At 61.3% G+C, this 53,341-nt stretch carries 65 protein-coding genes and 1 pseudogene (2 of these 66 cut by a window edge); 29 read left to right on the top strand and 37 right to left on the bottom strand.

The features are described from left to right. A protein-coding gene (locus AC07VV_RS07740; protein WP_495035867.1) for a sensor histidine kinase crosses the window boundary here: on the top strand, positions 1-649 show its 3' end. The gene continues 746 nt to the left of window position 1, outside the view; 649 of the gene's 1,395 nt are visible here — the last part of the coding sequence; its start codon lies off the left edge, out of view; the stop codon is at positions 647-649. 128 nt (positions 650-777) lie between these two features. On the opposite strand, the gene AC07VV_RS07745 is transcribed toward AC07VV_RS07740, so the two are convergent. Genes AC07VV_RS07745 through AC07VV_RS07755 form a run of 3 tightly spaced genes read right to left on the bottom strand, consistent with a single transcriptional unit; the run spans position 778 to position 3,035 of the window. Then, the gene (locus AC07VV_RS07745) at positions 778-1,188 is read right to left on the bottom strand and encodes an SRPBCC family protein (protein WP_096822592.1); all 411 of its coding nucleotides are present in this window, start codon (positions 1,186-1,188) and stop codon (positions 778-780) included. 30 nt (positions 1,189-1,218) lie between these two features. Continuing rightward, positions 1,219-2,016 (bottom strand): SDR family NAD(P)-dependent oxidoreductase, encoded by a 798-nt coding sequence (locus tag AC07VV_RS07750; RefSeq protein ID WP_495035868.1) that lies wholly within the window; start codon positions 2,014-2,016, stop codon positions 1,219-1,221. Further along, positions 2,013-3,035, bottom strand: a complete 1,023-nt coding sequence (locus tag AC07VV_RS07755) for an aldo/keto reductase (protein ID WP_249486818.1) — start codon at positions 3,033-3,035, stop codon at positions 2,013-2,015. Before AC07VV_RS07755 ends, AC07VV_RS07750 begins: the two co-directional genes overlap by 4 nt. Positions 3,036-3,148: 113 nt before the next feature. On the opposite strand from AC07VV_RS07755, the gene AC07VV_RS07760 reads away from it, so the two are divergent. Then, a complete protein-coding gene (locus AC07VV_RS07760; RefSeq protein ID WP_495035869.1) occupies positions 3,149-4,045 on the top strand; it encodes a LysR substrate-binding domain-containing protein in 897 nt (298 codons plus the stop codon). Positions 4,046-4,058: 13 nt separating this feature from the next. On the opposite strand, the gene AC07VV_RS07765 is transcribed toward AC07VV_RS07760, so the two are convergent. Continuing rightward, positions 4,059-4,976, bottom strand: coding sequence for a pyridoxal-phosphate dependent enzyme (locus tag AC07VV_RS07765; protein ID WP_495035870.1), 918 nt, complete (start codon positions 4,974-4,976; stop codon positions 4,059-4,061). Positions 4,977-5,140: 164 nt separating this feature from the next. On the opposite strand from AC07VV_RS07765, the gene AC07VV_RS07770 reads away from it, so the two are divergent. Next, positions 5,141-5,800, top strand: a complete 660-nt coding sequence (locus tag AC07VV_RS07770) for a methyltransferase family protein (protein ID WP_495035871.1) — start codon at positions 5,141-5,143, stop codon at positions 5,798-5,800. On the opposite strand, the gene AC07VV_RS07775 is transcribed toward AC07VV_RS07770, so the two are convergent. Together AC07VV_RS07775 and AC07VV_RS07780 are read right to left on the bottom strand one after the other, a co-directional pair. Then, the gene (locus tag AC07VV_RS07775) at positions 5,794-6,462 is read right to left on the bottom strand and encodes an HAD family hydrolase (RefSeq protein ID WP_495035872.1); all 669 of its coding nucleotides are present in this window, start codon (positions 6,460-6,462) and stop codon (positions 5,794-5,796) included. The genes AC07VV_RS07770 and AC07VV_RS07775 overlap by 7 nt on opposite strands. A 66-nt stretch (positions 6,463-6,528) precedes the next feature. Next, entirely contained in the window at positions 6,529-6,942 is a 414-nt protein-coding gene (locus AC07VV_RS07780; RefSeq protein ID WP_457380803.1) for a response regulator, read from the bottom strand. 188 nt (positions 6,943-7,130) lie between these two features. Between AC07VV_RS07780 and AC07VV_RS07785 the strand changes: the two genes are divergently transcribed. Continuing rightward, positions 7,131-8,072 (top strand): class I SAM-dependent methyltransferase, encoded by a 942-nt coding sequence (locus tag AC07VV_RS07785; protein ID WP_495035873.1) that lies wholly within the window; start codon positions 7,131-7,133, stop codon positions 8,070-8,072. A gap of 6 nt (positions 8,073-8,078) precedes the next feature. On the opposite strand, the gene AC07VV_RS07790 is transcribed toward AC07VV_RS07785, so the two are convergent. Next, on the bottom strand, positions 8,079-8,852 hold the full coding sequence (locus AC07VV_RS07790) for a helix-turn-helix transcriptional regulator (protein WP_495035874.1): 774 nt from the start codon (positions 8,850-8,852) through the stop codon (positions 8,079-8,081). Between the two features lie 111 nt (positions 8,853-8,963). Here AC07VV_RS07790 and AC07VV_RS07795 point away from each other — a divergent pair, with 111 nt between their 5' ends. Continuing rightward, positions 8,964-10,067, top strand: coding sequence for a polyamine ABC transporter substrate-binding protein (locus AC07VV_RS07795; RefSeq protein WP_495035875.1), 1,104 nt, complete (start codon positions 8,964-8,966; stop codon positions 10,065-10,067). 27 nt (positions 10,068-10,094) lie between these two features. After that, complete coding sequence (locus tag AC07VV_RS07800) at positions 10,095-11,213, top strand: DmpA family aminopeptidase (protein WP_495035876.1); 1,119 nt, start codon at positions 10,095-10,097, stop codon at positions 11,211-11,213. A gap of 18 nt (positions 11,214-11,231) precedes the next feature. Here the strand turns inward: AC07VV_RS07800 and AC07VV_RS07805 are convergent, their stop codons facing one another. Continuing rightward, complete coding sequence (locus AC07VV_RS07805) at positions 11,232-11,816, bottom strand: NAD(P)H-dependent oxidoreductase (RefSeq protein ID WP_495035877.1); 585 nt, start codon at positions 11,814-11,816, stop codon at positions 11,232-11,234. A gap of 87 nt (positions 11,817-11,903) precedes the next feature. Here AC07VV_RS07805 and AC07VV_RS07810 point away from each other — a divergent pair, with 87 nt between their 5' ends. Then, positions 11,904-12,536, top strand: coding sequence for a TetR/AcrR family transcriptional regulator (locus tag AC07VV_RS07810; RefSeq protein ID WP_495035878.1), 633 nt, complete (start codon positions 11,904-11,906; stop codon positions 12,534-12,536). A 192-nt stretch (positions 12,537-12,728) separates the two neighbouring features. Here AC07VV_RS07810 and AC07VV_RS07815 read toward each other — a convergent pair whose 3' ends face one another. Next, positions 12,729-13,355 carry a TetR/AcrR family transcriptional regulator gene (locus AC07VV_RS07815; protein ID WP_495035879.1) on the bottom strand — a complete coding sequence of 209 codons (627 nt, stop codon included), beginning with the start codon at positions 13,353-13,355 and terminating at the stop codon, positions 12,729-12,731. Positions 13,356-13,518: 163 nt separating this feature from the next. Between AC07VV_RS07815 and AC07VV_RS07820 the strand changes: the two genes are divergently transcribed. Further along, a complete protein-coding gene (locus AC07VV_RS07820) occupies positions 13,519-13,959 on the top strand; it encodes a hotdog fold domain-containing protein (protein WP_495035880.1) in 441 nt (146 codons plus the stop codon). A 72-nt stretch (positions 13,960-14,031) separates the two neighbouring features. Here AC07VV_RS07820 and AC07VV_RS07825 read toward each other — a convergent pair whose 3' ends face one another. Further along, positions 14,032-14,718 (bottom strand): GNAT family N-acetyltransferase, encoded by a 687-nt coding sequence (locus tag AC07VV_RS07825; RefSeq protein WP_495035881.1) that lies wholly within the window; start codon positions 14,716-14,718, stop codon positions 14,032-14,034. A gap of 183 nt (positions 14,719-14,901) precedes the next feature. Between AC07VV_RS07825 and AC07VV_RS07830 the strand changes: the two genes are divergently transcribed. Together AC07VV_RS07830 and AC07VV_RS07835 are read left to right on the top strand one after the other, a co-directional pair. Further along, a complete protein-coding gene (locus tag AC07VV_RS07830) occupies positions 14,902-15,225 on the top strand; it encodes a YXWGXW repeat-containing protein (protein WP_102622027.1) in 324 nt (107 codons plus the stop codon). A 42-nt stretch (positions 15,226-15,267) separates the two neighbouring features. Next, on the top strand, positions 15,268-15,480 hold the full coding sequence (locus AC07VV_RS07835; RefSeq protein ID WP_192558374.1) for a YXWGXW repeat-containing protein: 213 nt from the start codon (positions 15,268-15,270) through the stop codon (positions 15,478-15,480). A gap of 6 nt (positions 15,481-15,486) precedes the next feature. Here AC07VV_RS07835 and AC07VV_RS07840 read toward each other — a convergent pair whose 3' ends face one another. Together AC07VV_RS07840 and AC07VV_RS07845 are read right to left on the bottom strand one after the other, a co-directional pair. Then, positions 15,487-16,044, bottom strand: a complete 558-nt coding sequence (locus AC07VV_RS07840; protein ID WP_192558375.1) for a YceI family protein — start codon at positions 16,042-16,044, stop codon at positions 15,487-15,489. Between the two features lie 54 nt (positions 16,045-16,098). Beyond that, the gene (locus AC07VV_RS07845) at positions 16,099-17,004 is read right to left on the bottom strand and encodes a LysR family transcriptional regulator (RefSeq protein WP_495035882.1); all 906 of its coding nucleotides are present in this window, start codon (positions 17,002-17,004) and stop codon (positions 16,099-16,101) included. A gap of 121 nt (positions 17,005-17,125) precedes the next feature. Here AC07VV_RS07845 and AC07VV_RS07850 point away from each other — a divergent pair, with 121 nt between their 5' ends. Beyond that, complete coding sequence (locus tag AC07VV_RS07850; RefSeq protein ID WP_495035883.1) at positions 17,126-18,562, top strand: amidase; 1,437 nt, start codon at positions 17,126-17,128, stop codon at positions 18,560-18,562. 85 nt (positions 18,563-18,647) lie between these two features. On the opposite strand, the gene AC07VV_RS07855 is transcribed toward AC07VV_RS07850, so the two are convergent. Beyond that, a complete protein-coding gene (locus AC07VV_RS07855; RefSeq protein ID WP_495035884.1) occupies positions 18,648-20,003 on the bottom strand; it encodes an MATE family efflux transporter in 1,356 nt (451 codons plus the stop codon). Positions 20,004-20,165: 162 nt separating this feature from the next. Then, the gene (locus AC07VV_RS07860) at positions 20,166-20,939 is read right to left on the bottom strand and encodes a hypothetical protein (RefSeq protein ID WP_495035885.1); all 774 of its coding nucleotides are present in this window, start codon (positions 20,937-20,939) and stop codon (positions 20,166-20,168) included. A gap of 160 nt (positions 20,940-21,099) precedes the next feature. Between AC07VV_RS07860 and AC07VV_RS07865 the strand changes: the two genes are divergently transcribed. Further along, complete coding sequence (locus tag AC07VV_RS07865; protein ID WP_495035886.1) at positions 21,100-21,669, top strand: chorismate mutase; 570 nt, start codon at positions 21,100-21,102, stop codon at positions 21,667-21,669. A gap of 124 nt (positions 21,670-21,793) precedes the next feature. After that, complete coding sequence (locus AC07VV_RS07870; protein WP_495035887.1) at positions 21,794-22,234, top strand: phage infection protein; 441 nt, start codon at positions 21,794-21,796, stop codon at positions 22,232-22,234. 72 nt (positions 22,235-22,306) lie between these two features. Here the strand turns inward: AC07VV_RS07870 and AC07VV_RS07875 are convergent, their stop codons facing one another. The 3 genes from AC07VV_RS07875 to AC07VV_RS07885 all read right to left on the bottom strand — a co-directional run bounded on the left by AC07VV_RS07875 (position 22,307) and on the right by AC07VV_RS07885 (position 25,241). Next, positions 22,307-22,642, bottom strand: coding sequence for a hypothetical protein (locus AC07VV_RS07875; protein ID WP_102622033.1), 336 nt, complete (start codon positions 22,640-22,642; stop codon positions 22,307-22,309). A 157-nt stretch (positions 22,643-22,799) separates the two neighbouring features. Continuing rightward, the gene (locus AC07VV_RS07880) at positions 22,800-23,888 is read right to left on the bottom strand and encodes a polyamine ABC transporter substrate-binding protein (RefSeq protein WP_495035888.1); all 1,089 of its coding nucleotides are present in this window, start codon (positions 23,886-23,888) and stop codon (positions 22,800-22,802) included. Between the two features lie 51 nt (positions 23,889-23,939). Beyond that, positions 23,940-25,241, bottom strand: coding sequence for an NAD(P)/FAD-dependent oxidoreductase (locus AC07VV_RS07885; protein WP_495035889.1), 1,302 nt, complete (start codon positions 25,239-25,241; stop codon positions 23,940-23,942). A 160-nt stretch (positions 25,242-25,401) separates the two neighbouring features. On the opposite strand from AC07VV_RS07885, the gene AC07VV_RS07890 reads away from it, so the two are divergent. Next, positions 25,402-26,286 (top strand): LysR substrate-binding domain-containing protein, encoded by an 885-nt coding sequence (locus AC07VV_RS07890; RefSeq protein WP_495035890.1) that lies wholly within the window; start codon positions 25,402-25,404, stop codon positions 26,284-26,286. A 49-nt stretch (positions 26,287-26,335) separates the two neighbouring features. Here AC07VV_RS07890 and AC07VV_RS07895 read toward each other — a convergent pair whose 3' ends face one another. Both AC07VV_RS07895 and AC07VV_RS07900 read right to left on the bottom strand, forming a co-directional pair. Further along, a complete protein-coding gene (locus AC07VV_RS07895) occupies positions 26,336-26,725 on the bottom strand; it encodes a c-type cytochrome (RefSeq protein ID WP_495035891.1) in 390 nt (129 codons plus the stop codon). A 71-nt stretch (positions 26,726-26,796) separates the two neighbouring features. Next, positions 26,797-28,128, bottom strand: a complete 1,332-nt coding sequence (locus tag AC07VV_RS07900; protein WP_495035892.1) for an aminotransferase-like domain-containing protein — start codon at positions 28,126-28,128, stop codon at positions 26,797-26,799. Between the two features lie 91 nt (positions 28,129-28,219). Here AC07VV_RS07900 and AC07VV_RS07905 point away from each other — a divergent pair, with 91 nt between their 5' ends. Then, positions 28,220-29,113 (top strand): DMT family transporter, encoded by an 894-nt coding sequence (locus AC07VV_RS07905; RefSeq protein ID WP_495035893.1) that lies wholly within the window; start codon positions 28,220-28,222, stop codon positions 29,111-29,113. 3 nt (positions 29,114-29,116) lie between these two features. Here AC07VV_RS07905 and AC07VV_RS07910 read toward each other — a convergent pair whose 3' ends face one another. Then, a complete protein-coding gene (locus AC07VV_RS07910) occupies positions 29,117-29,938 on the bottom strand; it encodes a cupin domain-containing protein (protein WP_495035894.1) in 822 nt (273 codons plus the stop codon). 133 nt (positions 29,939-30,071) lie between these two features. Between AC07VV_RS07910 and AC07VV_RS07915 the strand changes: the two genes are divergently transcribed. Next, on the top strand, positions 30,072-30,590 hold the full coding sequence (locus tag AC07VV_RS07915) for a carboxymuconolactone decarboxylase family protein (RefSeq protein ID WP_495035895.1): 519 nt from the start codon (positions 30,072-30,074) through the stop codon (positions 30,588-30,590). Positions 30,591-30,609: 19 nt separating this feature from the next. Here AC07VV_RS07915 and AC07VV_RS07920 read toward each other — a convergent pair whose 3' ends face one another. Beyond that, complete coding sequence (locus AC07VV_RS07920) at positions 30,610-32,055, bottom strand: SulP family inorganic anion transporter (protein WP_495035896.1); 1,446 nt, start codon at positions 32,053-32,055, stop codon at positions 30,610-30,612. 159 nt (positions 32,056-32,214) lie between these two features. On the opposite strand from AC07VV_RS07920, the gene AC07VV_RS07925 reads away from it, so the two are divergent. Further along, a complete protein-coding gene (locus AC07VV_RS07925) occupies positions 32,215-32,508 on the top strand; it encodes a DUF7693 family protein (RefSeq protein WP_495035897.1) in 294 nt (97 codons plus the stop codon). Positions 32,509-32,587: 79 nt separating this feature from the next. Next, positions 32,588-33,133, top strand: a complete 546-nt coding sequence (locus AC07VV_RS07930) for a hypothetical protein (RefSeq protein ID WP_495035898.1) — start codon at positions 32,588-32,590, stop codon at positions 33,131-33,133. Positions 33,134-33,195: 62 nt separating this feature from the next. Here the strand turns inward: AC07VV_RS07930 and AC07VV_RS07935 are convergent, their stop codons facing one another. Continuing rightward, positions 33,196-33,810, bottom strand: coding sequence for a hypothetical protein (locus AC07VV_RS07935; RefSeq protein ID WP_495035899.1), 615 nt, complete (start codon positions 33,808-33,810; stop codon positions 33,196-33,198). Between the two features lie 118 nt (positions 33,811-33,928). Beyond that, positions 33,929-34,387, bottom strand: a complete 459-nt coding sequence (locus AC07VV_RS07940; RefSeq protein ID WP_495035900.1) for a GNAT family N-acetyltransferase — start codon at positions 34,385-34,387, stop codon at positions 33,929-33,931. Positions 34,388-34,511: 124 nt separating this feature from the next. Between AC07VV_RS07940 and AC07VV_RS07945 the strand changes: the two genes are divergently transcribed. Next, the gene (locus AC07VV_RS07945; RefSeq protein WP_495035951.1) at positions 34,512-35,153 is read left to right on the top strand and encodes a TetR/AcrR family transcriptional regulator; all 642 of its coding nucleotides are present in this window, start codon (positions 34,512-34,514) and stop codon (positions 35,151-35,153) included. Between the two features lie 9 nt (positions 35,154-35,162). Here the strand turns inward: AC07VV_RS07945 and AC07VV_RS07950 are convergent, their stop codons facing one another. The 3 genes from AC07VV_RS07950 to ggt form a co-directional block, all read right to left on the bottom strand. Next, entirely contained in the window at positions 35,163-36,182 is a 1,020-nt protein-coding gene (locus tag AC07VV_RS07950) for a lysozyme inhibitor LprI family protein (protein WP_495035901.1), read from the bottom strand. A gap of 109 nt (positions 36,183-36,291) precedes the next feature. Further along, positions 36,292-36,825 carry a cysteine hydrolase family protein gene (locus AC07VV_RS07955; protein ID WP_096822630.1) on the bottom strand — a complete coding sequence of 178 codons (534 nt, stop codon included), beginning with the start codon at positions 36,823-36,825 and terminating at the stop codon, positions 36,292-36,294. 66 nt (positions 36,826-36,891) lie between these two features. Then, entirely contained in the window at positions 36,892-38,619 is a 1,728-nt protein-coding gene (gene ggt, locus AC07VV_RS07960) for a gamma-glutamyltransferase (RefSeq protein WP_495035902.1), read from the bottom strand. Positions 38,620-38,754: 135 nt separating this feature from the next. On the opposite strand from ggt, the gene AC07VV_RS07965 reads away from it, so the two are divergent. Next, positions 38,755-39,270 carry a methylated-DNA--[protein]-cysteine S-methyltransferase gene (locus tag AC07VV_RS07965; protein WP_495035903.1) on the top strand — a complete coding sequence of 172 codons (516 nt, stop codon included), beginning with the start codon at positions 38,755-38,757 and terminating at the stop codon, positions 39,268-39,270. Here AC07VV_RS07965 and AC07VV_RS07970 read toward each other — a convergent pair. The 4 genes and pseudogenes from AC07VV_RS07970 to AC07VV_RS07985 all read right to left on the bottom strand — a co-directional run bounded on the left by AC07VV_RS07970 (position 39,267) and on the right by AC07VV_RS07985 (position 42,340). Further along, positions 39,267-39,857, bottom strand: a complete 591-nt coding sequence (locus AC07VV_RS07970) for an NUDIX domain-containing protein (RefSeq protein WP_493072123.1) — start codon at positions 39,855-39,857, stop codon at positions 39,267-39,269. The two genes, AC07VV_RS07965 and AC07VV_RS07970, sit on opposite strands and share 4 nt — an antisense overlap. 118 nt (positions 39,858-39,975) lie before the next feature. Then, positions 39,976-41,004, bottom strand: a pseudogene (locus AC07VV_RS07975) (chitinase); the annotation flags it as partial. A 39-nt stretch (positions 41,005-41,043) separates the two neighbouring features. Further along, positions 41,044-41,679, bottom strand: a complete 636-nt coding sequence (locus AC07VV_RS07980; RefSeq protein WP_192558391.1) for a lytic polysaccharide monooxygenase auxiliary activity family 9 protein — start codon at positions 41,677-41,679, stop codon at positions 41,044-41,046. Between the two features lie 223 nt (positions 41,680-41,902). After that, positions 41,903-42,340 carry a hemerythrin domain-containing protein gene (locus AC07VV_RS07985; protein WP_273535945.1) on the bottom strand — a complete coding sequence of 146 codons (438 nt, stop codon included), beginning with the start codon at positions 42,338-42,340 and terminating at the stop codon, positions 41,903-41,905. Between the two features lie 149 nt (positions 42,341-42,489). On the opposite strand from AC07VV_RS07985, the gene AC07VV_RS07990 reads away from it, so the two are divergent. Then, positions 42,490-42,915, top strand: a complete 426-nt coding sequence (locus AC07VV_RS07990; protein ID WP_096822636.1) for a GNAT family N-acetyltransferase — start codon at positions 42,490-42,492, stop codon at positions 42,913-42,915. A gap of 20 nt (positions 42,916-42,935) precedes the next feature. On the opposite strand, the gene AC07VV_RS07995 is transcribed toward AC07VV_RS07990, so the two are convergent. Beyond that, complete coding sequence (locus AC07VV_RS07995; protein WP_096822637.1) at positions 42,936-43,286, bottom strand: hypothetical protein; 351 nt, start codon at positions 43,284-43,286, stop codon at positions 42,936-42,938. Between the two features lie 136 nt (positions 43,287-43,422). Here AC07VV_RS07995 and AC07VV_RS08000 point away from each other — a divergent pair, with 136 nt between their 5' ends. The 8 genes from AC07VV_RS08000 to AC07VV_RS08035 all read left to right on the top strand — a co-directional run bounded on the left by AC07VV_RS08000 (position 43,423) and on the right by AC07VV_RS08035 (position 48,026). After that, positions 43,423-43,752 (top strand): DUF6388 family protein, encoded by a 330-nt coding sequence (locus AC07VV_RS08000; RefSeq protein WP_495035904.1) that lies wholly within the window; start codon positions 43,423-43,425, stop codon positions 43,750-43,752. Between the two features lie 25 nt (positions 43,753-43,777). Further along, on the top strand, positions 43,778-44,482 hold the full coding sequence (locus AC07VV_RS08005; RefSeq protein WP_495035905.1) for a YoaK family protein: 705 nt from the start codon (positions 43,778-43,780) through the stop codon (positions 44,480-44,482). Positions 44,483-44,559: 77 nt separating this feature from the next. Beyond that, complete coding sequence (tusD, locus tag AC07VV_RS08010) at positions 44,560-44,952, top strand: sulfurtransferase complex subunit TusD (protein ID WP_102622718.1); 393 nt, start codon at positions 44,560-44,562, stop codon at positions 44,950-44,952. 1 nt (position 44,953) lies between these two features. After that, positions 44,954-45,310: a sulfurtransferase complex subunit TusC gene (tusC, locus tag AC07VV_RS08015; protein WP_495035906.1), complete on the top strand. Its 357-nt coding sequence runs from the start codon at positions 44,954-44,956 to the stop codon at positions 45,308-45,310. Continuing rightward, a complete protein-coding gene (gene tusB / locus AC07VV_RS08020) occupies positions 45,310-45,603 on the top strand; it encodes a sulfurtransferase complex subunit TusB (protein ID WP_495035907.1) in 294 nt (97 codons plus the stop codon). The genes tusC and tusB overlap by 1 nt, the downstream gene beginning before the upstream one ends. Beyond that, positions 45,600-45,935 carry a TusE/DsrC/DsvC family sulfur relay protein gene (locus AC07VV_RS08025; protein WP_085732133.1) on the top strand — a complete coding sequence of 112 codons (336 nt, stop codon included), beginning with the start codon at positions 45,600-45,602 and terminating at the stop codon, positions 45,933-45,935. Before tusB ends, AC07VV_RS08025 begins: the two co-directional genes overlap by 4 nt. Beyond that, positions 45,932-46,933 carry a glycosyl transferase family protein gene (locus AC07VV_RS08030; protein WP_495035908.1) on the top strand — a complete coding sequence of 334 codons (1,002 nt, stop codon included), beginning with the start codon at positions 45,932-45,934 and terminating at the stop codon, positions 46,931-46,933. The genes AC07VV_RS08025 and AC07VV_RS08030 overlap by 4 nt, the downstream gene beginning before the upstream one ends. A gap of 91 nt (positions 46,934-47,024) precedes the next feature. Then, on the top strand, positions 47,025-48,026 hold the full coding sequence (locus AC07VV_RS08035; protein ID WP_495035909.1) for a glutathione S-transferase family protein: 1,002 nt from the start codon (positions 47,025-47,027) through the stop codon (positions 48,024-48,026). A gap of 42 nt (positions 48,027-48,068) precedes the next feature. Here AC07VV_RS08035 and cysG read toward each other — a convergent pair whose 3' ends face one another. From cysG to AC07VV_RS08065, 6 genes are all read right to left on the bottom strand, one after another. Beyond that, on the bottom strand, positions 48,069-49,463 hold the full coding sequence (cysG, locus tag AC07VV_RS08040; RefSeq protein WP_495035910.1) for a siroheme synthase CysG: 1,395 nt from the start codon (positions 49,461-49,463) through the stop codon (positions 48,069-48,071). After that, positions 49,464-50,744: a serine--tRNA ligase gene (gene serS / locus AC07VV_RS08045; protein ID WP_192558399.1), complete on the bottom strand. Its 1,281-nt coding sequence runs from the start codon at positions 50,742-50,744 to the stop codon at positions 49,464-49,466. Between the two features lie 15 nt (positions 50,745-50,759). Then, positions 50,760-51,134, bottom strand: a complete 375-nt coding sequence (gene crcB, locus AC07VV_RS08050; protein WP_096822646.1) for a fluoride efflux transporter CrcB — start codon at positions 51,132-51,134, stop codon at positions 50,760-50,762. Next, positions 51,134-52,456, bottom strand: coding sequence for a replication-associated recombination protein A (locus AC07VV_RS08055; RefSeq protein ID WP_102622713.1), 1,323 nt, complete (start codon positions 52,454-52,456; stop codon positions 51,134-51,136). The genes crcB and AC07VV_RS08055 overlap by 1 nt, the downstream gene beginning before the upstream one ends. A 24-nt stretch (positions 52,457-52,480) precedes the next feature. Continuing rightward, positions 52,481-53,101 carry an outer membrane lipoprotein periplasmic chaperone LolA gene (gene lolA, locus AC07VV_RS08060; protein ID WP_007958184.1) on the bottom strand — a complete coding sequence of 207 codons (621 nt, stop codon included), beginning with the start codon at positions 53,099-53,101 and terminating at the stop codon, positions 52,481-52,483. A gap of 78 nt (positions 53,102-53,179) precedes the next feature. Then, positions 53,180-53,341, bottom strand: the 3' portion of a protein-coding gene (locus AC07VV_RS08065; RefSeq protein WP_102622714.1) for a DNA translocase FtsK. 2,247 nt of this gene lie beyond the right edge of the window; 162 of the gene's 2,409 nt are visible here — the last part of the coding sequence; the start codon falls outside the window, past its right edge; the stop codon is at positions 53,180-53,182.

The following is a 53,341-nucleotide window of genomic DNA, read 5'->3' on the forward strand; positions in this document are numbered from 1 at the left end:
CTTGCGCACTCCGCTGACGCGTTTGCGGGCGCAGTTGTATCGCATGCAACAACAGGCCGGCGAAGGCTCGCAGGAAGCCGCGCAACTGGATCTGGTGCTGGCGGAAGCCGATACGCTGATGGCGCGTTTTCGGGGTTTGCTGAGGATTTCGGAACTGGAGGATCGCCAGCGGCGTTCGGGCTTCGTCGAGCTCGATCCGGTGCGGTTGCTGCAGGAATTGCATGAGTTTTACCTGCCGCTGGCCGAGGAGGACGAACTGCGTTTCGAGCTGAACATGCCGGAAACCCTGCCGATGTTGAATGGCGACAGGGCCCTGTTGTTCGAGGCACTGGCCAACCTGCTGAGCAACTCGATCAAGTTCACCCCGCCGGGAGGCACGGTGATTTTGCGTGGGGTGAATGATGCAGGGCATACACGGATCGAGGTGCACGATTCCGGCCCCGGTATACCCGAGTCGGAACGCGAAGCAGTGTTCCAGCGCTTCTATCGTGCAGAGGGTGGGCAACCGCAAAGCGGTTTCGGGCTTGGGCTGTCGATCGTTGCGGCGATTGTCAGCCTGCACGGGTTCAGTCTTGAAGTGGGTCGCAGCGATCTGGGCGGGGCGAAACTGGTGCTCGATTGCCGGCAGAGGCTGATTTCACAGACCTGATCGTTTGGCAGAGATAGTTCCCACGCTCTGCGTGGGAATTCCTCAAGGGACGCTCCGCGTTCCAGCTCTCGAATGGGACGCAGAGCGTCCCGGGCTGCATTCCCACGCGGAGCGTGGGAACGATCAACTCAGGCCGGGTAGTTGGCGCGCAGCGCTTCGAGGCCGCCCTGATAGATGCCGCTGAACAGCGCCACCACTTCCTCATCGCTCACGCCCTTGGCCGTGAAGCGTCCCGACCACGTCACCCGCGCGCCCTGCCCCTGGGCTTCGACGCGAATCGTCGCCAGATAATCCGTGGCCGGAAACGGTGCCTGCTCGATCGAGTAGCTGTAGGTCTTGCCCGCGTTATCGAACGTCTCCAGACGCTCGATCACCACTGCGCCGTCGGCGGTTTGCAGGGTGCGTACACGACCGCCGTCGCTCAGTTCACTCTTGGGAATGAACGGCAGCCAGTCCGGCAGCGTGTTGAAACCGCCGATCAATTGCCAGACCTGATCGGCCGAGGCCGGGATATCGATGAATGCTGATGCTGTTGCCATAAATAAACGTCTCTCTCAAAGAATTCAGGTTCAGATTGCCAGGCTGTCGACCACGCCGCCGTCGACGCGCAATGCAGCGCCGGTGGTGGCCGAGGACAGCGGTGAAGCGATGTAGGTCACCAGATGCGCGACTTCTTCGACATTGGCCACGCGCTGGATGATCGAGGTCGGACGGGCCCGGCGCACAAACGCGTCGGCCTCGTCCCGCAGGCTGCGGCCGGACTCGGCGGCAGCATCCTTGAGCATCTCTTCGACGCCGTCGGTGAAGGTCGGCCCCGGCAGGATTGCATTGACCGTGACACCAGTGCCGGCCAGCCGTTTGGCCAGGCCATGGGACACTGCGAGGTTGGCGCTTTTGGTCACGCCGTAGTTGATCATGTCGGCCGGGGTGGCCACGCCGGATTCCGAAGACAGAAAGATCACCCGGCCCCAACCCTGCTCGACCATCGCCGGCACGTAATGCCGGGACAGGCGCACGCCGGAGATCACGTTGATTTCATAGAAGCGCGTCCACTCATCGTCGGGCGCGTCGAAGAAATCCACGGCGTTGTAGATCCCGAGGTTGTTCACCAGGATGTCGGCTTTCGGTTCAGCGGCGAACAGTTTCTGCGCGCCTTCGGCCGTGCCCAGATCCGCCGTCAGACCACGCAATTGCGCGCCCGGAACGGCTTGCCGAATGCTCGCCAGTGCCTGCTCGACCTTGGCAGCGTCGCGACCGATCACCACCACCGTGGCGCCTGCCTCGGCCAGTGACTGGCTGATGCCCAAACCGATACCCGCCGTGCTGCCGCTGACAATTGCCAGTTTTCCGCTCAGATCGATCTTCATGCTTTCACCTCGTCGATAGGTAATGGTGCACGTTCGGACACCAGTTTCGCTTCACGCATGGCCTGCCAGAAACCGGCCGGAATGACCGCCGACAGCGCCGCCATGTCTTCGGCGATGCGCCCCGGTTTGCTCGCGCCGGGAATCACTGCCGCCACGGCCGGATTGGCCAGCGAGAATTGTAGTGCAGCTGCTTTGACATCCACGCCGTGGGCGGCGGCGATGCGTTTGATCTGCTCGACCTTGGCAATGATCTGCGGGCTGGCCTTCTGGTATTCGAAGTGCGCGCCACCGGCCAGGATCCCCGAGCTGTAAGGGCCGCCGACGACGATCTCGACGTTTTGTGCACGTGCCGAATCCATCAGACGCTGCAGGGCGCGGTCGTGATCGAGCAAGGTGTAGCGGCCGGCCAACAGGAAGCCGTCAGGCTGCGCCTCGGTCAGGTCGAGCGTCAACTCGCAGGGCTCAACCTTATTCACGCCCAGGCCCCAGCCCTTGATCACGCCTTCTTCGCGCAGGCGGGTCAGGACTTTGAAGGCCCCGGTGCGGGCCTGATTGAAGTACTCCAGCCATTGGTCACCGTAAAAATCCTGAGCGATGTCGTGGACCCAGACGATGTCGAGGCGATCGGTTTTCAGGCGTTCGAGACTGTCTTCGATCGAGCGCAAGGTGGCGTCGGCGCTGTAGTCGTTGACGATCTTGTTCGGGCGGCCATGTTCGAACACCCCGCTCTTCTCGCCCAGATCCCGGGCGGCGGCGTCTTCGACTTCATCGAGAATGACCCGGCCGACCTTGGTGCTGAGCACATAGTCGTCGCGCTTGTAGCGGGACAGCGCTTCGCCGAGGCGGATTTCCGAAAGGCCCGAGCCGTAGAACGGCGCGGTGTCAAAGTAACGCACGCCGGCATCCCACGCCGCATGCACGGTGGCCTGGGCTTCTTCCTCAGGAATGGCGCGGAACATGTTGCCCAGTGGCGCGGTGCCGAAGCCCAGTTGGCCGGGCAGTTTGTCTTTCAAGCTCATGGGGATTTCCTCGTAGTGTCTGGGTCGTGGTTGACCGTTGAGCAGATCCTAGATTGCGGCACTCAGACCGTCCAAGACATAATGCGCAGCACTTGAGTCCCTATAGGTCTGACATGATCGATTTCCGCCAATTGCGCTACTTTGTGGTCGTCGCCGAAGAAGAGCACGTCGGCCGCGCGGCCGAACGCCTGCACATTTCCCAGTCGCCCCTGAGCCGGCAGATCGCCCAGCTCGAAGAACGCCTGGGCCTGACCCTGTTCGAACGCAGCCAGCAACGCATCCGCCTGACCCGCGACGGCCATACGTTCCTTGCCGAAACCCGCGCCTTGCTGACCCACGCCAATCGCCTGGAATCCCTCGGCAAACGCCTGGGTCGTGGCGAAGAAGGCGGTTTGTGCATCGGCTACATCGAGAACGCCATGCACGCCGGCGTATTGCCCAATGCGTTGCGCGTGCTGCGGGCGGATCGGCCGAACGTGCACGTCGCGCTGTACAACCTCAGCTCCGCCGAACAACTCGAAGGCCTGCGTCAGCGTAGCCTCGATATCGCGCTGGTCAGCGAACCGCCGACGACCGACGATCCGGACTTGCTGGGCTTTCAGGTACTGGACGACCCGATGCTGCTGGCGCTGCCGGAGCAGCATCCATTGGCCGCACAGGCCTCGCTGACCCCGGAGGATCTGGCCACTCAGGAGTGGATCGGCGTGCAACCGCGTCAGGATGCGGGCGACGATTTTGTGAGTGCCTGCCTGCGCGCCGGCTTCACCCCGGATGTGCGGATGCAGGCGACCGAGCCGTTCACCGCGCTGGGGCTGGTGGCTTCAGGGCTTGGGATTGCGATGATCCAGAAAGGCCTGAGCCACAACGCCCCGCCGGGTGTGGTGTTGCGGGAAGTACCGTGGCTGGCGTTCACCACGCCGTTGTGGGCGGCTTGGCATCGGGTCAATTTGCGGCCGTTGGTTGAGACGTTCAGAACCGTACTGACGGGCTCGGACATCTCGGGCGCGTGACTAAAGGCGCGGTTCAAACGCCCAACCGCGCCCACCCCGCCACCAACTGCGCACTGATACTCACCCCGCCACACACCACAATCACCACATCCCGAGCCCCCGCCAGCGCCGGATGGTCAAGGTAAGCCACCGCCAGCGACACCCCGCACGCCGGCTCCACCAGTTGCCGCAGATCACTGGCATAACGCACCACGCCCATGATCGCGTCGTCATCGGACAGTACCAGGCATTCGTGATCGAACTCGCCGATGTGCTGCACCGGCCACTCCGCTACCTGCGCGGCGCCAAGAGAAGTGGCAACGGTGTCGATCTTGCTCAGGCGCACCGGGTGACCAGCCTGTACGGCAGCGGCAAACGAGGCGGCGCCCTGGGTTTCACAGGTGATAATCCGGCAGTCACGCCGGTCATGACGCAGCAGCCCCGTGAGGATTCCTGCGAGCAATCCCCCGCCGCCGACCGAGGTGACCACGGTGTCGAACTGCGGGCAGTCTTCGAGGATTTCATCGATCATCGTGCTGTGTCCTTGCCACAACACCGGGTGATCGAAGGCCGGCACGTATTCGGTGTCCGCCGCACTGGCCAGTTCCCGTGCTCGCTGGTTGGCCTCGTCCCAGACTTTGCCGTGGACGATGACCTCCGCGCCAGTGCGGCGGATGCGTGCGCGGGTGGCCTCAGGGGTGGTGTGCGGCACCACGATGCAGGCTTGCAAACCCAGGCTGGCCGCCGCCACTGCAGTGGCCAGGCCAGCGTTGCCACCGGACGGACAGACCACTTTAAGTTTGCCCTGCGCCGCTGCCTGACTGCACAGCAGGCCCATGCCGCGCAATTTGAACGAGCCACAGGGTTGCAGGTTTTCCAGTTTCAGCCAGATACGCCGGGAGGTGGTCGACAGGGTCGGATGGAGGATCAACGGCGTGCGGATGTGCAGCATGGCGGACTCCTGATGACGCCACGCCCGGGCGACCTGTTCGCCGGCGCGTGGACGGTTGAAGTCGAAACGTCCCTGTCTGAAGCTTAGTTCACCCTGCCCCCTCGACGGTAAACGCCGGGGATCGTGCAGCGATCTACACTGAACGGAACAGCCGTGAGGTGCCTATGAAAATGTCAGCGCAAATGACCGTCGTCGCGGTAATCGCCACTCTCGCCTACCTGGGGCTGGCGATGTGGGGCATTGGTGGCGTGGCGGTGTTCTTTTCCCACGGCGCGCTGGTAGTGGTCGCGCTGGCGACACTGGCGATGGTGGTGGTGTCGTTGTTCAGCGAGGTGAACCTGAGCTCCGGCGAACGCGAGGACCGAGCCAATCGATGGGTGATTCCGGCGTTCGGCGTGATCGGGTTGGTCAGTGCTTTTCTGCCGGCTTATTGCGACCGCATCGGTTTCTGGACCGTGGGCCGCGAAGGCACCCGTTGGCTGGGGGCGTTGTTGTTCATCGCCGGCGGTGCGTTGCGCCTGTGGCCGGTGTTCGTTCTGGGCCACCGCTTCAGCGGCTTGGTCGCGATTCAGCCGGGACATCGACTGGTCACCGAAGGCATCTACACGCACCTGCGCAACCCCAGCTATCTGGGGCTGGTGATCAATGCGCTGGGCTGGGCACTGGCGTTTCGTTCAGTCGTCGGGATCCTGCTGGCGGCGCTGACGCTGATCCCGCTGATTGCCCGCATCCATTCAGAAGAAGCCTTGCTACGCACCCAGTTTGGCACCGAGTACGATGCCTATTGCGCGCGCAGCTGGCGGTTGTTGCCGGGGGTTTACTGAAGTCGCAGGCTTAGTTGGCCGTTGCTGTCGATGCTCAGCGCAACGTCGCGGTAACTGGCGATGGTCGTGTGTGGGGTTTCAATCGGATGCTGGTGAGTCGCGGTGATGATCATCAACGGCGCACCGGCCGCTTCCGCCGCCTGAATGCCAACAGTCGCGTCTTCGAAAATCAGGCAATCGGCCGGTTCCAGTCCCAGACGTTTGGCGGCCAGTCGATAGCCGGCCGGGTCAGGTTTACCCGCCGTCACATCTTCAGCCGTGATCATCACAGCAGGCTCGGGAATCCCCGCCGCCGCCATCCGTCGCAGCGCCAGATCCCGTGGCGCCGAGGTCACCATGGCCCAGCGATCTGCCGGCAACGACTTGAGAAACGCCGCCGCACCGGGAATCTCGACAATGCCCTCGACATCTTCGATTTCCGCCTCGGTAATGAACGCCGCCTGCGCCTCGGCGTCCACGCCCGGCAGGTTCAAGCGAGTGATGGTGTCGATGGCGCGCACGCCGTGGATGGTCGGCAGGAACGTCTCGACATCAACGCCATGACGCTCGGCCCAGGCCGCCCAGATTCGCTCGGCGGCGGCGATGGAGTTGAGGACGGTGCCGTCCATGTCGAACAGGAACGCGCCGAACGCGCGATTGAAAACAGCATCGTGAGCAGACAAGGGGTTCGCATCCTTAGGCAACGGGCCGGACAAATATGCCCGGCAATGTAGCATTTGCCGAAGGCGTCAGTGCAGACGCGGTGCCTTGGATTTGAATGCGTCGTCCACGCAATCGAGCAACTGGCCGATGGCCCAGGGCTTCTTGATGAACGCCACCGGATGGCGGACGCCGGAGGTCTCGGGCGTTTCATAACCGGACATGACCATCACCGGTTTTTCCGGCCAGCGCTCGCCGACCAGATTGGCCAGGTCCGCGCCATTGAGGGTGCCGGGCATGGTGATGTCGGTGAGCAGCAGCGCGACTTCCGGCGCGTGCTCTTCCAGGTATCGCGACGCCGCATCGGCACTGGTCTGCGGCTCGACCTTGAAACCTTCCTCCTGAAGAATTTCGCACAAAAACTCCAGAATCAACGGATCATCCTCGACTACCAGAATCAACCCGCCAGGAAGGTGCGCGCTCGACGTCGGAATTGGACACATGAACTGGCACTCCCTGAATTGCATGAACGATTTAGCGGCTTGATCCCGCTGCTTATCTGGTATGAGCAGCGCCTTCTACAGAAATTCATTTTTGATACAGGTCTTTTCGATAACACCCGGTCAACGGGCAGTCGCCGACCCGTAATTGCGGTTAAAATGCGCGCCCTTTTGCTGGCCGATCCCGATTGATGAACCCTCAAGCCCTCGCCGTTCTCCACGCCCACCTGCTCACCGCGCTGACTTCGGCGCCGGCCGAAACCCGGCGCCTGTTCCATGGGCGCGGGCGTTGCTGGCCGGGGCTGGAACAGCTCACCGTCGACTGGCTGCAAGGCGTGGTGCTGGTGTCGCTGTTCAAGGAACCCGAGGCTTCGCAACTGGAAGACCTCAAGCGTCTGTTGCTGGAGATCACCGGTTCAGCGCCATGGCAGCAGTCCGGCGCCCACACCCTGTTGATCCAGCATCGCTACCTGCCGCAAAGCACCGCCGAATGGCTGCTGGGCGAAGAAATCGACGAGATGACGATCGTCGAGGGCGGGCTGAAATACCGCGTGGATCTGGGTCGCAAGCAGAACGCCGGGCTGTTCCTCGACATGCGCTACGGCCGCAACTGGGTCCGCGAGCAGGCAGCCGGCAAACGGGTGCTGAACCTGTTCGCCTACACCTGTGGTTTCTCGGTGGCAGCCATCGAGGGCGACGCCAGCCATGTGGTCAACCTCGACATGTCCCGCGCCGCGCTGAGCCGCGGCCGCGACAATCACCGCCTGAACGGGCATGACCTGAGCAAGGTGAGTTTTCTCGGCCACGACCTGTTCAAGTCCTGGGGCAAGGTCATCAACAGCGGCCCGTATGATCTGGTGATCATCGACCCGCCGTCGTTCCAGAAAGGCAGTTTCCTGCTGACCAAGGATTACCAGCGCGTACTGCGCCGCCTGCCGGAACTGCTGACGGCCCAAGGCACGGTGCTGGCCTGCATGAACGATCCAGCGTTCGGTCCGGACTTCCTGATCGATGGTGTGACCCAAGAGGCGCCGAGCCTGCGCTTCGAACAGCGGCTGGAAAATCCACCGGAGTTTCCGGATGTCGACCCTGAAAGCGGTCTGAAGGCGCTGCTGTTCAAGCAGATCGGTTAACCCTGCTCAGCGCGGGCGCAACACCAGCGCAAACAACTCGCCATGCCCGGTGACGTTGAGCTTGTGATAGAGATTGCGCCGATGCACCTTCACGGTCTCCGGCGAAATGTGCATGTGCTGGGCGATGGCTTTGCTCGAGAAGCCCTGGAGAATCAGGCGCGCCGTATCGATTTCGCGCGCGGTCAGCCGCGCGTCGAAACGGTCCAGCAGCGCCGCCAGATCGCCGACCTGCGCCTCGATGGCCGCCCCTTGCGGCGGCATCAACTGCACATGTCGGCGCATCGCTGACAACACCCAGTCCCGCACGCACAGCAGGCGTCCCTGCTCCTGCAAACCGAACGCCGTCGCTCGGCCCATCGACAAGCCGAGCACGCCGTCATCGGTGTTGACCATGAATTGCAACTCATCCGCGCCGACCACCGAACGGAAGTAGCTCAGGTAGTACTCGCTGTGCAGAAACTGGTCCGGCGCCACGGACGCGAGGCTGTGCAAACCGTCGGTGATCCCGGAGCACGCGGCCTGATAGAACGGGTCGAGCAAGTACATGCCGGCACAGTAACCGGCCAGTTCTTCCTGTTCATCGGCGCGGCCCTGGCTGTCGACGTCGATCAGCAATTGCGGCGGGCGCCCCGTCTGCATCAACGCCACCAACGCATTGTCCAGCGGCACCAGCAGCCGCAAGGTATCGACCAGCGCTCGCCAGAAACCGTCCTGGCCGATGGTGGCGAATACCCGCGACAGGCTCTGATGCACCGGCAATTCCTGCAGCAACGCGTCCACGCTCTACCCCTTTTGAGTAACCCATGATGGGAATGGGTCTGGCGCGGCCTGCCCGATAGGCTGACCACTCCTGTTCATCACCGGCCTGCCGCAGGCCAGGAGTGCCGCATCATGCGTTGTCATCGTGGGTATATCAACCTGGGTCTGATGGGCGTTTTGTCCGCTGCGCTGAGTGCGCAAGCGGCCGATGCGCCGAGTGTGCATGTCTACAACTGGTACGACTACATCGGTCCGAACACCCTGCATGACTTTAAGCGTGACAGCGGCATCGAGCCGGTCTACGACACCTTCGACAGCGCCGAAGTGCTGGAAGGCAAACTGATGACCAGCCACAGCGGCTACGACGTGGTAGTGGCGAGCAACTTCAGCCTGCCGACCCTGATCAAGGCCGGCGCCCTCGCCCCGTTGCCCCGCAATCAACTGCCAGGCTGGAAGAACCTCGACAACGACCTGCTGAGCAAACTGGCCAACAACGACCCCGGTAACCAGTACGCCGTGCCGTATCTGTGGGGCACCAACGGCATCGGCTACAACGTCGACAAGGTGCGCGCCGCGCTCGGCGACAAGGCGCCGGTGGACTCCTGGGATCTGGTGTTCAAGGAAGAAAACCTGGCCAAGCTCGGCGAGTGCGGCGTGGCGATGCTCGATTCGCCATCGGAAATGCTCCCGGTCGCATTGCATTATCTCGGCCTGCCACCGAACAGCACCAACGCCGAGGACTATCAGAAAGCCGAAGCGCTGTTGCTGAAACTGCGCCCGCACATCGCCTACTTCAACTCCTCGAAATTCATCAGTGATCTGTCCAACGGCAACATCTGCGTGGCGGTCGGCTGGTCGGGCGCAATGCTCGAAGCCAAGACCAACGCCGAACAGGCCGGCAACGGCGTGAAGATCCAGTACAGCCTGCCGAAAGAAGGCGCGCCGGTGTGGTTCGACACGCTGGTACTGCTCAAGGACGCGCCGCATCCGACCCAGGGCCTGGCGTTCATCGACTACCTGCTGCGGCCCGACGTGATTGCGCCGGTCAGCGATCACCTCTCCTACCCCAACGGCAACCGCGCCGCCACCGCGCTGGTCGCCGAAGCCACCCGCGACAACCCGGCGGTGTATCCGTCTGCCACGGCGATGGCCACGTTGTTCACCCTCGAGCCCCTGCCCAAAGCCACCGAACGGGTGCGCACTCGGGTCTGGAGCAAGGTCAAGAACGGCCAATAATCAAAAATGAACAGAGAAGAAAACACCATGAAACCAAGAGCCCGCGATCTCCATATCCGCATCGGCCAACTGCAGCCCGGCCCGCTCAATGCCATCACCGACGTACCCGGCGTGCGGATCGGCCACAGCAATGTGCGGGGGCAAAGCGCCGCCGGACGCGACATCTGCACCGGCGTCACCCTGATCGAACCGCGCGCAGGTTCGACCAATGCACAACCGTGTTTTGCCGGCGTTCACGTACTCAACGGCAACGGTGATGCCACGGGGCTGGAATGGATTCGCGAGGCCGGCCTGCTGACCAGCCCGATCGCCTTCACCAACACCCACAGCCTCGGCGTGGTGCGCGATGCCTTGATCGAGCTGGATCGCGCGCAGCAACCGGACGACGGTCGTCTCTACTGGAACATGCCGGTGGTGCTGGAAACCTTCGATGGGTTGCTCAACGACATCAACGGCTTTCATGTGAAGCCCGAACACGTTGCCGAAGCCATGAGCAATGCAGTCGATGGCCCCGTGCAGGAAGGCGCGGTGGGCGGTGGCAGCGGCATGATCTGCCATGAATTCAAGGGCGGGATCGGCAGCGCATCGCGCCGATTGAGCAAGGCTCAGGGCGGCTGGACAGTGGGCGCCATTGTCCAGGCCAACCATGGAATTCGCAGCGAATTGCGGGTCGATGGCTACCCGGTCGGGCGCTATATGGAACAGGTGGATTCGCCGTTCCTGCGTGCCTCGCTGCCGCATCCGGGCATGGGTTCGATCGTGGTGTGCCTGGCCACCGATGCGCCGTTGTTGCCGCATCAATGCACGCGACTGGCGCAACGGGCGAGCCTCGGCCTGGCGCGTACTGGCGGCGGTAACGAAGACCACAGCGGCGACATCTTCATCGCCTTCGCCACCGGCAACGGCCATATCCCGCCCGCCGCCTATGAAGGCAAAGGCGCGTCGACCTGTGACGGCTTGCGGATGGTCAACAACGACCACATCAGCGAGCTGTTTCTGGCGGCGACCGAGGCGGTTGAAGAAGCGATCATCAACGCCCTGCTTGCCAGCGACAGCACCGAAGGCAACGGGCATTCGGTGCCGGGGCTGGATGCCGCGACCCTGCTCGCCGCCCTGGATAAAGCAGGCTGGCCCGGCGCTCGCTGAAACTGTTCCCAAAGACCTTTAGCGGAACAAGCCAAGTCCGAGTTCGCGCGCCGCCTGCAGTTGCACCGCAGGGTCGCGCAACTCGGACTCCAGCAACAACGCCGAGCCCGCCACCGTCGCCCCGCAATAATCGAAAATGCCGTGGTCGATCTGCGCCTTCATCGCCGCGCCGTAGCCGTGGCGTTCGTAGGTGCGTGCATCCGCCCCGCCGAGTGCGACCAGTTGCACACGCAGTCGTCCGAGCTTCTTCAGGGTCGAATCACCGTCGAAATCAAACGCCCAGCCATTGCTGAACACCCGGTCGATCCAGCCCTTGAGCAGCGCCGGCATCGACCACCAGAACACCGGATACACCAGCACCAGCGCATCGGCGCGGTCGATTCGTGCCTGCTCGGCCAGGACGTCTGCTGGCGGTGCGGATTCGCGGTGATGCACGGCCCAATCGGCCACGCCAAAACGCGGATCGAATTCCTCGGCGTGCAGGTCAGCGATTTCGAAGGTGTTGGACGGATCGCTCTCTGACAGGCCTTTGGCAATCTGCTGCGCCAGCGCATGGGTCAGCGAACGAGGGTCGTCATGAGCCACAACAATCAATGCGTGCATGGGGAAATCTCCGTTTGGTGGATGCTGACCAAGGGCTATATACTCTTGGTAAGTTACGAATCGTAAGTTACGTTTGGTATATAAGCGATGTCAACCACTGAAATTCCCGAAGCCACCCAGCCCCGCCGACGCCTGTCACGGGAAGACCGCCAGCGCCAGTTGCTCGACATGGCCTGGCAATTGATTCGCGAAGAAGGCACCGATGCGCTGACCCTGGGTTATCTGGCGGAAAAGGCTGGCGTGACCAAACCGGTGGTCTACGACCACTTCACCACCCGCGCCGGTTTGCTCGCTGCGCTGTATCAGGATTTCGACAGGCGCCAGACCGCGCTGATGGATGTTGCGCTAGGCAATTGCGAGGCAACGTTGAGCGGCACCGCCTCGGTGATCGCCACGGCGTATGTCGATTGTGTGCTGACCCAGGGCAACGAGATTCCCGGGGTGATCGCCGCGCTGGCGAGCACGCCGGAACTGGAGAAGATCAAGCGCGAGTACGAGGCGATTTTCCTGGAGAAGTGCCGCAGTGTGCTGTCGCCTTTCGCTGAGGGTGGCGACATTACCCAGGCGGGATTACGCGCCATGCTCGGCGCCGCCGAGGCGCTGTCTCAAGCGGCGGCGACCGACGAAATCAGTGCTGCGCAGGCTCGCGACGAGCTGTTTGCAACCATCACCGCAATGGTCGAAAGGGCCGCCGCCAGCGTCGCAAAAGCAAGTGACTGACGGTACTTGAGACCGCCACCGTACCTTTCTAGGATGGAGATACGCAGTCGCTTGGTTCGCCAAACCGCTGCGTAGGTGCAGGTGCCCTGAACCCCAATCAAGCCCGCACTTTGTTTCACGCGCATCTTGAGCCTCACGGGCTCTACTCCTCCCTATCAAAGAGTCTTGAGGCTCTTTTTTTGTCTTTGAAAATCAGTCTTCAGGTTCGCAGCGTATCGAACGCCACGTGGCTTGAGCCAACAACTCGCGATAAGCCTTCGGACTGCCCTTCACCCGCCCGGACAACCATGCCCGGCAATAGCTGTCCGCCTGACCGACGATCAGCGACGGCAGCAGCTCGGCGGGACACTCATTGAGTTCGGCGGCGCGCCCGGGCTCACTCAGCCAGGTGCGCAGGCTCAGATTGCGCGTCTTGTTGCGAGTGGCCAGTTCGTCCTTGTGCGGCCCCCGGGTCACGGCATAACGCGCGTGATACTGGAACCGCGCCCACTCCGGCTGGTTCTCGACCCAATCCACATAGCTGAAGACCAGCGCCTGCACGCCCTCTTCGGTGGTCGTCGCGTCGGCCAGATAGGCATCGCGCAGGCGCGCCTGATCCTCCAGGGCGGTGAAAAACAACGCGGCCACCAGCCCTTCCTTGTTGCCGAAATGGTGATAGATCGCGCCGACACTGGTGTCGCACTCGGCGCGGATCATTTCGATGGTGGTGGCCTCGATCCCCTGTTCGTTGAACAGGCGCAAGGCCTTGCGAAAGATGTCGCGCTTGAGTTCGGCCCGGCGTCCGGGGTAGCTGCGCTCGAGTAGATCTGCGGTGTCCATGGGGTTGAAGGCCTTGTAAATCCGGTTGAAAGGCACGCCCGTGCCGGTAATCGAAACGCGCCTAGGTTGACAGATTTCCCACGGACAGAATACCGTTCCGTTACAGAACAATATTCTGTAACGGAACATAATTCTGTAACTTCCCTAATCGCGAGGCTTCACCATGAGTCAGTTTCTCAGCATGTTCATCAGCGCCGGCCCCCAAGCGTTCAGCCAGATGGCCTGTCAGGTCGCGCCGTATTTCAGCAACATCAATCCGTTGGTCAGCGAGTTGCGCGCAGGCTCGGCAACGGTGCAGGTGCCGTTCCGTCGCGAGATCACCAACCACCTCGGCACCGTGCACGCCATCGCCATGTGCAACGCCGCCGAACTGGCGGCCGGAATGATGACTGACGTGTCGATTCCCGCCGGCGCCCGCTGGATTCCCAAAGGCATGACGGTCGAGTACCTCGCCAAGGCCAAATCCGATGTGACCGCCGTGGCCAATGGCGAAGCGCTGGACTGGCAGAGCGAAGGCGACAAGATCGTGCCGGTGGACATCCACGACGCCGAAGGCAAGAAAGTGTTCACGGCGCGGATCACCATGAACGTGAAGCTGTCCTGAAATCACGGGCACAAAAAAGCCCTTGTTGCCGTCATCGCAACAAGGGCTTTTTGCCGCTCGCCAGACGCAGGATCAGTGAACGGTCAGACGCTGGCGGACAAATTCTTCGGTGTGGCGCGTGACTTGATCCAGATGCCGGTCACGCTGCTTCTCGGCGTCGACCATTGCGCGTTTGCCATGTTTTTGCAGCAGGTAGGTGTGGATCTGCTGCACTTCGAGCGAGCGGTAAATCGGCGTGGTGTCGATAAAACCGCGCAAGCCGTTGCTGCGGTAATGCCGGGTGCTCATCAGGACCTGAGTCTCCAGTTGGCCCAGCACTTCAAAACCCAGTGCTTCGAAATACGGAACTTTACCCACGCTGCACGTCAGCTCGGCATGGGGGTAACGCGTCACCATGTCGGCGATCAACGCCCGGGCCACACCCTGACGACGGTACGGCTGCTGTACCGCCAGATAGGCCACGTTGCACGCTTCCCAATCACCCTGCACAGGCAAGTACAACAGGAAGCCGATCACCTGCTCCGGGTCATGCTCATCAGTGGCGACCAGCAGTTCCACTTCGGTGCCCTTCTCGCCGTTCAGCGCCTCCAGATACAAATGCACCTCGTAGCCGACCGCGTACTGATAGACGTTGTACAGCAGGTTGCTCGGGCCCAGACCGATGGCGCTGATGTCGGTCAGGTAGTCGACCACCATTTGCAGGATCTGGCTGTTGACGCTCTCGGGGCACGGGGATTTGTAGTGGGTGATGCGGGGCATGGCGGGTGAACTCCGGCGGTAAAACACAAGCTGCCGGGCGGGTTGAGCGACCGGCGAACCGCGACATCATACCCTGTGCAAGCCTGACAAAAATTTCATCTGCCCGAGAACGGATCTTTCGCCGATCTGGCGTCCAATTCTTCAACTGCGTTCATTTCCCGACGCAGGCCCTGAGGAGTTGTCATGAACGTTCTGCGTTCCCTGTTCAAATGGCGAAAAGCCCTGCTGCTGGTGCCGCTGACACTGGCCGCGCTGGCCAGTACCCCGGTGTTTGCCCAACCCGAAATCATCATCCGTGAAGCCCCGCCACCGATGCGTATGGAGCCGATGCCCGGTGCACGGCCCGGTTATGCCTGGGATCAGGGCCATTGGCGCTGGGAAGGTCGAGGTTACGCGTGGGTGCCGGGACACTGGCAACCGGTGCGTCACGGCGCACGCTGGAAACCGGGCCACTGGCAGGCCCGCGGGCCGAACTGGTACTGGATTGAAGGCCATTGGGTGCGTTGAGTGCTCGCCTGCCCGCCCACGTCACCCACCAGGAACATCGTCATGTCGAAAACCATAAAAACCTTGCTCGCCGCCTCACTCGTGGCAATCACCCTGTCGGGCTGCGTCGTCGAACCGGTCCGCCCGCACCGGCCACCACCGATCGTCGAAGTGGTCCCGGTAATGCCTGCGCCGGGTTATCACTGGGTCGCCGGCCATTATCGCTGGGCCGGCAACCAATGGCGCTGGGTGCCAGGGCATTGGCGGGCGTATTGAGGCCGGTCACTGCGCCGGTGCAACGACCTTGAACTTGATCGCGATGTCGTTCGAAACCACGGTGTCGGCCCACTCCCCGGCACCAAGGCCGAATGCGTCGCGCTTGAGCACGAGTTCACCGTCGAAGATGCCGATGCTGCTGTCCGGCTTCAATTGCACCGGGACCTGCACCTCGCGGGTGACACCTTTGAGCGTGAGTCGGCCGGCAACCAGGTAATGGTTTTCATCGACCCGACTGAAACGGGTCGATTCGAACACCGCCGTCGGAAACTTTTGCGTGTCGAACCACGCCGGTTTCACCAGCTCCGTGTTGGCGTCTTCGCTGCCGGCGTCGATGCTGGTGAGGTCGATGTGCAACGTGGTGCGGGCGCTGCCCAGATGCTCGGTGTCGAAGTCCAGCGTCGCATCGAACTTGCCGAACGTGCCGTACATCCGCGAGCCCATCTGGTTGTAGGTGAAACTGATCTGGCTGGCGGTGGTATTGACCCGGGTGTACTCCACCGCCTGCGCCGCCGGCATGACGATCAGGCAACACGCGGCAACCAACAACAATCGAATCGACATGGGATGCTCCGGTGCCTCGGTGGACCTCGACTGACTTAAGCAAACATCGGGCGATTATGCCACTTCACCGTTCATGCGCGCCTTCAGGTAACCGATCAACGCGGTCACCTTGGGCGATGGCAGATGTTCGCGAGCCGTGACCGCGTTGAGATCCTGCGGCGGGCCGATCCACTCCGGCAGTACGCGGATCAGGCGTCCGGCCTGCACATCCGCTTTCATGCTCTGGTCCATCGCCAGGATCAGTCCCTCGCCTGCCAGCAACGCGTCGTGCAACAGTGCCGGGTCGTTGGCGAGGATGGTGGGCTCGACACGATAGTCCCTCAGACGCGCCCCTTCCCGCCGCAACGGCCAGATATAACCGACATCGCGACGGGCCTGATGCAGCGTCAATGTTTGATGGTGAAGCAACTCTTCCGGGGTTTGCGGCGTACCGTGATGCGCGAGATATGCCGGGGTCGCGTAAATGCCCGTGGCAAAACTGGCCAGCCGCCGGGCGATCAGACTCGAGTCCGGCAATGCTCCCAGCCGCAGCGCCACATCGATCTCCTCGCCCACCAGATCCATCGGCACATGAGAGGCCAGAATCTCCAGGCGAATTTCCGGGTACGCCTGACGAAACCCCGCCAGCAACGGTGCAAACCAACTCACCCCGAATGAAAACGGCACCGTTACCCGCAACCAGCCACGCGGCCCGTCACGCAATTGATGCACGGCCCGTTCTGCGTGTTCGAGGGTGTCGGCGATGGTTTTGCACTGCTCGTAATACACCGCGCCCGCCTCGGTCAGGCTCAACTGGCGGGTGGTGCGGCGCAGCAGTTGCACACCGATGGCCTGCTCCAGCTCGCGCACCCGGCGGCTGACCGTGGTTTTCGGAACCTGCAAGGCGTGGGCGGCAGCGGTGAAACTGCCGAGCCGCACCACGCAGACAAACACCAGCGTGTCGTTCAAATCGCGGATCATTTCGGGCCTGCCTGAGGACAATGGACTGTGCCACTCATGGCACATTTCATGCCGCGATTATGGGCTAATCAGCTGAGACCCTGCGACCTAATATCGACGCTCCCTCTCGGAGTGATAACCCATGAAACTCAACGAATACGCCGAACACGATGGCATTGGCCTCGCGCAGTTGGTTGCGTCCGGCGAAGTCCACGCCAAAGAGCTGGCCGCACTGGCCATCGAAGCGATGCAACAGGTCAACCCATCGATCAACGCGGTCATCGAGCACTGGACGCCGACCGGGACTACCGGCAGCGGCCCGTTGGCCGGGGTGCCGTTTCTGATCAAGGATCTGGCGATCACTGCTGCCGGGCGACGCAATGAACTGGGTAGCCGACTCGCGCAGGGTCTGGTCGCTGAAAGCGACTCCACGCTGATGCAACGCTTCAACGCCGCCGGGCTCATCACCCTCGGCCGCACCACCACCCCGGAAATGGCGTTCAGCACCGAAACCGACTCCCTCCTGCAAGGCTCGACCCGCAATCCGTGGAACCCGCAACTTTCCGCCGGGGGCTCGAGCGGTGGCGCCGGCGCGGCTGTCGCCGCCGGCATCGTGCCCATCGCCCATGCCACCGACGCGGCAGGATCGATCCGCGTTCCGGCAGCCTTCAATGGTCTGGTGGGCCTCAAGCCGACGCGAGGCCGTAGCTCCCACGGGCCATTGATGGATGAAGTGTTTGTCGGGCTCGGCGTGCAATTGGGCCTGTCGCGGACGGTGCGCGACAGCGCGGCGCTGATGGATGTGGTGCAGGGCTGTGCACCGGGAGATCCCTATCACACGGCGGCACCGGCCGAAGGCTTTCTGGCTCAGGTCGGCCGCAATCCCGGACGATTGCGCATCGGCTTGCTCGATACGCCGTGGAACGGGGCCAGTGTCGATCCCGATATCGCCGATGCCACCGCTCGTGTTGCCCGTGAACTCGAATCTCTCGGCCATCAGGTTGAAACCGTCCGGGCGCCGCTCGGTCTGTCGTGGGACGCCTTCGTCGAGGCCAACGCGCATATCTGGTGTGCCAGCCTGGTGCGCTGGATCGACCATCTCGCCACCACAACCCGGCGCCCCGTCGATCGCAGCACCCTGGAACCGGCCACCCTCGCCTGCTACGCCTTCGGCCAGCAATCACGGGGCACAGACTTCGCCGCCGCGCTGGAGGTGCGCAACAGCGTCGCCCGTCAGGTGGCCGCGTGGTTCGAGGAGATTGACGTGCTGCTGACCCCGACCCTGCCACGCCTGCCCCAACCCATCGGCACCTACAATCGCGGCGCCGACACCCTGGACGGCCTGCAATGGACGGCGCGGGTCTTCGAGCACTCGCCCTTCACGCCGGTGTTCAATGTCGCGGGAACCCCGGCGATTTCACTGCCACTGGGCATGTCCGGCAGCGGCCTGCCGATAGGCCTGCAATTTGCCGCACGTTTCGGCGCCGATGACCTGTTGTTGCGTCTGGGCGGGCAACTCGAACAGGCCTTGCCGTGGCAGCTTCGACGCCCCCGGATTCGGGTCGGCAATCCGAATTAACAGCCCTTTCCGTCGCACACAAAAAAGGGCTGTCCCTCACAGGACAGCCCTTTGCTGATCGGGCCGTTCGATCACCCCCGCGCCATCAAACCAGCCGCTCGATTTTCTGATGCTGCCAGACCAGTTTGTAGTACAGCGTCTGCAGCACCAGCATCCCGAGGTACGCCACCGGGAACGCCATCCACACACCCTGCAAACCAAACTGCCCGTCCAGCCAGTACGCCGCCGGCAACTGCACACCGACCACGCAAATGATCGCGATCGCGACGGGTACCAGCACCGTGCCGCTGGCGCGCATGATCCCGCCGATGATCGCCTGGAAGCCGAAGATCAACAGGCTCCACAGCATGATGTGCAGCAAGTGTTCGGCCATCGCCCGGGTCGAGTCTTCGGTCAGGAACAACCCCAGCAGCCAGTGCGACAACAGATAACCGAGCACAATCAAGCCACCGGTCAGGCACACGTTGATCCACAGCCCGGTGCGCAGGATCGGGCCCATCCGTTCCAGCCGCCCGGCGCCAATCGCCTGGGCGCCGAGAATCGACGCGGTGATTGCAATCGACAGCGCCGGAAACTGCACGTAGTTGACGATCTGCGTCACCGCGCCATAGGCCGCCGTCGCCTGGGAACCGTGCTGGTTGACCAGCGCCAGAATCACCAGCTCCGACAGCGACAACACAATCATCTGCACCCCGGTCGGCAGACCGATGCGCAACACTTTGCCGAGGATCTCGCCGTCCAGCCGCAACGCCCCGAAGAACTCCCGGTCCGGCGCCAGTGGATGGCCCTTGCGGATCAGACTCCATGCCAGCCACGCCATCGCCGCCAGCGTACCGGCCAGTCCGGCGAACGCCGCGCTCTGAATCCCCAGTTGCGGCAAGCCCAGCCATCCGCGAATGAACGCCGGGGTCAGCGCCAGACCGACCACGGTCGACAGCAGCAGAGCCAGCATCGGCGACAGCGTGTCGCTCACCCCGCGCAACAGCTGAGTGAACAGCACGTACACCAGCACAAACGGCAAGGTCCACATCATCACGCGGGCATAGGCCACCGCATCGTCCAGCACATCCGCCGGCGTCCCCAAACCCTGCAACGCCTGACGCGCAAACACACTGCCCAGCACCGCCGCGACCAACCCGATCAACACCCCCAGCAGCAACGTCGCCCCGGCAATCGCCTTCACCATATGCGACTCACGCGCGCCCCACGCCTGCCCGATCAACACCCCGGCCCCGGCCCCCAGACCGATGACCAGCGCGATGAAGAAAAAGATGATCGGAAACATCCCCGACACCGCCGCCAACGCCTGAGTGCCGAGCATCTGGCCGATGTAGATGCTGTTGACCGTGCCGGACATCGACTGCAGGAAGTTCGACAGCACCATGGGGGCGAGGAACAGCAGGTAGGTTTTCCAGAGAGGTTTTGGGGCGGTGGTTTGCATTGAACGGAGGTCCATCTCGACTGCCGGGAACAGATTGAGGATAGCTTCGGTGAGTTCCGAGCGATGAGCAATGAACTTCTCGTGTATTGCAGAAGTTTTCATCTGCGCCGCTTGAGGCTCAGCAATTCCTCCAAATCGCTGACTGCTTTTTCCTCACTCCAGCTATTGCTGCTTCAGGTTTTGACTCTTTTGCTTCAGCCGTAATCCGTCTGTCTGGCACCCAGCCTCAAGTGCATGCTGCAGATCCTGTTGCGATTGAACGCTGACAGGGGATGAGTAATCGGCAGCCAAATAATAGAAGCCTTCCGCACGTGCCTGCTCAGCTTCGAGCAACGTGGGTTGTGCCAGCAACCTTATTCTTGCGAGTGGATCTTCATCAGCCTTTGGCGGTTCAACTGTTCGTTCAAAACAGTACGCATGGCTAACGGCAAATGGGTAATACCCCAGGTAGGCGTCCTCGGCGTTCAACACATTGCGCAAAAGTATCCGACTCTCGTCATAACGAGGCGTCTTGGGAATCGTGTCGCTGCATTTTGCGTAAACGATGGCGCCGACCAACAGACCTTTTCTGGCGGAGTCGCCATAGAGTTCGCAGGCCTTCTCACGTTTTTTTTGCAGATCGGGATTCATCGGGTCGCCGAACTCCGTCATCCGGGCTTTGTAAAATACAGCGGCGGCATTACCTTCCTCAATGGACTGAGCCAGGTAGCGTTCAGCCTTGTTTTTGTTCTCAAGAATGTTTTCACCCACAGCTTTCGCTTTTGCCTTGTCCGGCGAGTCTTCGGTCGCCATCGACAGAAGCTCCTTCGACAGCGTCTGCCAGTCCCAGGATGCAGTCAGGTACTGATTGAACGAGTCAGCACCGGGCGGCAACGTCTCGGCAACAGCGGTTGAACACACAAAGAAAATCATCAGTGACATCAGATTGCGTGGCATCGAAATTCCTTTTTTCGCGGAGATCACCGCCGAGTCATAAATAAAGAGACAAGCCTGTATCGGTCGTTAGCGAACGGAATTGAATGCAAATTGAAGGTGCCCTCTTCTGCATAACCGTGATAAACCGCAGGCTTGTTCATAACCATTGAGATCATGCTCCATGCCTCGCGCCTTGCGTTTATCTGCAGTCGTTCTTTTGTCTCTGTGTGCCGGTATCGCCGTCGCAGCCGCGCCCTCTCCAGCTCCAAAGACTCTGCAGCCATTGGTGGCTACCCTGAACGAGCGCCTGAACATCGGCGACCTCGTCGCCCTGACCAAGTGGGACAGCGGCAAGTCGATCCAGGACAGTCCCCGCGAAGCCCAAGTCATCGCCAACGCCCGGACGCAGGCCGCCGAACGCAAACTTGATCCGGAAGACGTGGCGCAACTGATCGCCGCGCAAATGGAAGCCAACAAACTGGTGCAATACGGCTTGCTCGCAAAGTGGCAAGCGGCGGGCGCCGCGCCTGACACGCCCCGTCCGGACCTGGGCAAACAGATTCGGCCGCGCCTGGATGAGCTGCAGTCCCGCCTGTTGCAGCAATACGCTGACTTCACGCCCTACCGTCATGACCCGAATTGCCCGGTTTGGCTGGCCAAGGCGCGTAGCGGTTTGACTCATGACGCGCTGCACGAACTGGCCCTGACCCGCGCCACCGGGGAGCTATGCGTTCGCGCGACAGCCCCGTGAACCGGGGCTCAGGCATCCATCGCTGGCATCGATAGTCACCATCACGTCAATGAAGTTCTCATAAAAAATCCCGGGCGTAAGATCGGCTCCATACCAAACAAACAACACCCCGGAGCACACGATCATGAAACGCCAAATCCTTCTCGGCATCGCTTTCTCGGTTCTTGCAGTCAACGCTTTTGCAGCCAAACCCGCTCACACCATGATCGCCGAAGGCGGTTCGGATCGATTGATCGAACACCGTGTAGCTGAAGGTGGTTCGGATCGCCTGCAAGAACGCCGCGTCGCTGAAGGTGGCTCGGATCGTCTGCAAGAACGCCGTGTAGCTGAAGGTGGCTCGGATCGTCTGCAAGAACGTCGCGTCGCTGAAGGTGGCTCGGATCGTCTGCAAGAACGTCGCGTTGCCGAAGGTGGCTCGGATCGTCTGCAAGAACGCCGCGTTGCCGAAGGTGGCTCGGATCGTCTGCAAGAACGTCGCGTAGCCGAAGGTGGCTCGGATCGTCTGCAAGAACGCCGTGTAGCTGAAGGTGGTTCGGATCGCCTGATGGAACGCCGCGTCGCTTGATTCAACGGCTCTACCGCAACACAAAGAAAAGCCCGGCCTGATCAGCCGGGCTTTTTCACATCCAACCGTCGCTTACTGAGCGGTTCTCAGCTTGACCACGTCACCGGAGATCTTGGTGGTGTAGCCAGTCAGAACCCATGCCCAGAACCAGTTTTCCTGGACTTGGGTGTTGATCATCGCGTCGCCGCCACGGGCTTTGATCGCGGCATCCTGAGCGCGGACGAAACGGCTGTTCTGACGGATCGGGATAATGCCGAACAGCAGCAGGCCGGTGGCGGTCGCTTCGCTGTGGCCAATCACGGTGTATTGGCTGCTGTCGTATTGTTTGGTGTTCATCGCGGTGCCGGTGCAACCTGCCAGAACCACACCGAACAGTGCGGCGGCGACTACTTTGCTGAGGTATTTCACTTCAAGACTCCATGGGTAAACGCCCGGGATCCATCTCTCGGGCGGCGCACACTTTACTGGAGGCGGTGGCACATTGGTATCAATCTGGAAATGTTTCATGAAGCGTGTTTCATGTAACGCTGTCGGTTTAATCGCCGACAGCGTTACCTCTTCAGTTTCAAGTGTTGGTCTTGAGTTTGGTCCACAACCGCGTCGTCAACCGGGCAATCGCCGCCGGAAACTCTTCCACGGTGAACAACTTGTCCATCACTTCTTTCGGCGGATAGATCGCCAGATCCTGTTTCACCGCCGGCGTCAGGAACTCATTGGCAGCCGCGTTGGGGTTGGCGTAGTGGATGCTGTTGCTGATGTTGGCGATCACCTTGGGTTCAAGCAGATAGTTCATGTAGGTGTAGCCGTTCTTCTCGTGGGGCGCGTTCTTGGGCATGACCACCATGTCGAACCACAACGTCGTGCCTTCGTCCGGAATCGAATAGGCGATGTCGATACCGTTTTTCGCTTCCCTTGCACTGGCGGCCGCCTGGACCACATCGCCGTTGAAGCCGATCACCGCACAGACGTTGCCGTTGGCCAGATCGCTGATGTACTTCGACGCATGGAAGTACTGCACGTAAGGGCGAATCTTGAACAAGGCCGCTTCAGCTTTTTTGTAATCCGCCGGTTCATGACTGTGTGGCGGCAAGCCCAGGTAGTTGAGGGTGATCGGCAAGACCTGGGTCGGGTTGTCGATGATTGCCACACCGCACTGGCTCAACTTCTTGATGTTGTCCTCTTCGAAAAACATCTTCCACGAACGGGTAACGTCTGTGTTGCCGAAGATCGCCTTGATCTTCTCGACGTTGTAACCGATGCCGGCGGTGCCCCACATGTACGGATAGCCGTATTGATTGCCCGGGTCGTTGACTTCGAGTTTCTTCATCAACTGCGGATCGAGGTTCTTCCAGTTCGGCAGTTGCGACTTGTCGAGTTTCTGGATCGCGCCGGCCTTGATCAGCCGCGACAGAAAGTGGTTCGACGGACTGACCACGTCGTAACCGGTATTGCCGGTCATCAACTTCGATTCCAGCACTTCGTTGCTGTCATGAATGTCGTAGGTGGCCTTGATGCCGGTGTCTTTGGTGAAGTTGGCCAGGGTGTCGTCGGCGATGTAGCCGTTCCAATTGGAAATGTTGACCGTTTCGTCGGCAAGTGCGCCCGCCGATGCCGTTGCGAGCAAGACCGCCAGGGAAAGTGTATTGACGCGCATGTTCTGTCACCTGAATTGAGTGGCTTTTGTTCTTGTGGGATGTGCGGAATTTCAGATTTCTGTTCTGGCCCTGACCGCCTCCACGCGCATGCGAAGCATGGCACCGATATCGAAGAAAGGTCGTGGCGGCAGCCAGCCGGGCTCGGCCCGTTGCATCACCGATTGCAGCAAGGGCGAGTCGATGCCCGATGCGAGCTCCGCCAACAGCCGTCCCCACAGGGTTCCGCGCGCCACCCCCGAGCCGTTGCAACCGGCCACGGCGAAAACGCCCTCCTCAACCTGGTCGAAATACGCCTGGCCGCTGCGGGTCGCACTCAGGTGACCGGTCCAGGTGTAGCGAATATCTTGCTCGCCGAGGAACGGAAAGCGCCGTTGCAGACCGCGTACGTGATGTTGTCGACGCAGGACCAGCTCGCGGTTGGACAGGTCTCGCGTGCGGTACTCGGCGGTGTTGCGGATCATCACCCGACGATCCGGGGTCAACCGCACGGTAGCGCCCAGCGGCCGGGTCGACAGCACGCCCCACGGCTCGACCGAACCGATGGCCGCGAATTCCTGATCCGTGAGCGGGCGCGTGAGACTGGCGCTCAACTCCATCGGGAACGTGGCGCTGTCGTTGATGCCGACGCGGGGAATGAACGCGTTGAGGCACACAAGCACCTGCTTCGCCTCGATACTGCCTTCGGCACCTTGGGCACGCAGACGTCCCTGGCCGACACGTTCAAGAGCGGAGATGTCGGTATTCTCGAACACCGTGACGTTGTCCGGGAGCGCATTGAGCAAGCCCTTCACGTACTTGGCCGGTTGCAGCAGCGCATTGCCGTTGCCGCACCAGATCGCGGCCTGATAGTGGCGAGTGCCGAGCTTCTGGCTCAGCGCCTCGCCTTGCAGAAACTCGGCGCGGGCACCAAGGGCGCGCAGCGTGGCCAGTTTCGCGTCGACCTGATTGAGCTTGGCCGGATCGTTCACGGCAAAGAAATAACCGCTGTCACGGAAGTCGCAGTCGATGGCGTGTCGGGCAATGCGTTGGCGGACTTCTTCGCTGGCGGCGCGGGAAATCGCCGTGTCGACTTCAAACCCGGCAAAGCCTGCGGCGCCGATCAGTTCGCTGTCGGCCGGGTGCTCATGGGCGACGACGAATCCCGAGTTGCGCGCCGAAGCGCCCTGCGCTGCCGATTGCCGATCCACCACCACAATCCGCGCCTCGGGATGCAGTTGCGCGAGGTTGTGCGCGGCGCTGAGCCCGGTGATACCGGCCCCGATCACCAGCCAGTCGGCTTTTTGCGCCCCGCTCAGGCGACCGCGTGCCGGGGAGTTTCCGGCTTGCGCGATCCAGCCACAGATATTGTCCATGCATCACCTCGTAAGACTGTCGTTCGGCGGCTTGCGTTCTGTGGATGCTCATGCGTGAATCGCATGCCCGTGTTGAGAAGATCGCCGCCAGAGCTAGAATCTATAAGGTCTTCGAACACCTCACCAACGCTAAGAAATCATCGAGCCATTCTGAAATCGCATGGATAAAATACGCCACGTCCCGTCCCTGCAAGCCATGCAGGCACTGGTCGAAGTCGCCCGATGCGGCAGCTTCACTCAGGCTGCGCAGACGTTGTGCCTGACCCAAAGCGCCGTGAGCCGGCAGATCCAGCAACTGGAAAGTCACTTCAACGTGGCGCTGTTCGTGCGCACCAGCCGCAACCTGCACCTGACGCCGGAAGGCGAACAGGTCCTGTCCAGCGCGCGAGGCATTTTCGAGCAACTGAAAACCCTCGAAGAACGCCTCACTCCGCAGAAACGTCCGTTCCGTATCCGCATGCACGTGTCGCTCGCAGTGCGTTGGTTGCTGCCCAAACTCAGCGACTTTTATCTGCGCCATCCCGAGGTATCGCTGGCCATCGAAACCGTCGCCACCGAAGTCGTCGAACCGACCGGCGACAGCGATGCCTACATCCTTTATTTGCCGACAGCATCAAGCGATCCGGATTGCCTGACGCTGTTTCAGGAAACGCTGGTGCCGGTGTGCGCCCCAAATCTCGACGGAGCACCGCGCTCAGTGGAAGCGTTGCTGCGCTTCCCGCTCCTGCATCGCTCAGTAGATCGCCAGGCATGGATCGAATGGCTGGCCGCGAACGACGGCAAACCGCTGGAGGATTACCGACACATCCCGTTCAACCTCGATGAACTGGCACTGGATGCGGCGGCGCGGGGACTGGGCGTGGCGGTGACGGACATGACCCTGGCGGCAGAATCCATCGAGCGTGGCGTGCTGGTGGTGCCGTTCGGGGAACCGCTGAAAACCGGGGGGATTTACTCGTTGTGCTTGCAGCCTTCAGCGGCTTCGCATCCGGCGTGTGGGGTGGTGATGGGGTGGTTTGCGGGGCAGGCCGAGCGCGAGGTTTGAACAGAGACGTCACACGAGAGCTGCCTTGCTCAGCTCCCGAGCAGGAGCTTCATTGCTGGGGAAACGTCTGAAGATACGCCAACAGATTATCGATCTTCTCCTCATCACTCAGCCCCCAGAAGATCATCCGCGTCCCCGGCACCACGCCCTTCGGGTCTTTCAGATACGCCGTCAGCGTTTCACGGTTCCAGGTCACGCCGGAGTTCTTCATGGCATCTGAATAAACGTAGTTCGCCGACGTCCCGGCCGGGCGGCCGATGATGCCGTTGAGTTCCGGGCCGAATCCAGGACGGGCGGATTCGCCGACCTGATGGCAACCGCCGCACAGGCGCGGGAAGATTTTGGCGCCGGCCTCGGCGTCGCCCGCAGCCAGGGTGGGTGTGCTGAGCAGGCCTGCATTGAGGATCAGGGCGAAGGTCAGTAAGGCGCGGTTTTTCATTGCAGGTTCCGGGCTGGCGTAAATCGGGCGGCGCAAGGGTAGCATTTTGTGGTCGTCCGAATGGGCTTCGGCTAGTGGTAGGCGCTCACAACCTGCCGGACTTTTATCAGTGCCTGTCGCAGCACATCCATGTCCACTGAACCCAGGGCAATCCGGATCGCATGGGGGACGTGCGCCGAAACCACGAACGGTTCGGCGATCGATACCGCAATCTGCTGCTGCATCAACTCGACCACGACCTGATCGGCGCGGGCATCCTCCGGCAGTGGCAGCCAGAGGAAATACGAGGACGGATGGCCGATGTGCTCGATGTCTTTGAGTATTTCGCCCGCCAGCAGCTGACGTGCCCGAGCGTCGTGACGTTTTTGCGCTTCGAGCACCGTGACGGTGCCGTCGTCGAGCCAGCCGCAGGCAATTGCGGTCATGACGCCGGGGGTGTTCCAGGTGGTGGCGCGGATGATGCGTTCAAGGGTCGGGACGGTTTGCAGCGGCGCGGCGATGAAGCCGACGCGCAGGCCGGTGGCGATGTTTTTCGAGAGGCCCGAGACGTAAATCGTCCGCTCCGCTGCCAGAGAGGCCAACGGTGGCGGCGGGTTATCGACCAGAAAGGCGTAGGCCGCGTCTTCGATGATCGTCAGATCATGCTGTTGGGCAATCGCCACCAGCTGTTCGCGCTGATCAAGGGACATGACCCAGCCGAGCGGATTGTGCAGGGTCGGCATGCTGTACACGGCACGCACCGAGCGGCTTCGGCAGAGTCGCTCCAGCGCTGGCAAATCCGGCCCGTGATCGGTCACCGGAATCGCCACCACTTCCAGGTGCAATGCTTCGGCCAGCACCTTGAAGCCGGAATAGGTCAAGGCATCGGCGGCAATGACATCACCGGGCTTGAACAACGCCATCAGCGCGACGGCCAGCCCCTGTTGCGCGCCGTTGACGATCAGCACTTGCCCGGCATCGACCTTCAGGCCACGGGTTTGCAAATGTCGCGCGACCGAGGCGCGCTCGTGCACGCGGCCGGCGTGGGGTTGATAGCGCAGCAGCGCTTCGAGGTCGCCGGACAGCGCTAATTGCCGCAGCGCTGTTCGCAGCAGCTCGGCCTGACCGGGCAACGACGGGTAGTTGAAGTTGAGGTCGACCATGCCGACCGCCACGTCTTTCTGATCGATGCTATGCCCCGGCGGCAGCGATGTCTCACGCACAAAGGTACCTCGCCCCGCTTCGCCGCTGACCAGGCCCATGGCCTCAAGCTCCGCGTACACCCGCGACGCCGTGACCAGCGCCAGCCCTTCGCTGGCGGCCAGTTGCCGGTGGGTCGGCAGCCGCGTGCCGGGCAACAGGCGCCCGTTGCGAATGTCGGCGGCGTAGGTATCGACCAGGGTCTTGTATCGGGAGCGCGGCATGTCGGGATGTATCCATGACAATTCTTTGATTGTGCTGATTCTCAACCCTAGGATGAGCCACAAGCAACCCCACTTTTGAGCGTGACCCAACATGGAACGAACCACGAATCTGCCCGCACCAGCCCTGGAAAAAACCAGCGGCTGGATCAACGGTTTCATCGGCGTCGTGATTTTCAGCGGCTCGCTGCCGGCCACGCGGCTGGCGGTGCTGGAATTCGACCCGGTGTTCCTCACCGTCATCCGCGCCACTATCGCCGGGGTGTTGGCGCTGTGCCTGTTATGGCTGTTTCGCGAACGACGCCCGGCGCGGGATCAGTGGTTCTCGTTGTTGATTGTCGCGCTGGGCGCGGTCGTAGGTTTCCCGTTATTGACCGCCCTTGCGCTGCAATACGTGACATCGGCGCATTCCATTGTGTTTGTAGGATTGCTGCCACTGGCGACAGCGATTTTCGGCGTGTTGCGTGGAGGCGAACGGCCACGCCCGGTGTTCTGGATCTTTTCGGTGCTGGGCAGTTCGCTGGTGGTCGGTTTTGCGGTTTCCCAAGGACTGACGGCCTCGCCCACCGGTGATCTGCTGATGCTGGCGGCGATCCTCGCCTGCGGTCTCGGTTATGCCGAAGGCGCAAAACTGTCGCGCACCCTCGGCGGCTGGCAGGTGATCTGCTGGGCGCTGGTGTTGTCGTTGCCGGTGATGGCCGTGCTCAGCGTATGGCGGGCGCCTGCCTCGTTCAGCGGCATCAGCGTGTCGGCGTGGGTGTGCCTGGCTTACGTTTCGCTGTTCAGCATGCTGATCGGTTTTGTGTTCTGGTATCGCGGGCTGGCTCAGGGCGGGATTGCGGCGGTCGGACAGTTGCAGTTGTTACAGCCGTTTTTCGGCCTGGCGTTGGCGGCGACGTTGCTGCATGAGCACGTCAGCACCGGCATGCTGGTGGTCACGTTGGGCGTGATCCTGTGCGTGGCCGGGGCGAAGAAATTCGCCAAATGACCTTCAACTCACACCGGCCTTCCACTCCCGCGGACTGAGCCCGGTCTTGCGCCGAAACGCCCGGGCCAGCGCCGAAGGGCTTTCATAGCCGACCTCTTCGGCGATCAGGGCGATCGGTCGGCCTTCGCGCAGACGTTTCTGCGCGAGGCTGATGCGCCAGCTCACCAGATAATCCACCGGCGTCTGCCCCACCACTCGCCGGAAATGCTCGGCAAATCCGGCGCGGGACACATGCGCGGTCGCTGCCAGTTCGGCGACGCTCCAGGCCTTGGCCGGTTGGTCGTGCATCAGGCTCAACGCACGGGAAATCTTCGGATCCGCCAACCCCGCCATCATGCCCGGCTGCTGGTCGCGACTGCTGATGAGATGCCGCAACAGCAGGATCACCAGCAGTTCGAACAACCGATCCATCACCGCTTCACGCCCGCAATGACCGTCGAACGCTTCCTTGAACAGCCACTCCAGGGTACTGGCCATTTCGGGAAGGTCGGCGAGTTTCAGCACCAGATAATCCGGCAGCGCCGCCGCCAGCGCATTGCCCGCACCGCCATCAAACGTCAGCGAGGCGCACACCAGTCGCGTGTTCATGGCTTCATCTGCGAACAGTCGGTGGGCGAAGGGTCGGGGGAAGAAAATCAGCGTCGGTTCACTGAGCGTGAGTTCGGGGTCATTCCCCGGCTTGAGCAACACCTGCCCGGCCTGCAACAGATGCACATGGCCGCAGACCTGATCGCCACCGTAGGCACTGATGCCGCAGAAGGTGCCGCTGTGGAAGGTGCCGGCATTGACGCCGAAATGGCTGAGCAACGTGGACAAGCGATCCATGGAAGAATCCCCGACGGAAGGTTTGGACGATCTGTCGCATATCCTCGACGATTTGCACCCAAAGCACCAGTCGCGCTCAATAACATGACCTCCATCCCCGGCGCACATCGCACCGGATTTTCGGAGAATCACTATGAGCCGCATCGCCCCAGTCAGCCTCGAAACCGCCACCGACACCACTCGCCCGACGCTTGAAGGCGTGCAGAAAAAAATCGGTTTCCTGCCCAACCTGTTCAAGACCCTGGCCACTGCCCCCGTTGCGCTGGATGCCTACGTGCAAATCTCTGCCACGCTGGGCAAGACGTCGCTGAGCGCCAAGGAAAAAGAAGCGGTGTACCTCGCCACGTCGCAGGTCAACGGCTGCGATTATTGCCTGGCGGCGCACACCTTGTTTGCCAGCAAGGCCGGGCTGGCAGCAGAAGAAATCATCGAAGCGCGTCATGGCCGGCTGAACGCCTTTGCCGCCCTCGCCCATCAACTGACGGAAACCCGTGGCCATCTGAGCGATGAACAGATCGCCGCCGCCCGCGCTGCCGGCATCGACGACAAGAAGATCATCGAAGTAATCGCCATCGTCGCCGCGCAGACCCTGACCAACTACCTCAACAACGTGGCGCTGACCGACATCGATTTCCCGGCCATCGATGCCTGATCAGTGACCGGGGTCGATCTCAGTCGTGATCGACCCCGGCGCGTTTCAGCAGTTTCTTGCAGCGCTCGGACAGGTGAAACACCTGCAACTGCTTGCCGGCCTTGGCGTAACGCTCGCGCAGGGTTTTCAGCGCAGCGATGGCCGAGTAGTCGACAAAGCTCAGGTGCCGACAGTCCAGCGTCACCCGCTGTGGGTCGCTGGCCGGGTCGAACTGATTGAGAAACGGCGTGGTCGAGGCAAAAAACAGCGTGCCGTGCAGGCGATAGAGTTTGCTGCCGTCGGCTTCCAGGTGTTCATCGGCGTACAACTCGCGCGCTTGCTGCCAGGCAAAGTTCAGCGCCGCGATGATGATCCCGCACAGCACTGCCGTGGCCAGATCGGTGAACACCGTGATGGTGGTTACCGCGATGATCACCAGCACATCGTTGAGCGGCACTTTGTTCAGCACCCGCAACGAGGCCCAGGCAAACGTCTGCTGCGACACCACGAACATCACCCCCACCAGCGCCGCCAGCGGAATCCGCTCGATCAGCGGTGACAGAAACAGAATGAACAGCAGGATCAGCACCCCCGCCACCACCCCGGACAACCGCCCGCGCCCGCCGGAACTGAGGTTGATCACGGTCTGGCCGATCATCGCGCAACCACCCATGCCGCCGAACGCGCCGGACACCATGTTTGCCGCGCCCAGCGCCACGCATTCGCGATCCGGGTAGCCACGGGTTTCGGTGATTTCGTCGGTGAGGTTGAGGGTCAGCAAGGTTTCCAGCAGGCCGACCAGCGCCATCAGAATCGCGTAAGGCGCAATGATGCGCAGGGTTTCCAGATTCCACGGGATGTCCGGCAGCGCGAACGTCGGCAGACCGCCGGCGATATGCGCCATGTCGCCGAGGGTGCGGGTCGGCAGGCCGAACAGGTAGACCAGCAGCCCGACGCCGAGGATCGCCACCAGTGCCGGTGGCACCGCGCGGGTCAGGCGCGGCAGCAGGTAGACGATGGCCATGGTCAGCAGCACCAGCCCGGTCATCAGGTACAGCGGCGTGCCGCTGAGCCACTGTTCACCGCTCTTGAAATGCTCCAGTTGCGCCAGCGCAATGATGATCGCCAGACCGTTGACGAACCCGAGCATCACCGGGTGCGGCACCATGCGCACCAGTTTGCCCAGGCGCAACAGCCCGAACGCCATCATGATCAAGCCACCGAGCAACACCGTCGCCAGCAGATACTGCACGCCGTGCTGTACCACCAGCGCGACGATCACCACCGCCATCGAACCGGCCGCCCCGGACACCATGCCCGGCCGGCCACCAAACAGCGCGGTCAGCGTGCAAATGATGAAGGCGCCGTACAGGCCCATCAGCGGATTGAGGTGAGCCACCAGCGCAAACGCAATGCATTCGGGCAACAGGGCAAACGAGGTGGTGAGTCCGGCCAGGACATCGGCGCGCAGACGAATCGGTTTCATGGCTTACCTGACAAGGCGGCCGACACGGGCGGCCACTGCATTCGCGGGAAAAAGAGGGTTGCGGATGTTACGCAAATGCCCGGGCACGGGCCAGTGATCGCTGACAGGGACGGGTTGGCGCTCTATGCTTGCGGGCTTGGTTAATCTACGGGTTTGAACATGTCACCTTTATCCGCCCGCGAAGTTTGCCAGTGCCTGCGTGATGCCGCGCTGGGCGTGCGCCATTTCCGGGTGACGGGTCCGCGATCCGGTCAGGTTTCAGTCGACATTGAAGGCTGGAACCTGCAACTCGACTTCGACGGCCAACGCCTGCACCACTGTTGCGACTGTCGTTGTCCGCAAGGTCGTCGATGGACACTCGACACCCGGCAACGCTTTGGCACCGATCCGGTCAGCCTGCTGAGTACCTGGGAACTGGCCCGGATCGAAGCGTTGTTGCGACAGGTTGATTGACTCACGGCAAAGAAGGTTGCCGGATGATGGCACTCTGCCCATAATTCGCCCCCCCTTCTTCAACGCGCAAGGAACTGCCGTGAAAAAAACGCTGCTGTTGGTCCCGCTGTTTGCTCTGCTCCTGCAAGGCTGTGGCATGACCATGACCCGTTACGAGCCAAGCTTCGACAACGTTCAAAAGCTCAAGCAAACTCCGCCGCTGCACGCGATCAGCAATCCGCAGGTTACCGCCGAGTCGGGCGAAGGCTCGTTGATGGTCCGCGCCAACCCGATCAAGTCGCCGACGGGCAGCATCCCGGCGCATATCCAGGACGCGATCACCGAAGAACTGCGCAAGGCCGGCCTGCTCGACCCGAACGCTACTCGCCACCTGCAAGTGCTGGTAGTGAAAAACCAGTTGAATGCCGGGATGGGCACCGGTGACGGCAAGATTGCCGCGCGCTTCACGATGCTCGACGGCAAGAACGTGGTGTACGACGCGACCAAGGAAGTCAGCCACCAATGGAGCAGCAGCTTCTTCGGCTTCATCGCGATTCCCAACGCGACCAACGCCTACAACCCGATGCTGCAGGATTTGCTGAAGGATCTGTACAGCGATCCTCAGTTCATTCAGGCCCTGAAGTAAGGGCAAAAAAAAGAGCCGCGATTGCGGCTCTTTTTTTGGCTTCCTGTCGACGGGCGAGTCGTTCAGAGCGCCGAGTATTTCGGGCTGTTGCTCTCGACCCATTGTTTGAGCAGCGCATTGACCTGGCGATTGAAGGTGTCATTGATCGCGTCTTTAGGCGTGTTGGCCATCAACGGGATAAACCAGATGCCAAACCAGGTGCCAACCGCGTCATGGTTGCTGGCAGTGGCCATCGCCTGGCCGTTCTGGTCGAGGGTTTCCAGGCTCAATGTGTACTGGTCGGTGCCATAGGCCGGGATGACCATCATGCTGAAGCCGCTGATGAACGCCAGTACCATCGAACCGGCATTCGGCGGATGGTTGTACATCTTCAGGCGCAGGCTGTAATCGCCTGGCTGTTTCTCGAACTGATCGAGGGTCACGCGGCCGAACAGACCTGAATCCTTCAGGATCTTTTGCAGCTGTGGCTTGAGGTTGTCACGCGCTTGCGGAATTTCCACGGCGGAAGCGCTTTTCGGCTCGCCCTGGTAGAAGTCGAAATCCACATAAACGTTAGGTTTGTTGGCGTAGTTGGCCATCGATGGAAGCGTGACCGGTGCTACTTCATCCTTGGTGAAACTGGCACAGCCGCCCAGCGTGAGCACCAGACCCAGCGCAAGGATTTTCCCGAATTGCATGATGTCGTCCCTAAAATGATATCAAAGAGCCTCCATTGCGGAGCGCCGGGGCGGATTCTAGTGATCGTCCGCGCTCGGGAAAAGACCTGATTCGGGAAAACCTGAAAATATTGCCGGTTCAGTCCTGCCGCAGGTCGAGCACGTAAGTGTAATACCCGGTGTCACGCACCCAACCGAGGGACTCGTACAACCCCTGGGCGGTGAAGTTGTCAGTGGCGGTTTCCAGCACCAGGCCCTTGGCGCCAGTTTCGACGGCGAAGTCGCGCGCGGTGTTCATCAGCAATCGTCCGACTCCACGGCCTCGGGCGGCCGGCGTGGTGAACAGGTCGCTGAGCAGCCATGTCCGGTGGGCGTCTATCGAAGAAAATGTCGGGTACAACTGGACGAATCCCAGCGCGTTACCGCTTTCGTCCTCAACCAGAAAAATAGCCGATTCATTGCCGGCCATGCGCTCGGCGATGAAGGCCCGCGATTGCGCCAGGTTCGACGGCTGGCCATAAAAACCGCGATAACCGTCGAACAATTCTGCTACCGCATCCAGATGTTCCGCGTGGGCGCGCAGTGCCTGAAGACTCATATCCCCTCCCCGATCGATTCCAATGATTGCACCAGCATAGCGCTGTCCGTCGAGTACGCTGGCTTAACCGCTATATAGTTTTGTATATTGCGAGCCCGAAATGGCCAGACCTTCCATGCCGTCCATGAGCAGCATCCGCGAACGCAACCAGCAACAGATCCTCAAAGCCGCCAGCGAAGAGTTTGCCGCCAACGGCTTCGACGCGACCCAGACCCGCGACATCGCGGCCCGCGCCGGGGTGCCCAAGGCCAATCTGTATTACTACTTCCAGAGCAAGGAAAACCTCTACGGCAAAGTGCTGCTCGGCTTCGTCGAGCCGCTGCTGGAAGCCTCGGCGGTGCTGCGCGAAAGTGACGACCCGCTGATCGGCCTGCGCGCCTACGTCGCCGCCCGCATCCGCATCGCCCGCGAGCATCCGGCGATTGCCAAGGTGTTCAGTGGTGAACTGCTACTGGGCGGTCGCCAGTTGCCGGACGAATGTCGCGACCTGTTGCACGCCGAAGCCCGGCGCAATGTCGAGTGTTTGCGCAGCTGGATCGAGCGCGGCTTGCTGGCGCCGGTCGATCCCGAGCATTTGATGTTGTTCATCTGGTCGGCGACGCGCACCTACACCAATATCGGCTGGCAGATGGGGCGCATCACCGGGCGGGAAGTGCCGCAGGATGCGGACTATGAAAGGGCGGCGGATACCATTACGCGGCTGGTGCTGGGCGGCGTGGTGTCCGAGCCGGTGAGTGATGTTCGCAGGTTGATGTTTGCGACTTGAGCGGCGAAGTCATGGCATCAGGTCCAAAGGCAGTGTTGCATGCCCCGCCAAGCGTTCACGCCACGCCAACAGCACATCAGGCACCCGGGTTTTCCATTTGGGAACGTTGGTGTAATAGCGCGCCCTGACTTTGCGTTGCTCATCGAAAACCAATAGCACCAGCCAAATTCGGCCTCCCGGCGCGCTCATCAGAATCGCCGCATTGCTGGTAGCCAGGCCCCGCAACCAGAACTCGTTGACTTCCCCCTCCGGCACATCACTAGAGTTTTCACCCGTTGCCATCGAGCCACTGTTTTGTAGCAGCGTCTGATAATCATTTTTGAGCAACGTGCGCAGCGTCTGGTCTTCTTGCTGCGTATGTACTACGCCAAGGCTCAGCAAGTCGTATTCAATCGCGATCGGTTGCTCGGATGCCACATACCGACCGCCGTAGTAAACGCCCATCCCGCCACTACACGCCCCATTACCGCCATCCGAATCGACATCCAGCAAACCGTTGAACGCACTGAACTTCAGGGTGCAGTTCCCTCCGTCGAAATGCGCTACGTCACCGTCGAGTGTGGCCACACCGTCCATGTCTCCAGAGTTGCCACCATTCGACGCAGAAATATCAAAGGCAATATGAGTGGCGTCCAGACGCTTGGTTGTGACTTCTGCCGCCGATGAAACACCCCACGGAATCATCTGCCAGGTAGCATTCCAACTGAACGGTTTGGCCACGTATTCGAGCGCTTTCAGACGCATCAGATATTCACGACGCAGACAGGAGCCATTGGCGGCGCATCGATTGCGTTGTTTCAACCACGAACGCTGATCAGCCTTGAGCGCTTGCGGATCAGCCACCTGCACCAGCGTTTTGCGCCAGAGCCCCCCAAGTCTCTCATCAAGACTCGAGGTATACGGATCCGCACAAATCGCTTTTTCAACCGGGCTGGAAGCGCCGGCGCAGTCGAAACTGGCAGCGTGAGTGTTGGCAGCAAAAACGAGAGACGTCAGCAGCAAGGCGTGACGGAGATTGAAAGCGAGCATCGACAGATTCCATTCCTGAGGCGGCGGCAGTATGCCGGGCCCGGGCTATCGATGCTCTGGAATTTTCACCGGTTGCAGGCAGGCAACCGAGGGCTTCGGCAAAAGAGCATCAGAACGCGATGTCAGCTGCCGGTTTCACATCGATCCGAGCCACGGAACCGGTCAGATGCGCCCAGTCCTTGTTGTGCTCGGCGATGATGTCTTCGGCGCTCATGTTGCCGTTATCGACGGTGGAATGAGCGTCGGCCGCCAGTTCCACGTCGTAGCCCAGTTGATGGGCCTGGCGCACGGTAGCGTTGACGCAGTAATCGGTCTGCAGACCGCAGATCACCAGGCGATCGAAGTCTTCCCGGGGGATCAGTTTCTGCAGGTTGGTCTGGTAGAACGAGTCGTTGGCGGTCTTGTCGACGCGCAGATCGCCCGGCGCGGTTGCCAGGCCGTCAGCCAGTTGCCAGCCCTCGGTGCCGTGGACGAACGGACTGTCCTTTTCGTTATGCTGGATCAGTACGACTGTAACCCCAGCCTTGCGCGCGCGGGCACTGAGGCCGTTGATGGTGTCGATCACCCGTTTGATGTCGTGGCACTCGTATTCGCCTGTGCACAGGGCGCGCTGGACATCGATGATCAGCAATGCGGTGGTCATGGTGAGCCTTCCTTGATCGGTCCTTGAGACAGGGGCGGACGTGTGCCCGCCCCCTTTTTACCCTTCTCAGTAACCCAATGACAACCCGGTGTTGCGCCGTGGATCGTTGGCGCCGTAGAAGCGGTTCTTGCCGACCGGTTTACCGCCCAGCGACGGCGCGCCGACCAGAATGGCAGCGATGTGGTTGGCGTCCTGCGGACCCGCGAACTTATGGCCCCAGCTCTCGAGAATCTTCTTCGTGTCGGGGCTGGCGGCGAAGTCTTCGAGGTTGGTTTGCTCCGGCATCCACTGCTGGTGGAAACGCGGCGCATCGACCGCTTCCTGCAGGCCCATGCCGTAGTCGATGACATTGAGCATGGTCAGCAAGGTTGCCGTGATGATGCGACTACCACCCGGCGTGCCCACCACCATCACCACCTTGCCGTCCTTGGTCACGATGGTCGGGCTCATCGACGACAGCGGCGCCTTGCCGGGCGCGATGGCGTTGGCTTCGCCCTGCACCAGGCCGTACATGTTCGGCACGCCGACTTTCGAGGTGAAGTCGTCCATTTCATCGTTGAGGATCACCCCGGTCTTGCTCGCCATCACGCCTGCGCCGAACCAGTCGTTGAGGGTGTAGGTGACCGACACCGCATTGCCCCACTTGTCGACGATCGAGTAGTGCGTGGTGTTGCTGCCTTCGTGCGGCGCAACGCCGGGTTTCAGTTCCGCCGACACACCGGCCTTCTGCGGCTGGATCGCGTCACGCAGCTTGGTCGCGTAGTTCTTGTCCAGCAGATGCTCGATCGGGTTCTTCACGAAATCCGGGTCGCCCAGATAGCTGTTGCGATCCACATACGCGTGGCGCATCGCCTCGATCTGGTAGTGCATGCCCTGGGCCGAATGGAAGCCCAGATCCTTCATCGGGTAGCCTTCCAGGATGTTCATGATCTGGCAGATCACCACACCACCGGAGCTTGGCGGTGGCGCCGACACGACGTGATAACCGCGATAGTCGCACTCCACCGGAGCCAGTTCGCGGGTCTTGTATTTGTCGAGGTCGGCCTGGGTGATGATGCCCTTGTTGGCTTGGCTGGACGTGACGATGGCGTCGGCGACCCAGCCTTTGTAGAAACCGTCCGCGCCTTTTTCAGAAATGGTGCGCAGGGTCTTGCCCAGATCCTTCTGCACCAGTTTCTGCCCGACCTGCATCGGCTCGCCGTTGCTCAGGAAAATCGCACCGGAATCCTTGATGTCCTTCTTGAACACGTCGGTGGCGTAATCCAGCAGCTCGACGTCGCCCTGCTCCAGCTCGAAACCTTCTTCCGCCAGTTTGATCGCCGGGGCGATCATGTCCTTGCGCGGCTTGGTGCCGTACTTGCTCAGCGCCAGCTCCATGCCGGACACGGTGCCAGGAACGCCAACGGCCAGGTGACCACGGGTACTCAGATCAGGAATGACGTTGCCCTGCTTGTCGAGGTACATGTCGGCCGTGGCGGCCAATGGGGCTTTCTCCCGGAAGTCGAGGAAGGTCTTGCGTCCGTCCGCCAGTTGAATGGTCATGAAACCACCACCACCGAGGTTGCCCGCTGCCGGGTAAACCACCGCCAGTGCGTAGCCTACGGCGACCGCCGCATCAACCGCGTTACCGCCACTTTTCAGTACATCGACACCCACATGGGTCGCCAGATGCTGGGCGGTGACCACCATGCCGTTTTCGGCGGCAACCGGTGCCACGGAGGCGGCGTGAGCCATGAGGCAGCTGAGCGCCAATGAGGTCGCAATCAGCGATTTGGCAAAAGGTTCGTACTTCATGAGTCGGTCTCTTCTTTTTATAAGGTAGGAAAGCGCTTCAAGAGCATCAGCCAGTATGGTCGCGATTGCGGTTTGCGCCTCCCCGATCCGGCAGTATGCTGGGCGCTGTTGCCGACCCGATCCGGAGTTTTCCCCATGGCCTACACGTTCATCACCCTGCCCTCGCCCGTGGGCGAGTTGAAGCTGGTCGCGAACGGTTCACGACTGGCCGCCATCCTCTGGGAAAACGACAAACCGAACCGAGTGCGCCTCGGGCCGATGAACGAAGCCCCGGACAATCCGGTGTTGATGAAAACCGCGCAGCAACTGAAAGAATATTTTGTCGGGACGCGAAGTGCGTTCGATCTGGATCTGGATTTCGTCGGCACCGAATTCCAGAAAAAGGTCTGGACCGCATTGCTGACCATCCCGTTTGGCGAAACCCGCACCTACAGCCAGATTGCCCGGCAGATCGGTCACCCCAGCGCAGTGCGTGCGGTGGGCGCGGCGAACGGCAGAAACCCGATTTCAATCATCGCGCCCTGTCATCGGGTGATCGGAGCGTCGGGAAAACTGACCGGGTTTGCCGGAGGCCTTGAAGCCAAGGAGCGGTTGCTGACACTGGAAGGTGGCCAGTGGTCGGACATCGGCAAAACCGGTGATCTGTTTTAAGCGCCGAAGAAGTTATTCATCGCCGCGTACTGCAACAGCATGATGGTCTTGGCATCGCAGATTTCGCCTCGATGGAACGCTGCCAGTGCATCGTCGAAACGCCACTCCAGCACCTCCAGTTCTTCGGTTTCCTCCTCCAGGCCGCCGCCGTCGCCAACCTTCGACTTCGCGTCATATTCAGCGACGAAGAAGTGCAGCTTCTCGGTCACTGAACCCGGGCTCATGTAAGCCTCGAACACTTTCTTCACGTCATGCACGCGGTAACCGGTTTCCTCCTCGGCCTCATCGCGAATGCGCTGCTCCGGTGCTGCGCCTTCCAGCAACCCGGCCGCGACCTCGATCAGCAAACCGTCGTGACCGTTGACGAACACCGGCAGACGGAACTGGCGAGTCAGTACCACTGTGCGTTTTTCGCGGTTGAACAACAGAATCGCCGCACCATTGCCACGGTCGTAGACCTCACGGGTCTGGCGTTGCCATTCGCCGTTGTTGCGCAGGTAGTCGAAGGTGATTTTCTTCAGCAGGTACCAGTCGTGGGACAACACCTGAGTGTCGACGATATTGATCCGCTCGGCGGTGTTGGGCATGACGCTTCATCCATTGTTGTCATCGGGAGGCCCCATGTTAGGCGAAAAAAAGCCCGGCAGCGCTACCGGGCTTTTTATTCGATTACCGCTGACGGGCCATGTCTGCTATCGCGACATCAGGCTCCGGCGAGGCAGCTCCTGCGCCGTTGATCAACGGACCATAACGCCGACTGAACTCCCAGTTGTACGGCACACGATCCTTGCTGGTGCCGTTGTCCCAGTTTACCGACCAGGTCATCAGGCCCTTGATCGGGTGACCTTTGACCGCCAGGCGTTTCATCGCATTGCCGACCACGTTTTTGTCGATCACGTAACCGGTGGCTGCGGCGTCGACGTTGGCTGGCAGGCCGATGACGAACTTGTCCGCAGGGATTTTGGTGAACCCGCGAGTGCCGGTCACCAGACTTTCGGTCAGGTAGTAGAGGAAGTCCTCTTTCAGCGCATCGTTGTTCTGCGCGATCCACGCACCGTTGCCGTTGTTGGCCTCCGGCACCCAGACACCGTCACCGCCCTGGTTGTAGAACTGCGGCGCGATGAAGTCGTAGTAGCCTTCCAGCGCCTGCAAGTAACCGACGTATTTGCCAGTGGTGGTCAGGTACGGAAATTCCGGGGCCATGCTGATGATGAAATGCTTGCCCTGGCCTGCGTAGTGATCCTTGACCAGTTTCAGGGCGGCCGGCAGGACGGTCTTGTTGGCAGCGAAATCAATCGCGCTCTGTTCAAGATCGATGTCCAGGCCGTCGAAGCCGTAGGTTTCCACCAGACGGATGATTTCGTTGGCCAGCGGCTGCTCCTGCCCGGCACGCAACTCGATGTGCGCATCGGCGCCGCCGAGGGAAATCAGTACGGCCCGGCCCTGGCTGTTGAGTACGCCAACCTGGCGGCGAAACTCGGCATCGGAGACGTTATAGGGCTTGAAGGTCGGAATCCCGCTGCCCTTCATGAACGCAACCGCAACCACGTTGTAGTCCTTGGGCACGTTTTCCAGGGCGATGTTGGCGAACTGACCACGCTGATAGCCATCGCTCGGGCCGGCCGGCCAGTTGTGCCAGAAGCCCATGAGGATCTTCTTGCCGGCGATGCTCGGCATCAGCGAAGCCGCGTCGCTCGCCTGGTTTTGCAATAAGGTGAAGTCGATATTTGACATGTTCTAATCCTTCAGAACGTGTAGGTGGGTGTTACGGACTTATTTGAAGTCCACATCGAAGGCCTGATAAAAGGCGTTGCCGGTGTTGGCAACGATCCACATCAGGACAACAACGTGATGACCTTGCTTGTTGGCCGGAAGTTTCACTGCGTGATTGACCTTGGCCTTCAGCTCCGCCGCATGACTGTAGTACGGCACTTGCGGATAGAAGTCCTCGGCGAACGGTTTTGCTTCCAGTTGTGCACGGGTGATGCGTTGTTTCGGGTCCCAGCCATCCTTGGTGATCAGCCAGCGGTAACCGCGGGTGGTGTGCGGCGCGGTGTATTCCCATTTGACTTCAAGGGTCTGGCCAGGGGTGACGTTGAGCAGCGGCCAGGTGAACGGACGACCGAGCTTCTTGCTCATTTCCTCGTCGGTGAAGTTTACGCAATCGCGGGCATCGTCCTTGCCACCGCTGAGAATGTGACCATCGGCCGGAGGCACGACACTCGGGTTATCCGACTCGAAAGGCGCCGGGAACGGGCCGGCCACCAGTGCCGGGAAGTTCTTGCCACCTTCCATCTCGTTGACCTGCCAGCCACCGAGCAGTCCTTGTTCGATGGCCACCGCACCGCGGCTTGCAGGGGAAATGACGCGACCGTGTCGCAGTTGGGTTTGAGCTTGTGGTTGGTTCATGTTTTTCACTCCGTTGATTTAAGAACTCTCCTTTCCGAGAAGAGGCCTTCAAGCTAACGGAGGGGGATTTTTTGTCCATCGGCGGTTTTGTCGCAGCCTGCCGCGGTGTAACTCGTAAAACACCGAAAATACTGGATATAAATACAGTACATTGCGACGACGCTCACCCAACGCATGGCAAAAAGCCTACACGGCGTCATTACAAAAACCTGCATTCACCGGCTCAGGGAAGCTGCGCCTTGAACTCCTTTTCATACTGCCCGGCGAGCTGTTCTTTCTGTTTGTCGTCGAGCAGCTTGCCAGCCATCTGGAAGAACTTCTGCTCCTCTTCCTTCAAGTGGTGATGGACCTTGTCCGAGAGCTTTTTCGCCGTGGCCAGCCAGGCCGGGCTGGACATTTCGGTCTCGTCGAGCTCCTCCATCATTTCGTCCATTTCATGGTGTTCGGCGATGGCGTGGCGACTGAGATCGACGCCGTTGTCGAACTCCATCAGCGGGATGTAGAAGTGGCGTTCTTCGGCCGTTTCGTGGGCCTGCAGTTCGGCTTTCAGTTGCTTGTAGGCTTCGACGCGTTCCGGGGTATCGCCGCTGGTCTTGATCAAGGTCTTGGCGTAGCTGCGCTGCCGGTCGTGGCTTTCGCGAAGGGCTTCGAAAATATTCATGGACTCTCCCAGGCAAACGCATTCGGAATGAACGCCTTCAAGGGCTAGACCCCAACGCTGGAGCGACGGTTCCAACTGTTCGATGCCGGGATGGATCAATTGACCGAGGCGCGATAGGCTGCCGGTTCACTGCCATAAGGATGTTGCACATGAGTTTACGGATCGAGCTGTCGCAAGACTCTACAGAAGAAGAACGCCTGGCGATTCTGGCGCCGCTGCACGCCTACAACGTCGCTCAGGCCGGGATTGCCGTATCGGAGCCGCTCACGCTGCTGGTACGCGATGAACACGACACCATTCTGGGTGGACTCTATGGCCGGTTGGTCTGCCAGTGGCTGTTCGTCGATTTGCTGTCGGTGCCGGAGCAGGGTCGCCACCAGGGGATCGGGTCGAAACTGATGCGCATGGCCGAAGACCTGGCGCGTGAGAAGGGTTGCATCGGGGCCTGGCTCGACACCTTCGATTTTCAGGCACCGGAGTTCTACAAGAAGCTGGGATATAGCCAGTTTGGCGAGTTGTCGGATTACCCGCCGGGGCACAAACGCATGTTTTTCCAGAAGCGTCTGGACGTCTGAACCCCGCGGATCGCCAGGTGTTACAGACAGGTCGCCAACGCCGCCAGCCGGCGCTTGGCGACAAAGTCATCCTTCTGCGCGTAGTAGCTCAGCACCGTGCCGGACGCATTCGTGGTCACGTCGACAAACGACTCCGCCGAACGGGTGTAGACCGTCGAACCGCCCTTCTTGCCCGGTTGCAGATACGCCGCCGCATCGACGCCGAACACCGCTTCGTCCTGCCAGGCGAATTGCACGCACTGGGCCACGACTTTCTCGGGTTTGTCCGAGTTCAGGACCTTGTAAGGGGTTTGCGTGCGGGCGTCTTCCATCGCCGAACCCGCGCAACCGGCCAGCAGGGTTGCCGCCAGTGCCACCATCAGCATTCGCATTGCATTCGCTCATTCGGAAAAAAAACGGACTGTATCACCGCAACGCGCAAAATCGTTCTGCTTTACTGCATTTAGAGCGCGACACCCGCCGGCCGCTGCGGCACATTAAAGGTCATCAGCCCCACAAGGAAACCCCATGGCGCCTACCGACCAGCGACATGAACATGCCCTGAAACTGTTTCTCGATGCACACCCTGAAGTGCGCGAAGCCCTCGATCATCTCAACCCGTTGCTGGCCCAGGCCAAAGGCGAAACCCCGGCACAGTACCGCGAAGAACGCCTGCACGAAGCCTTCGAAGCCGAGGCCGAAAACCAGGGCTTGTTTGCCTGGGAACTGACGCTGCAACTGACCGCTGCAACGCCCGAGGACTATCAGGCGCAACGCCTGGAAGTGCACCGGGAAGTGGCGGAGATGGCCGGGATGGACTGGTTGGAATATTGCGACCTTTATGGCATAGAACCCTGACCTCTACGCAAGGACATCCGCGCCAATGCTGCCCACCCTCTCGACTCACCGCGCCAGCCCCGGCCACTTGCATATGCAGAAATGGCGCGGTCGCGTAGGGCTGGCAATGGTGGCCGCGCTCTCGGTCCTGGCGGGGATGACCGATGCCATCGGCTTCATGGCCAGTGGTGACTTCGTTTCATTCATGAGCGGGAACACCACACGGTTGGCGGTGGCGATCAGTGATGGCGATGTGAGTCTGACGCTGCGGCTGGTGATCCTGGTCGCGACGTTCATTCTGGGCAACGCCCTCGGCGTGGTGATCGGGCGCCTCGGCGGGCGCCGCGCACTGCCGTTGCTGCTGTGCATCGCGACGCTGCTGTGCGGGGCCGCCGCCTGGCCGTCCGAGGTGCAACTGCCGGCACTGCTGGCGGCAATCACCGCCATGGGCATGCTCAATGCCGCAGTGGAAGAAGTGAACGGTCTGGCGGTCGGACTGACCTATGTCACCGGTGCACTCTCGCGGTTCGGGCGCGGTCTGGGGCGCTGGATAATGGGCGAGCGGCGCAATGGCTGGCGCGTGCAACTGGTGCCGTGGAGCGGCATGTTCATCGGCGCCATCCTCGGTGCCGTGCTGGAGCATCACCTGGGGCTCAAAGCGCTGTACGCCAGCGGTTTGCTGGCTGCGTTGATCGGCCTGGTCTCGCTGAAAATCCCCCGGCGCTGGCAGTTGGGGTACATGCCGCGCTGAAGTCTGCGGCAACATCCACTTCGCCGCCCCGCCGAGAAAGCTTTATCATGGCCGCAGTTTTGCTGATCGAGTCCGTCATGAAGTTCGCCATAGCGTTGTTTTCCGCCGCCCATGCGCCCTCCTCGCGCCGCGCCCTGCTGTTTGCTCAGGCCGCGCTGGCCGGCGGGCATGAAATAGTCCGGCTGTTTTTCTATCAGGACGGTGTCTACAACGCGTCCGACGCCGTGGTCACGCCGCAGGACGAACTGGACCTGCCCAAACAGTGGCGAACGTTTATCACCGAACAAAACCTCGACGGCGTGGTGTGCATCGCCGCCGCTTTGCGCCGTGGCGTGTTGAATGCCGAGGAAGCCGGGCGTTATCAGCGTGATGCGGTGGCGGTCAGCGCACCGTGGGAATTGTCCGGCCTCGGCCAGTTGCATGACGCGGTTCAGGACGCCGACCGTCTGATCTGTTTCGGAGGCGCATGACATGGCCAAGTCCCTTCTGATTATCAGCCGTCAATCGCCGTGGTCCGGCCCCGGTGCCCGCGAAGCATTGGACATCGTGCTGGCCGGCGGCGCCTTCGATCTGCCGATCGGCCTGCTGTTTCTCGACGACGGCGTGTTGCAACTGGCCGCCGGGCAGAACGCCAAGGCCCTGCAACAGAAAGACCTGAGCGCCAACCTGCAAGCGTTGCCGATGTTCGGTGTCGAAGCGCTGTTCTACTGCGCCGACAGCGCCAATGCTCGCGGCCTCGGCGATCGTTCGCTGGAGGAGGCTCAGCCTTTGGCCGCCGATGAAATCACCGCCCTCATTGACCGTTACGATCAGGTGATCACCCTCTGATGTCGACTTTGCATGTGTTGTCTCATTCCCCGTTCGGTGACGAACGCCTGACCAGTTGCCTGCGCCTGCTAGGTGCTGCCGATGCGCTGCTGCTGTCTGGCGATGCCGCTTACGCGTTGCAACCCGGCACCGCGCCATTCATTGCACTGGAAACCCGCCGGGTGAAACTCTTCGTTCTGGCCGAAGACGCGCAAGCCCGCGCCGTGCAAGTTCCGGACTGGGCTGAAGCCATCGATTACCCGGCCTTCGTCGAGCTGTCGATCCACCACGACAAGGTCAACAGCTGGCTATGAATGCGCTGACCGTCGGCGCCCGCGCCATCGAACTGGACAAGGACGGCTTCCTGGTCGACCTGAACGACTGGTCGGCCGAAGTCGCCAGCGCCCTCGCCGCTGCCGAAGACATCGAGCTGAGCGCCGAACACTGGGAAGTCCTCGAACTGTTGCGCAGTTTCTATGCCGAATTCCAGCTGTCCCCGGCTACCCGGCCGCTGATCAAGTACACCGCGCTCAAGCTCGGCGCAGAGAAAGGCAACAGCCTGCACCTGAACCGACTGTTCAAAGGCACCCCTGCCAAACTCGCCGCGAAACTGGCGGGCCTGCCCAAACCGACGAATTGCCTATGACCGACTATCCAGCGCTGACCCTCGAAACACCCGCCGAGCACCCGTTCGCCCAGTTCGTGCGCATCCTCGGCAAGGGCAAGCGCGGCGCCCGCGACCTGACCCGCGAGGAAGCCCGGGAAGCCATGGGCATGGTCCTCGACGAAGCGGTCGAAGAAACCCAGCTCGGCGCCTTCCTGATGCTGCTGCGGCACAAGGAAGAAAGCGCCGAGGAAATGGCCGGCTTCACCGAAGCCCTGCGCGAACGCTTGCAGGCGCCAGCACTGAAGGTCGATCTGGACTGGCCGACCTATGCCGGCAAGAAACGTCACCTGCCGTGGTATCTGCTTGCAGCCAAGTGCCTGGCACAGAACGGTTTACGTATCTTCATGCACGGCGGCGGCGCCCATACCGCCGGGCGTTTGTACTCCGAACAACTGCTCGGTGAACTGAACATTCCGTTGTGCCGCAACTGGCAACAGGTCGGCGCGGCGCTGGACAACGGCGGTCTGGCGTTCATGCCGCTGGTGGACTGGGCACCGCAGCTGCAACGAATGATCGATCTGCGCAACACCCTCGGCCTGCGCTCGCCGATTCACTCGCTGGCGCGGATCCTCAATCCACTGGGCGCGCGTTGCGGCTTGCAGAGTATTTTCCACCCCGGCTATCAAGCGGTGCACCGCGATGCCAGTGGTCTGCTCGGCGACACGGCAATCGTGATCAAGGGTGATGGCGGCGAAATCGAGATCAACCCGGATGCCGACAGTCACCTGTACGGCACCACCGGCGGCGAGAGCTGGGACGAAGAATGGCCGCAGCTGTCGGCGCAACGCCACGTCAAACCGGCGTCGCTGGATATTGAGCATCTGAAGGCCGTCTGGCGTGGCGACGTGGAAGACAGCTACCCGCAAATGGCGCTGATTTCGACCATGGCCCTGGCCCTGCGAGGCCTTGGCCAAAGCCGCGAACAAGCCTTCGAAACCGCCGAGCAATACTGGGCCGCACGGAACAAATCGATTTAACCGATCATTTACGCCCGATCTTTGCGCTTTTTGTTCGAACTCATCGGAATAGACTCAGCTCCAACGATTATGGGTTTCTGGAGTCTTGATCATGGGTTTACTCGTCGATGGCCGCTGGCAGGACAAGTGGTACGAAAGCAGCAAAGACGGCGCGTTCCAGCGCGAACAGGCGCAGCGTCGTAACTGGGTCACTCGCAATGGCGAGCCCGGCCCGAGCGGTGAAGGCGGTTTTGCCGCCGAGGCCGGGCGTTATCACCTCTACGTCTCCCTCGCCTGTCCGTGGGCGCATCGCACGCTGATCCTGCGCAAGCTCAAGGGCCTGGAAAGTCTGATCGACGTTTCCGTCGTCAGTTGGCTGATGCTGGAAAACGGCTGGACCTTCGACCAGAACCTCGGCTCGACCGGCGACAAACTCGACCACTTCGATTTCATGCACCAGCGCTACACCGCTGACACCGCCGACTACACCGGCCGCGTCACCGTGCCGGTGCTGTGGGACAAGAAGCTCAAGCGTATCGTCAGCAACGAATCGGCGGAAATCATCCGCATGTTCAACAGCGCCTTCGATGACTTGACCGGCAACGATCTGGACTTCTATCCGGCGCCGTTACGTGGCGAGATCGATGCGTTGAACGAGCGGATCTACCCTGCCGTGAACAACGGCGTGTATCGCGCCGGGTTTGCCACCTCGCAAAAAGCCTATGAAGAAGCGTTCGACGAGGTGTTTGCCGAACTCGATCATCTGGAGCAGGTGCTGGGCGCCAACCGTTATCTGACGGGTGAATATCTGACCGAGGCGGACGTGCGGTTGTTCACCACGCTGATTCGTTTCGATGCGGTGTACCACGGGCACTTCAAATGCAATCTGCGGCGGATCAGCGATTATCCGAACCTGTCGAACTGGCTGCGTGAGATGTACCAGTGGCCGGGCGTTGCCGAGACCGTGGATTTCCAGCACATCAAGAACCACTACTACGGCAGCCACAAGACCATCAACCCGACCGGGGTGGTGCCGAAGGGGCCGAAGCAGGATTTCACTGTTGCCCATGACCGGGACCGGTTGGGCGGGAAAGGGGTTTGGCGCAGAGGTTGAAAGCATGATCGTTCCCACTGGGTGGGAACGATCATTTCAGGCTCAGACCTGCGCCTGTGCGCCTTCGAACCACGCCAGTTTCTCGCGCAGTTGCACCACTTCACCGACGATCACCAGCGTCGGCGCATGGACTTCATGCTCCGCCACCAGACGCGGCAGGTCGGCCAGCGTGCCGGTGAAGACCCGCTGATTGACCGTGGTGCCCTGCTGGATCAGCGCTGCCGGGGTATCGGCCGCACGACCATGCTTGATCAACTGCTCGCAGATGATCGGCAACCCCACCAGACCCATGTAGAACACCAGCGTCTGCGCCGGCGCGACAAGGTCGGCCCACGGCAGATCGGTGGAACCGTCCTTCAAGTGCCCGGTGACGAAACGCACCGACTGCGCGTAATCGCGATGAGTCAGCGGAATCCCGGCATACGCCGCGCAACCGCTGGCCGCGGTGATGCCCGGCACCACCTGGAACGGGATGCCATGGGCCGCCAGCTCCTCGATCTCTTCGCCGCCACGGCCGAAGATGAACGGATCACCGCCCTTCAACCGCACTACACGCTTGCCGGCCTTGGCCAGATCCACCAGTTGCTGGTTGATCTGATCCTGCGGTACGGCGTGATCGGCGCGACGCTTGCCGACGTAAACACGCTCGGCATCGCGACGGCACAGCTCAAGAATCGCCGGCGCCACCAGGCGGTCGTACAGCACCACATCGGCCTGCTGCATCAGACGCAAGGCGCGGAAGGTCAGCAGATCCGGATCGCCCGGCCCTGCGCCGACCAGATACACCTCGCCAGTGGTAACACTCGCCTCGCCATCGATTTTCGCCTGCAACAGACGCTCGGCCTCGGCGCCCTGCCCGGCCAGCTGGCGGTCGGCAATCGGCCCCTGGAACACGTCTTCCCAAAAACCGCGACGCTGCTGCACATCGGGAAACAGGCCTTTGACCTGATCGCGAAACCGCGCGGCCAGACCGGCCAGATGGCCGTAGGTCGAAGGAATCCAGGTTTCGATCTTGGCGCGGATCAACCGGGCCAGCACCGGCGCATCGCCGCCGCTGGAGACCGCAATGATCAGCGGCGAACGATCAACGATCGCCGGGAAGATCACGCTGCACAACGCAGGCGCGTCCACCACGTTGACCGGCACGCAACGCCGATGAGCATCGGCGGAAACTTGCGCGTTCAAGGCTTCATCGTCGGTAGCGGCAATAATCAGCCCGCAACCGTCCAGATCCGTTTCGACGTAACCGCGCAACAGACATTCGCCACCGCTGGCGGCAACCAGTTCACGCAGTTGCGCTTCGATTTCAGGTGCGACCACCCGCAGCAGCGCACCGGCATCGGCCAGCAGGCGGGATTTGCGCAAAGCAATTTCCCCCCCACCGACGACCAACACACGACTGCCGCGCAGGTTGTGAAACAGCGGCAGATATTTCATTTAGCCGATGACCTCAAGGCCACCCATGTACGGCTTCAGCACGTCCGGCACACGGATCGAACCGTCGGCCTGCTGGTAGTTTTCCAGCACGGCAACCAGCGTACGACCGACCGCCAGACCGGAACCGTTCAGGGTGTGTACCAGCTCAGGCTTGCCGGTTTCCGGGTTACGGAAACGCGCCTGCATGCGGCGGGCCTGGAAGTCGCCGCAGTTGGAGCACGACGAGATTTCGCGGTATTTGTCCTGGCTCGGGATCCACACTTCCAGGTCGTAAGTCTTGACCGCGCTGAAGCCCATGTCGCCGGTGCACAGCGCCAGGGTGCGGTAAGGCAGACCCAGCAGTTGCAGGACTTTCTCGGCGTTGGCAGTCAGGCTTTCCAGCGCGTCCATCGACGTCGACGGCTCGACGATCTGCACCATCTCGACCTTGTCGAACTGGTGCTGGCGGATCATGCCGCGAGTGTCACGACCCGACGCGCCGGCTTCGCTGCGGAAGCACGGAGTGTGGGCAACGAACTTGATTGGCAGTTGTTTCGAATCGACGATTTCACCGGCCACGATGTTGGTCAGCGACACTTCGGCGGTCGGGATCAGGTACAGATCGGCTTCGCCTTCGCGGGCGATCTTGAACAGGTCTTCTTCGAACTTCGGCAGTTGACCGGTGCCTTGCAGCGCCGGGGCCTGAACCAGATAAGGCGTGTAGGCCTCTTCGTAGCCGTGCTCGGTGACGTGCAGGTTGATCATGAACTGCGCCAGTGCGCGGTGCAGACGGGCAATCGGGCCACGCAGCAGCGCGAAACGTGCGCCGGACAGCTTGGCGGCGGTTTCGAAGTCGAGCCAGCCGAACTTCTCGCCCAGGGCCACGTGATCCTGAACCGGGAAATCGAAGGCCGTCGGCGTACCCCAGCGGCGGACTTCAACGTTGCCGTCTTCATCTTCGCCAACCGGTACCGATTCGTGCGGCAGGTTCGGGATGCCCAGCAGGATCGAATCCAGTTCGGTCTGGATCGCGTCCAGCTCGACTTTACCGGCGCTCAGTTCACCCGCCATGCGCTCGACGTCCGCCATCAGCGGCGCGATGTCTTCGCCGCGCTGCTTGGCCTGACCGATGGATTTGGAACGCGCGTTACGCTCAGCCTGCAGTGCTTCGGTGCGGGTCTGGACGGTCTTGCGCTGTTCTTCCAGCGCTTCGATGCGCGCGACATCCAGGGCAAAGCCACGGGAAGCCAGGCGGTCCGCTACGTCCTGGAGGTTGCTACGTAACAGTTTGGAATCGAGCATGTCGGTTTCTCGTTATCAAAGTTTGGTCAAAGTCAGGCCAGCCCAGGTCGCGAGCAGGCCGCCGAACACGCTGATGCCCAGATAACCGAAGGCTATCAGGGCCTGTCCGCTTTCCAGCAAACGCAGCGTATCCAGTGAAAAGGATGAAAACGTCGTCAGACCGCCGACAAAACCGACGATCAGACCGGCGCGGATTTCGATCGGCACTTCCGGCCGGGTCAAAAACAGTCCGTACAGCAGGCCGATGATCAGACAGCCGACCAGATTGACCGCCAGCGTTGCCGCATAGAAATGCCGGGGCCAATTGGCGCTGACCCAATTGCCAGCCGCGAAACGCAGTAATGTACCAGCGATGCCCGCCACGGACACCGCAAGAATCGTTCGAATCACTATTTTCTCCGCTGCCGGGGGCTTAAACGATCGAGTTTGGCGAGGTGGTTGAGCTTCTCGCCAATCTTCAGTTCCAGGCCACGGGGCACCGGTTGGTAGAACGGGATGGGGTCGAGCTCTTCCGGAAAGTAGTCTTCGCCGGCCGCGTAGGCGTCCGGTTCATCGTGGGCATAGCGGTATTCGTCGCCATAACCCAATTGTTTCATCAACTTGGTCGGTGCGTTGCGCAGGTGCAGCGGCACTTCCAGCGAGCCATGTTCGGCAGCGGCCCGCAGCGCGGTCTTGAAGCCCATGTACACCGCGTTGCTTTTTGGTGCGCACGCCAGATACGTGATGGCCTGGGCCACGGCGAGTTCGCCCTCGGGGCTGCCGAGACGCTCCTGCACTTCCCATGCTGCCAGGCACAGACTCAGGGCGCGCGGGTCGGCATTGCCGATGTCTTCGCTGGCCATGCGCACCACGCGGCGGGCCAGATACAGCGGATCGCAGCCGCCGTCGATCATCCGCGCAAACCAGTACAACGCGCCGTCCGGATTGGAGCCGCGCACCGATTTGTGCAGCGCGGAAATCTGGTCGTAGAACGCTTCGCCGCCCTTGTCGAAACGCCGACGCGTATCGCCGAGCAGGCTTTGCAGCAGCTCGGTGCCCATCTCGCTGTTGTCTTCGGCCAGGTCCGAAGCGTTCTCCAGCAGATTGAGCAAGCGCCGGCCATCGCCGTCGGCGGCGGACAGCAGCATCTGGAAGCCTTCATCGCTGAGGGTCAGATTGCGCTTGCCCAGACCGCGTTCTTCGGTGAGTGCGCGGTGCACCAGTTTGCGCAACGCCGCCTCGTCGAGGCTCTTGAGTACGTAGACCCGGGCCCGCGACAGCAACGCGTTGTTCAATTCGAAGGAAGGGTTTTCGGTGGTTGCCCCGATGAAGATCAGCGTGCCGTCTTCAACGTAAGGCAGAAAAGCGTCCTGCTGGGACTTGTTGAAGCGGTGAACTTCGTCGACAAACAGGATCGTGCGCTTGCCGTATTGGCCGGCCTGCTGCTTGGCGATTTCCACCGCCTGACGGATCTCTTTTACGCCGGCCAATACGGCCGAAACCGTTTCGAAATGCGCATCCGAGACTTCCGCCAGCAGCCGCGCCAGCGTGGTCTTGCCCACGCCCGGCGGGCCCCAGAAGATCATCGAATGCAGGGCACCCTGCTCCAGCGCTTCGCGCAGAGGTTTGCCGCGAGCGAGCACGTGTTCCTGACCGACGTACTCATCCAGATTGGTCGCCCGCAAACGGGCGGCCAGTGGCTGGGCAATCGGTGCACTGCGAAACAGATCCATCACGTACCGTTGAAACCTCTGTGTTTATTCCTGGATCACATCGGCACCCTTCGGGATGTCGAACTTGAACTTCGAGGCCGGGACCGCTTCGTTGGCCTTCACCCCGGTGAACAGGATGTTGGTGCGCTGGCCGACGCTGTCGATCAATTGCATGTCATTGACCAGACCGTTACGGAACGACAGACGCAGGCTGTCGAACAGGGTGTCCTTGGTTTTCGGCTTCAGCGTGAAGTCGATCACGCCACCGGCTTCCTTGGCGCTGATGTCGAAGCTCTGGCTGATCTTCGATACGTCACCGGACAGCAACAGGGCCGGGGTCTGGGTCAGGCGCTCATCGAGTTTCTTGATGGTGGCCTGTTCCAGGTCCGGGTCCCACAGGGTGACTTTCTTGCCGTCGGAGACCATGGTCTGCTCGGCGGGGGCATTGGTGTGCCAGTAGAACAGGCCCGGACGCTGCAGGGTCATGTCGCCAGTGGTTTCCTGCAACTGGGTGCCGCTGCCGTCGAGGGTGAGCTGGGAGAAGTTCGCGGTCAGGGTCTTGGATGTTTCCAGCAATTGGGTCAGGCGTGCCACATCCTTGTCATCGGCGTGAGCCGTGAGGGTGGTCAGAGCCAGTACTGGCAGCAGCATGCGGATAAGACGCATGGGAGTCCTCTTGAATACTCGTGGGAAAGTGGAAGGCGCTTCATGCACCGTCCTTTGCATGTGAATCAGGGTATCGAATCAGTCGCGTACCGGGCCAGGGGCCAGGACTTCGCGGGAACCGTTAGTGTTCATGGACGTCACGACCCCGGCCATTTCCATGGCTTCGATCATGCGCGCGGCACGGTTGTAACCGATCTTCAGCTTGCGCTGTACAGCGGAGATGGAGGCGCGGCGGCTTTC

The organism is Pseudomonas sp. GW821-FHT02C04, from assembly GCF_059421845.1.

Coding starts and splice junctions, on each gene's coding strand:
- tusB (WP_495035907.1), top strand. CDS start 45,310: ATGTCGACTTTGCATGTGTTGTCTCATTCCCCGTTCGGTGACGAACGC.
- AC07VV_RS07840 (WP_192558375.1), bottom strand. CDS start 16,044: ATGTCGATTCGATTGTTGTTGGTTGCCGCGTGTTGCCTGATCGTCATG.
- AC07VV_RS07870 (WP_495035887.1), top strand. CDS start 21,794: ATGAAACGCCAAATCCTTCTCGGCATCGCTTTCTCGGTTCTTGCAGTC.
- AC07VV_RS07955 (WP_096822630.1), bottom strand. CDS start 36,825: ATGACCACCGCATTGCTGATCATCGATGTCCAGCGCGCCCTGTGCACA.
- AC07VV_RS07795 (WP_495035875.1), top strand. CDS start 8,964: ATGCGTTGTCATCGTGGGTATATCAACCTGGGTCTGATGGGCGTTTTG.
- tusC (WP_495035906.1), top strand. CDS start 44,954: ATGGCCAAGTCCCTTCTGATTATCAGCCGTCAATCGCCGTGGTCCGGC.
- AC07VV_RS07915 (WP_495035895.1), top strand. CDS start 30,072: ATGAGCCGCATCGCCCCAGTCAGCCTCGAAACCGCCACCGACACCACT.
- AC07VV_RS08055 (WP_102622713.1), bottom strand. CDS start 52,456: ATGGATCTGTTTCGCAGTGCACCGATTGCCCAGCCACTGGCCGCCCGT.
- AC07VV_RS07765 (WP_495035870.1), bottom strand. CDS start 4,976: ATGCTGCACATCCGCACGCCGTTGATCCTCCATCCGACCCTGTCGACC.
- AC07VV_RS07780 (WP_457380803.1), bottom strand. CDS start 6,942: ATGTGTCCAATTCCGACGTCGAGCGCGCACCTTCCTGGCGGGTTGATT.
- AC07VV_RS07865 (WP_495035886.1), top strand. CDS start 21,100: ATGCCTCGCGCCTTGCGTTTATCTGCAGTCGTTCTTTTGTCTCTGTGT.
- AC07VV_RS07880 (WP_495035888.1), bottom strand. CDS start 23,888: ATGCGCGTCAATACACTTTCCCTGGCGGTCTTGCTCGCAACGGCATCG.
- AC07VV_RS07845 (WP_495035882.1), bottom strand. CDS start 17,004: ATGATCCGCGATTTGAACGACACGCTGGTGTTTGTCTGCGTGGTGCGG.
- AC07VV_RS07910 (WP_495035894.1), bottom strand. CDS start 29,938: ATGGATCGCTTGTCCACGTTGCTCAGCCATTTCGGCGTCAATGCCGGC.
- serS (WP_192558399.1), bottom strand. CDS start 50,744: ATGCTCGATTCCAAACTGTTACGTAGCAACCTCCAGGACGTAGCGGAC.
- AC07VV_RS07980 (WP_192558391.1), bottom strand. CDS start 41,679: ATGAACCAACCACAAGCTCAAACCCAACTGCGACACGGTCGCGTCATT.
- AC07VV_RS07855 (WP_495035884.1), bottom strand. CDS start 20,003: ATGCAAACCACCGCCCCAAAACCTCTCTGGAAAACCTACCTGCTGTTC.
- AC07VV_RS07950 (WP_495035901.1), bottom strand. CDS start 36,182: ATGCTCGCTTTCAATCTCCGTCACGCCTTGCTGCTGACGTCTCTCGTT.
- AC07VV_RS07850 (WP_495035883.1), top strand. CDS start 17,126: ATGAAACTCAACGAATACGCCGAACACGATGGCATTGGCCTCGCGCAG.
- AC07VV_RS07830 (WP_102622027.1), top strand. CDS start 14,902: ATGAACGTTCTGCGTTCCCTGTTCAAATGGCGAAAAGCCCTGCTGCTG.
- AC07VV_RS07990 (WP_096822636.1), top strand. CDS start 42,490: ATGAGTTTACGGATCGAGCTGTCGCAAGACTCTACAGAAGAAGAACGC.
- AC07VV_RS07800 (WP_495035876.1), top strand. CDS start 10,095: ATGAAACCAAGAGCCCGCGATCTCCATATCCGCATCGGCCAACTGCAG.
- AC07VV_RS07760 (WP_495035869.1), top strand. CDS start 3,149: ATGATCGATTTCCGCCAATTGCGCTACTTTGTGGTCGTCGCCGAAGAA.
- AC07VV_RS07835 (WP_192558374.1), top strand. CDS start 15,268: ATGTCGAAAACCATAAAAACCTTGCTCGCCGCCTCACTCGTGGCAATC.
- AC07VV_RS08030 (WP_495035908.1), top strand. CDS start 45,932: ATGACCGACTATCCAGCGCTGACCCTCGAAACACCCGCCGAGCACCCG.
- AC07VV_RS07920 (WP_495035896.1), bottom strand. CDS start 32,055: ATGAAACCGATTCGTCTGCGCGCCGATGTCCTGGCCGGACTCACCACC.
- AC07VV_RS07745 (WP_096822592.1), bottom strand. CDS start 1,188: ATGGCAACAGCATCAGCATTCATCGATATCCCGGCCTCGGCCGATCAG.
- AC07VV_RS07985 (WP_273535945.1), bottom strand. CDS start 42,340: ATGAATATTTTCGAAGCCCTTCGCGAAAGCCACGACCGGCAGCGCAGC.
- AC07VV_RS07755 (WP_249486818.1), bottom strand. CDS start 3,035: ATGAGCTTGAAAGACAAACTGCCCGGCCAACTGGGCTTCGGCACCGCG.
- tusD (WP_102622718.1), top strand. CDS start 44,560: ATGAAGTTCGCCATAGCGTTGTTTTCCGCCGCCCATGCGCCCTCCTCG.
- AC07VV_RS07905 (WP_495035893.1), top strand. CDS start 28,220: ATGGAACGAACCACGAATCTGCCCGCACCAGCCCTGGAAAAAACCAGC.
- AC07VV_RS07995 (WP_096822637.1), bottom strand. CDS start 43,286: ATGCGAATGCTGATGGTGGCACTGGCGGCAACCCTGCTGGCCGGTTGC.
- AC07VV_RS07925 (WP_495035897.1), top strand. CDS start 32,215: ATGTCACCTTTATCCGCCCGCGAAGTTTGCCAGTGCCTGCGTGATGCC.
- AC07VV_RS07820 (WP_495035880.1), top strand. CDS start 13,519: ATGAGTCAGTTTCTCAGCATGTTCATCAGCGCCGGCCCCCAAGCGTTC.
- AC07VV_RS08000 (WP_495035904.1), top strand. CDS start 43,423: ATGGCGCCTACCGACCAGCGACATGAACATGCCCTGAAACTGTTTCTC.
- AC07VV_RS07785 (WP_495035873.1), top strand. CDS start 7,131: ATGAACCCTCAAGCCCTCGCCGTTCTCCACGCCCACCTGCTCACCGCG.
- AC07VV_RS07945 (WP_495035951.1), top strand. CDS start 34,512: ATGAGCAGCATCCGCGAACGCAACCAGCAACAGATCCTCAAAGCCGCC.
- AC07VV_RS08035 (WP_495035909.1), top strand. CDS start 47,025: ATGGGTTTACTCGTCGATGGCCGCTGGCAGGACAAGTGGTACGAAAGC.
- AC07VV_RS08025 (WP_085732133.1), top strand. CDS start 45,600: ATGAATGCGCTGACCGTCGGCGCCCGCGCCATCGAACTGGACAAGGAC.
- AC07VV_RS07935 (WP_495035899.1), bottom strand. CDS start 33,810: ATGCAATTCGGGAAAATCCTTGCGCTGGGTCTGGTGCTCACGCTGGGC.
- AC07VV_RS07750 (WP_495035868.1), bottom strand. CDS start 2,016: ATGAAGATCGATCTGAGCGGAAAACTGGCAATTGTCAGCGGCAGCACG.
- AC07VV_RS07885 (WP_495035889.1), bottom strand. CDS start 25,241: ATGGACAATATCTGTGGCTGGATCGCGCAAGCCGGAAACTCCCCGGCA.
- AC07VV_RS07810 (WP_495035878.1), top strand. CDS start 11,904: ATGTCAACCACTGAAATTCCCGAAGCCACCCAGCCCCGCCGACGCCTG.
- AC07VV_RS08005 (WP_495035905.1), top strand. CDS start 43,778: ATGCTGCCCACCCTCTCGACTCACCGCGCCAGCCCCGGCCACTTGCAT.
- cysG (WP_495035910.1), bottom strand. CDS start 49,463: ATGAAATATCTGCCGCTGTTTCACAACCTGCGCGGCAGTCGTGTGTTG.
- AC07VV_RS07805 (WP_495035877.1), bottom strand. CDS start 11,816: ATGCACGCATTGATTGTTGTGGCTCATGACGACCCTCGTTCGCTGACC.
- AC07VV_RS07940 (WP_495035900.1), bottom strand. CDS start 34,387: ATGAGTCTTCAGGCACTGCGCGCCCACGCGGAACATCTGGATGCGGTA.
- AC07VV_RS07970 (WP_493072123.1), bottom strand. CDS start 39,857: ATGCCCAACACCGCCGAGCGGATCAATATCGTCGACACTCAGGTGTTG.
- AC07VV_RS07825 (WP_495035881.1), bottom strand. CDS start 14,718: ATGCCCCGCATCACCCACTACAAATCCCCGTGCCCCGAGAGCGTCAAC.
- AC07VV_RS07770 (WP_495035871.1), top strand. CDS start 5,141: ATGAAAATGTCAGCGCAAATGACCGTCGTCGCGGTAATCGCCACTCTC.
- AC07VV_RS07895 (WP_495035891.1), bottom strand. CDS start 26,725: ATGAAAAACCGCGCCTTACTGACCTTCGCCCTGATCCTCAATGCAGGC.
- lolA (WP_007958184.1), bottom strand. CDS start 53,101: ATGCGTCTTATCCGCATGCTGCTGCCAGTACTGGCTCTGACCACCCTC.
- AC07VV_RS07860 (WP_495035885.1), bottom strand. CDS start 20,939: ATGCCACGCAATCTGATGTCACTGATGATTTTCTTTGTGTGTTCAACC.
- ggt (WP_495035902.1), bottom strand. CDS start 38,619: ATGAAGTACGAACCTTTTGCCAAATCGCTGATTGCGACCTCATTGGCG.
- AC07VV_RS07900 (WP_495035892.1), bottom strand. CDS start 28,128: ATGCCGCGCTCCCGATACAAGACCCTGGTCGATACCTACGCCGCCGAC.
- AC07VV_RS07965 (WP_495035903.1), top strand. CDS start 38,755: ATGGCCTACACGTTCATCACCCTGCCCTCGCCCGTGGGCGAGTTGAAG.
- AC07VV_RS07890 (WP_495035890.1), top strand. CDS start 25,402: ATGGATAAAATACGCCACGTCCCGTCCCTGCAAGCCATGCAGGCACTG.
- AC07VV_RS07815 (WP_495035879.1), bottom strand. CDS start 13,355: ATGGACACCGCAGATCTACTCGAGCGCAGCTACCCCGGACGCCGGGCC.